56 protein-coding genes (2 of these 56 only partly in view) are annotated in these 55325 nt (G+C 73.4%); 31 read left to right on the forward strand and 25 right to left on the reverse strand.

The features are described from left to right. The 3 genes from QIS99_RS17780 to mug all read left to right on the forward strand — a co-directional run. Positions 1-75, forward strand: partial view of an NACHT domain-containing protein gene (locus tag QIS99_RS17780; RefSeq protein WP_282514462.1) — the 3' portion only. 2454 nt of this gene lie to the left of the window's left edge; only the last 75 of its 2529 coding nucleotides appear in the window; its start codon lies off the left edge, out of view; its stop codon occupies positions 73-75. Positions 76-165: 90 nt separating this feature from the next. After that, positions 166-1599, forward strand: a complete 1434-nt coding sequence (purB, locus tag QIS99_RS17785; RefSeq protein WP_282514463.1) for an adenylosuccinate lyase — start codon at positions 166-168, stop codon at positions 1597-1599. Positions 1600-1652: 53 nt separating this feature from the next. Then, the gene (gene mug, locus QIS99_RS17790; RefSeq protein WP_282514465.1) at positions 1653-2138 is read left to right on the forward strand and encodes a G/U mismatch-specific DNA glycosylase; all 486 of its coding nucleotides are present in this window, start codon (positions 1653-1655) and stop codon (positions 2136-2138) included. A gap of 9 nt (positions 2139-2147) precedes the next feature. On the opposite strand, the gene QIS99_RS17795 is transcribed toward mug, so the two are convergent. Together QIS99_RS17795 and QIS99_RS17800 are read right to left on the reverse strand one after the other, a co-directional pair. Continuing rightward, complete coding sequence (locus tag QIS99_RS17795) at positions 2148-2927, reverse strand: SAM-dependent methyltransferase (protein ID WP_282514466.1); 780 nt, start codon at positions 2925-2927, stop codon at positions 2148-2150. A gap of 102 nt (positions 2928-3029) precedes the next feature. Then, complete coding sequence (locus tag QIS99_RS17800) at positions 3030-3491, reverse strand: hypothetical protein (protein WP_282514467.1); 462 nt, start codon at positions 3489-3491, stop codon at positions 3030-3032. A gap of 136 nt (positions 3492-3627) precedes the next feature. On the opposite strand from QIS99_RS17800, the gene QIS99_RS17805 reads away from it, so the two are divergent. The 6 genes from QIS99_RS17805 to QIS99_RS17830 all read left to right on the forward strand — a co-directional run bounded on the left by QIS99_RS17805 (position 3628) and on the right by QIS99_RS17830 (position 11488). Further along, the gene (locus QIS99_RS17805) at positions 3628-4785 is read left to right on the forward strand and encodes an ROK family protein (RefSeq protein WP_282514468.1); all 1158 of its coding nucleotides are present in this window, start codon (positions 3628-3630) and stop codon (positions 4783-4785) included. A gap of 109 nt (positions 4786-4894) precedes the next feature. Continuing rightward, positions 4895-5821 carry a LysR family transcriptional regulator gene (locus QIS99_RS17810; protein WP_282514469.1) on the forward strand — a complete coding sequence of 309 codons (927 nt, stop codon included), beginning with the start codon at positions 4895-4897 and terminating at the stop codon, positions 5819-5821. A gap of 173 nt (positions 5822-5994) precedes the next feature. Then, a complete protein-coding gene (locus QIS99_RS17815) occupies positions 5995-7332 on the forward strand; it encodes an MFS transporter (protein WP_282514470.1) in 1338 nt (445 codons plus the stop codon). Positions 7333-7414: 82 nt separating this feature from the next. Continuing rightward, a complete protein-coding gene (locus tag QIS99_RS17820) occupies positions 7415-9085 on the forward strand; it encodes an acyl-CoA dehydrogenase family protein (protein ID WP_282514471.1) in 1671 nt (556 codons plus the stop codon). Next, entirely contained in the window at positions 9078-10298 is a 1221-nt protein-coding gene (locus QIS99_RS17825; protein ID WP_282514472.1) for a CaiB/BaiF CoA transferase family protein, read from the forward strand. Before QIS99_RS17820 ends, QIS99_RS17825 begins: the two co-directional genes overlap by 8 nt. Before the next feature lie 5 nt (positions 10299-10303). Then, positions 10304-11488, forward strand: a complete 1185-nt coding sequence (locus QIS99_RS17830; RefSeq protein WP_282514473.1) for an acyl-CoA dehydrogenase family protein — start codon at positions 10304-10306, stop codon at positions 11486-11488. A 20-nt stretch (positions 11489-11508) separates the two neighbouring features. On the opposite strand, the gene QIS99_RS17835 is transcribed toward QIS99_RS17830, so the two are convergent. After that, positions 11509-12279, reverse strand: coding sequence for a GntR family transcriptional regulator (locus QIS99_RS17835; protein WP_282514474.1), 771 nt, complete (start codon positions 12277-12279; stop codon positions 11509-11511). A 335-nt stretch (positions 12280-12614) separates the two neighbouring features. Beyond that, the gene (locus QIS99_RS17840) at positions 12615-13496 is read right to left on the reverse strand and encodes an RNA polymerase sigma-70 factor (protein WP_282514475.1); all 882 of its coding nucleotides are present in this window, start codon (positions 13494-13496) and stop codon (positions 12615-12617) included. A gap of 188 nt (positions 13497-13684) precedes the next feature. Here QIS99_RS17840 and QIS99_RS17845 point away from each other — a divergent pair, with 188 nt between their 5' ends. From QIS99_RS17845 to QIS99_RS17855, 3 genes are all read left to right on the forward strand, one after another. After that, entirely contained in the window at positions 13685-14515 is an 831-nt protein-coding gene (locus QIS99_RS17845) for an alpha/beta fold hydrolase (protein ID WP_282514476.1), read from the forward strand. Positions 14516-14766: 251 nt separating this feature from the next. After that, positions 14767-14946: a hypothetical protein gene (locus tag QIS99_RS17850; protein WP_282514477.1), complete on the forward strand. Its 180-nt coding sequence runs from the start codon at positions 14767-14769 to the stop codon at positions 14944-14946. A 179-nt stretch (positions 14947-15125) separates the two neighbouring features. Next, the gene (locus tag QIS99_RS17855; protein WP_282514478.1) at positions 15126-15356 is read left to right on the forward strand and encodes a hypothetical protein; all 231 of its coding nucleotides are present in this window, start codon (positions 15126-15128) and stop codon (positions 15354-15356) included. A 51-nt stretch (positions 15357-15407) separates the two neighbouring features. On the opposite strand, the gene QIS99_RS17860 is transcribed toward QIS99_RS17855, so the two are convergent. Continuing rightward, on the reverse strand, positions 15408-16433 hold the full coding sequence (locus QIS99_RS17860; RefSeq protein WP_282514479.1) for an IS630 family transposase: 1026 nt from the start codon (positions 16431-16433) through the stop codon (positions 15408-15410). A gap of 262 nt (positions 16434-16695) precedes the next feature. Between QIS99_RS17860 and QIS99_RS17865 the strand changes: the two genes are divergently transcribed. Together QIS99_RS17865 and QIS99_RS17870 are read left to right on the forward strand one after the other, a co-directional pair. After that, on the forward strand, positions 16696-18276 hold the full coding sequence (locus QIS99_RS17865) for an alkaline phosphatase D family protein (protein ID WP_282514480.1): 1581 nt from the start codon (positions 16696-16698) through the stop codon (positions 18274-18276). Positions 18277-18392: 116 nt separating this feature from the next. Beyond that, positions 18393-19730, forward strand: a complete 1338-nt coding sequence (locus QIS99_RS17870) for a GNAT family N-acetyltransferase (RefSeq protein ID WP_282514481.1) — start codon at positions 18393-18395, stop codon at positions 19728-19730. A gap of 135 nt (positions 19731-19865) precedes the next feature. Here the strand turns inward: QIS99_RS17870 and QIS99_RS17875 are convergent, their stop codons facing one another. Next, positions 19866-21059, reverse strand: a complete 1194-nt coding sequence (locus QIS99_RS17875; RefSeq protein ID WP_282514482.1) for a trans-sulfuration enzyme family protein — start codon at positions 21057-21059, stop codon at positions 19866-19868. Between the two features lie 59 nt (positions 21060-21118). On the opposite strand from QIS99_RS17875, the gene QIS99_RS17880 reads away from it, so the two are divergent. Together QIS99_RS17880 and QIS99_RS17885 are read left to right on the forward strand one after the other, a co-directional pair. Next, positions 21119-21655 carry an Lrp/AsnC family transcriptional regulator gene (locus tag QIS99_RS17880; RefSeq protein ID WP_282514483.1) on the forward strand — a complete coding sequence of 179 codons (537 nt, stop codon included), beginning with the start codon at positions 21119-21121 and terminating at the stop codon, positions 21653-21655. Between the two features lie 32 nt (positions 21656-21687). Beyond that, a complete protein-coding gene (locus QIS99_RS17885) occupies positions 21688-23379 on the forward strand; it encodes a DUF885 domain-containing protein (protein ID WP_282514486.1) in 1692 nt (563 codons plus the stop codon). 101 nt (positions 23380-23480) lie between these two features. Here the strand turns inward: QIS99_RS17885 and QIS99_RS17890 are convergent, their stop codons facing one another. Then, positions 23481-23987, reverse strand: a complete 507-nt coding sequence (locus QIS99_RS17890) for a rhodanese-like domain-containing protein (RefSeq protein WP_282514487.1) — start codon at positions 23985-23987, stop codon at positions 23481-23483. Between the two features lie 94 nt (positions 23988-24081). Between QIS99_RS17890 and QIS99_RS17895 the strand changes: the two genes are divergently transcribed. Both QIS99_RS17895 and QIS99_RS17900 read left to right on the forward strand, forming a co-directional pair. Continuing rightward, complete coding sequence (locus QIS99_RS17895; protein WP_282514488.1) at positions 24082-24537, forward strand: Lrp/AsnC family transcriptional regulator; 456 nt, start codon at positions 24082-24084, stop codon at positions 24535-24537. 53 nt (positions 24538-24590) lie between these two features. Continuing rightward, on the forward strand, positions 24591-25478 hold the full coding sequence (locus QIS99_RS17900) for an alpha/beta fold hydrolase (RefSeq protein ID WP_282514490.1): 888 nt from the start codon (positions 24591-24593) through the stop codon (positions 25476-25478). Here QIS99_RS17900 and QIS99_RS17905 read toward each other — a convergent pair. The 4 genes from QIS99_RS17905 to QIS99_RS17920 all read right to left on the reverse strand — a co-directional run bounded on the left by QIS99_RS17905 (position 25469) and on the right by QIS99_RS17920 (position 31225). Continuing rightward, positions 25469-26017 carry a hypothetical protein gene (locus QIS99_RS17905; RefSeq protein WP_282514492.1) on the reverse strand — a complete coding sequence of 183 codons (549 nt, stop codon included), beginning with the start codon at positions 26015-26017 and terminating at the stop codon, positions 25469-25471. The two genes, QIS99_RS17900 and QIS99_RS17905, sit on opposite strands and share 10 nt — an antisense overlap. A 47-nt stretch (positions 26018-26064) precedes the next feature. After that, positions 26065-27012, reverse strand: a complete 948-nt coding sequence (locus QIS99_RS17910) for an endonuclease/exonuclease/phosphatase family protein (protein ID WP_282514494.1) — start codon at positions 27010-27012, stop codon at positions 26065-26067. Positions 27013-27077: 65 nt separating this feature from the next. Continuing rightward, positions 27078-30065, reverse strand: coding sequence for an AAA family ATPase (locus QIS99_RS17915; protein WP_282514495.1), 2988 nt, complete (start codon positions 30063-30065; stop codon positions 27078-27080). Further along, complete coding sequence (locus QIS99_RS17920; protein WP_282514496.1) at positions 30062-31225, reverse strand: exonuclease SbcCD subunit D; 1164 nt, start codon at positions 31223-31225, stop codon at positions 30062-30064. Before QIS99_RS17920 ends, QIS99_RS17915 begins: the two co-directional genes overlap by 4 nt. Positions 31226-31342: 117 nt before the next feature. Between QIS99_RS17920 and QIS99_RS17925 the strand changes: the two genes are divergently transcribed. Beyond that, a complete protein-coding gene (locus QIS99_RS17925; RefSeq protein ID WP_282514497.1) occupies positions 31343-31969 on the forward strand; it encodes a YigZ family protein in 627 nt (208 codons plus the stop codon). A 4-nt stretch (positions 31970-31973) separates the two neighbouring features. Here the strand turns inward: QIS99_RS17925 and QIS99_RS17930 are convergent, their stop codons facing one another. Next, positions 31974-32246: a hypothetical protein gene (locus tag QIS99_RS17930; RefSeq protein WP_282514498.1), complete on the reverse strand. Its 273-nt coding sequence runs from the start codon at positions 32244-32246 to the stop codon at positions 31974-31976. 182 nt (positions 32247-32428) lie between these two features. Between QIS99_RS17930 and QIS99_RS17935 the strand changes: the two genes are divergently transcribed. Together QIS99_RS17935 and QIS99_RS17940 are read left to right on the forward strand one after the other, a co-directional pair. After that, complete coding sequence (locus QIS99_RS17935) at positions 32429-33394, forward strand: rod shape-determining protein (RefSeq protein ID WP_282514499.1); 966 nt, start codon at positions 32429-32431, stop codon at positions 33392-33394. Between the two features lie 88 nt (positions 33395-33482). Then, the gene (locus QIS99_RS17940; RefSeq protein ID WP_282514596.1) at positions 33483-33890 is read left to right on the forward strand and encodes a CoA-binding protein; all 408 of its coding nucleotides are present in this window, start codon (positions 33483-33485) and stop codon (positions 33888-33890) included. Positions 33891-33974: 84 nt separating this feature from the next. Here QIS99_RS17940 and QIS99_RS17945 read toward each other — a convergent pair whose 3' ends face one another. Both QIS99_RS17945 and QIS99_RS17950 read right to left on the reverse strand, forming a co-directional pair. Next, a complete protein-coding gene (locus tag QIS99_RS17945) occupies positions 33975-34538 on the reverse strand; it encodes a YbaK/EbsC family protein (RefSeq protein WP_282514500.1) in 564 nt (187 codons plus the stop codon). Positions 34539-34602: 64 nt separating this feature from the next. Continuing rightward, positions 34603-35175 carry a helix-turn-helix domain-containing protein gene (locus tag QIS99_RS17950; protein WP_282514501.1) on the reverse strand — a complete coding sequence of 191 codons (573 nt, stop codon included), beginning with the start codon at positions 35173-35175 and terminating at the stop codon, positions 34603-34605. A 125-nt stretch (positions 35176-35300) separates the two neighbouring features. On the opposite strand from QIS99_RS17950, the gene QIS99_RS17955 reads away from it, so the two are divergent. After that, on the forward strand, positions 35301-36167 hold the full coding sequence (locus QIS99_RS17955) for a DMT family transporter (protein ID WP_282514502.1): 867 nt from the start codon (positions 35301-35303) through the stop codon (positions 36165-36167). Positions 36168-36189: 22 nt separating this feature from the next. On the opposite strand, the gene QIS99_RS32190 is transcribed toward QIS99_RS17955, so the two are convergent. Further along, on the reverse strand, positions 36190-37020 hold the full coding sequence (locus tag QIS99_RS32190) for an acyltransferase (protein ID WP_349017305.1): 831 nt from the start codon (positions 37018-37020) through the stop codon (positions 36190-36192). Between the two features lie 147 nt (positions 37021-37167). Between QIS99_RS32190 and QIS99_RS17970 the strand changes: the two genes are divergently transcribed. Then, the gene (locus QIS99_RS17970) at positions 37168-37707 is read left to right on the forward strand and encodes a gamma carbonic anhydrase family protein (RefSeq protein WP_282514504.1); all 540 of its coding nucleotides are present in this window, start codon (positions 37168-37170) and stop codon (positions 37705-37707) included. Between the two features lie 103 nt (positions 37708-37810). Here QIS99_RS17970 and QIS99_RS17975 read toward each other — a convergent pair whose 3' ends face one another. Continuing rightward, positions 37811-38248, reverse strand: coding sequence for a DUF4442 domain-containing protein (locus QIS99_RS17975; protein ID WP_282514598.1), 438 nt, complete (start codon positions 38246-38248; stop codon positions 37811-37813). Positions 38249-38459: 211 nt separating this feature from the next. Here QIS99_RS17975 and QIS99_RS17980 point away from each other — a divergent pair, with 211 nt between their 5' ends. Further along, positions 38460-39566: a hypothetical protein gene (locus QIS99_RS17980; RefSeq protein ID WP_282514505.1), complete on the forward strand. Its 1107-nt coding sequence runs from the start codon at positions 38460-38462 to the stop codon at positions 39564-39566. Between the two features lie 67 nt (positions 39567-39633). Further along, positions 39634-40944 (forward strand): MFS transporter, encoded by a 1311-nt coding sequence (locus QIS99_RS17985; RefSeq protein ID WP_282514507.1) that lies wholly within the window; start codon positions 39634-39636, stop codon positions 40942-40944. On the opposite strand, the gene QIS99_RS17990 is transcribed toward QIS99_RS17985, so the two are convergent. The 3 genes from QIS99_RS17990 to QIS99_RS18000 form a co-directional block, all read right to left on the reverse strand. Next, positions 40906-41772 (reverse strand): spermidine synthase, encoded by an 867-nt coding sequence (locus QIS99_RS17990; RefSeq protein ID WP_282514508.1) that lies wholly within the window; start codon positions 41770-41772, stop codon positions 40906-40908. The genes QIS99_RS17985 and QIS99_RS17990 overlap by 39 nt on opposite strands. A 45-nt stretch (positions 41773-41817) precedes the next feature. Then, a complete protein-coding gene (locus QIS99_RS17995; RefSeq protein ID WP_282514510.1) occupies positions 41818-42660 on the reverse strand; it encodes a patatin-like phospholipase family protein in 843 nt (280 codons plus the stop codon). Positions 42661-42750: 90 nt separating this feature from the next. Continuing rightward, positions 42751-43479: a DNA alkylation repair protein gene (locus QIS99_RS18000; RefSeq protein WP_282514599.1), complete on the reverse strand. Its 729-nt coding sequence runs from the start codon at positions 43477-43479 to the stop codon at positions 42751-42753. Positions 43480-43636: 157 nt separating this feature from the next. Between QIS99_RS18000 and QIS99_RS18005 the strand changes: the two genes are divergently transcribed. Together QIS99_RS18005 and QIS99_RS18010 are read left to right on the forward strand one after the other, a co-directional pair. After that, on the forward strand, positions 43637-44422 hold the full coding sequence (locus tag QIS99_RS18005; protein WP_282514512.1) for a TVP38/TMEM64 family protein: 786 nt from the start codon (positions 43637-43639) through the stop codon (positions 44420-44422). Positions 44423-44620: 198 nt separating this feature from the next. Continuing rightward, the gene (locus QIS99_RS18010) at positions 44621-45493 is read left to right on the forward strand and encodes an undecaprenyl-diphosphate phosphatase (protein ID WP_282514513.1); all 873 of its coding nucleotides are present in this window, start codon (positions 44621-44623) and stop codon (positions 45491-45493) included. 25 nt (positions 45494-45518) lie between these two features. Here the strand turns inward: QIS99_RS18010 and QIS99_RS18015 are convergent, their stop codons facing one another. Further along, a complete protein-coding gene (locus QIS99_RS18015) occupies positions 45519-45728 on the reverse strand; it encodes an antitoxin (protein WP_282514515.1) in 210 nt (69 codons plus the stop codon). 478 nt (positions 45729-46206) lie between these two features. Between QIS99_RS18015 and QIS99_RS18025 the strand changes: the two genes are divergently transcribed. From QIS99_RS18025 to lnt, 3 genes are all read left to right on the forward strand, one after another. Next, entirely contained in the window at positions 46207-46383 is a 177-nt protein-coding gene (locus QIS99_RS18025; protein ID WP_282514517.1) for a hypothetical protein, read from the forward strand. Between the two features lie 70 nt (positions 46384-46453). Continuing rightward, a complete protein-coding gene (locus tag QIS99_RS18030) occupies positions 46454-46972 on the forward strand; it encodes a nuclear transport factor 2 family protein (protein WP_282514518.1) in 519 nt (172 codons plus the stop codon). A gap of 138 nt (positions 46973-47110) precedes the next feature. Further along, on the forward strand, positions 47111-48883 hold the full coding sequence (gene lnt, locus QIS99_RS18035; RefSeq protein WP_282514520.1) for an apolipoprotein N-acyltransferase: 1773 nt from the start codon (positions 47111-47113) through the stop codon (positions 48881-48883). Here lnt and QIS99_RS18040 read toward each other — a convergent pair. Both QIS99_RS18040 and QIS99_RS18045 read right to left on the reverse strand, forming a co-directional pair. Further along, positions 48858-49772 carry a Gfo/Idh/MocA family protein gene (locus QIS99_RS18040; protein WP_282514522.1) on the reverse strand — a complete coding sequence of 305 codons (915 nt, stop codon included), beginning with the start codon at positions 49770-49772 and terminating at the stop codon, positions 48858-48860. The genes lnt and QIS99_RS18040 overlap by 26 nt on opposite strands. A 74-nt stretch (positions 49773-49846) precedes the next feature. Further along, positions 49847-51025: an FAD-dependent monooxygenase gene (locus tag QIS99_RS18045; protein WP_282514523.1), complete on the reverse strand. Its 1179-nt coding sequence runs from the start codon at positions 51023-51025 to the stop codon at positions 49847-49849. 82 nt (positions 51026-51107) lie between these two features. Between QIS99_RS18045 and QIS99_RS18050 the strand changes: the two genes are divergently transcribed. Then, complete coding sequence (locus QIS99_RS18050; protein ID WP_282514524.1) at positions 51108-51725, forward strand: TetR/AcrR family transcriptional regulator; 618 nt, start codon at positions 51108-51110, stop codon at positions 51723-51725. 34 nt (positions 51726-51759) lie between these two features. Here the strand turns inward: QIS99_RS18050 and kynU are convergent, their stop codons facing one another. The 3 genes in view from kynU to QIS99_RS18065 are tightly spaced (at most 57 nt apart) and all read right to left on the reverse strand, a layout consistent with a single transcriptional unit that may run on beyond the window. Continuing rightward, the gene (gene kynU / locus QIS99_RS18055; protein ID WP_282514525.1) at positions 51760-53001 is read right to left on the reverse strand and encodes a kynureninase; all 1242 of its coding nucleotides are present in this window, start codon (positions 52999-53001) and stop codon (positions 51760-51762) included. Between the two features lie 44 nt (positions 53002-53045). After that, positions 53046-53885, reverse strand: a complete 840-nt coding sequence (locus tag QIS99_RS18060) for an MBL fold metallo-hydrolase (RefSeq protein WP_282514526.1) — start codon at positions 53883-53885, stop codon at positions 53046-53048. 57 nt (positions 53886-53942) lie between these two features. Continuing rightward, positions 53943-55325: the 3' portion of an APC family permease gene (locus tag QIS99_RS18065; protein ID WP_282514528.1), read on the reverse strand. The gene runs 12 nt beyond the window's last position; 1383 of the gene's 1395 nt are visible here — the last part of the coding sequence; its start codon lies beyond the right edge, outside the window — the gene reads right to left on this strand; it ends in the stop codon at positions 53943-53945.

Consider the following 55325-nt stretch of genomic DNA (forward strand, 5'->3'; position numbering starts at 1 on the left):
CCCGATCACCCGGCCTCGGACGAGCAGTGGCAGGCTTCGTTCCCGTACGTGGAGCCGCCGATCTGGCGGGAGTGAGCTCCGGGGAGCCGCGCCGGCCCCTCGTAGGTTCCGACGAAGGGGACCGGGGCGTCGGCCTGTCCGAAAGTGTCAGTAAACTGGCCGACTGTGACTGCAAAGCCCCGCATCCCCAACGTCCTGGCCGGCCGCTACGCCTCCGTCGAGCTCGCCGCCCTGTGGTCCCCCGAGCAGAAGGTGAAGCTGGAGCGCCAGCTGTGGCTGGCCGTCCTGCGTGCCCAGAAGGACCTCGGGATCGAGGTGCCCCAGGCCGCCCTCGACGACTACGAGCGCGTCCTCGACCAGGTCGACCTGGCCTCGATCGCCGACCGCGAGAAGGTCACGCGGCACGATGTGAAGGCCCGGATCGAGGAGTTCAACGCCCTCGCCGGGCACGAGCAGGTCCACAAGGGCATGACCTCCCGCGACCTGACGGAGAACGTCGAGCAGCTGCAGGTCCGCCTCTCCCTTGAGCTGGTGCGGGACCGCACGGTCGCCGTCCTGGCCCGCCTCGGCAAGCTCTCCGGCGAGTACGGCGAGCTGGTCATGGCCGGCCGCTCGCACAACGTCGCCGCGCAGGCCACCACCCTCGGCAAGCGCTTCGCGACGGCCACGGACGAGCTGCTGGTCGCGTACGGCCGGATCGAGGAGCTGCTCGGCCGCTACCCGCTGCGCGGCATCAAGGGCCCCGTCGGCACCGCGCAGGACATGCTGGACCTGCTCGGCGGTGACGCCGACAAGCTGGCCGACCTGGAGCAGCGCATCGCCGGGCACCTGGGCTTCGCGCAGGCCTTCACCTCGGTCGGCCAGGTCTACCCGCGCTCGCTCGACTACGAGGTCGTGACCTCGCTGGTCCAGCTGGCCGCCGCGCCCTCGTCCCTGGCGAAGACGATCCGCCTGATGGCCGGGCACGAGCTGGTCACCGAGGGCTTCAAGCCGGGCCAGGTCGGCTCGTCGGCGATGCCGCACAAGATGAACACCCGCTCCTGCGAGCGCGTCAACGGCCTGATGGTGATCCTGCGCGGCTACGCGTCGATGACCGGCGAGCTGGCGGGCGACCAGTGGAACGAGGGCGATGTGTCCTGCTCCGTGGTGCGCCGGGTGGCGCTGCCGGACGCGTTCTTCGCGCTCGACGGCCTCCTGGAGACGTTCCTGACGGTGCTCGACGAGTTCGGCGCGTTCCCGGCCGTCGTCGCCCGTGAGCTGGACCGTTACCTGCCGTTCCTCGCCACCACCAAGGTCCTGATGGCCTCGGTGCGCGAGGGCGTGGGCCGCGAGGAGGCGCACGAGGCCATCAAGGAGAACGCGGTCGCCTCCGCCCTGGCGATGCGCGAGCAGGGCGCCGAGCGCAACGAACTGCTCGACAAGCTGGCCGCCGACTCCCGCATCCCGCTCGACCGTGCGCAGCTCGACGGGCTGATGGCGGACAAGCTGTCCTTCACGGGCGCGGCCGCGGGCCAGGTGGCGCAGGTCGTGGCCCGCGTCGAGGAGATCGTGAAGCAGCACCCGGAGGCCGCGGGGTACGCGCCGGGAGCGATCCTCTGACGCTCCCAGGCCGGGACGAACTCGAAGCCGCCCGCGACCGCATCGTTCCCGATGTGGTCGCGGGCGGACTGCGTGTGCTGTTCTGCGGCATCAACCCGTCCCTGATGACGGCGGTGACGGGCCACCACTTCGCCCGCCCCGGCAACCGCTTCTGGCCGGTCCTCCACCTGTCCGGCTTCACGCCGCGTCTACTCCGCCCGGACGAACAGCGGGAGTTGCTGTCGTACGGCCTCGGCATCACCAACGTCGTGGCCCGCGCGACGGCCCGCGCCGACGAACTCTCCCCCGAGGAGTACGTGGCGGGCGGGCGGCTCCTGGAGGAGAAGGTGGCCCGGCTGCGGCCCGAGTGGCTGGCGGTCGTCGGGATCACCGCCTACCGCGCGGCGTTCGGCGAACGCTCCGCCCGGATCGGGCCGCAGCAGCGGACGGTCGGCGGCAGCGGGGTGTGGGTGCTGCCGAACCCCAGTGGTCTGAACGCGCGTTGGACGGTGGAGGCGATGGCCGAGGAGTACGGGCGGCTTCGCTCGGCCACGGGCTGATCCGTACGGTCAGGGCTTGCGGGCCACCGCCCCGTACTGTGCGACCTGCTGGGGCTCGGTGCCTTCCTCGGCGCGCCAGCGGGAGCAGGAGACCAGGCCGGGCGGGAGCAGTTCGAGGCCGTCGAGGAATGCGGCGATCTCCTGGCCGGTGCGGGCGGTGATCGGGGGCTTGGCGTTCTCGTTCCAGAAGGCCATCGCCTCCGCGTTGCCCGCGCCGCCCAGCTCCAGGGTCGGGTGGGTGACCACCACATAGCTGCCGGACGGCACCGCGTCGACGAGGCGGCGCACGATGTCCGTGGCCTGCTCGGTGTCCAGGACGAAGTTGAGGATGCCGAGCAGTATCACCGCGACCGGGCGGTCGAAGTCGAGGGTGTCGGCGGCGGCCCGCAGGATCAGGTCCGGGTCGTGCGCGTCCGCGTCGACGTAGGCCGTCGCGCCCTCCGGGGAGGTGGTGAGCAGGGCGCGGGCGTGGGCGAGGACCGTGGGGTCGTTGTCGACGTAGACGATGCGGGAGTCGGGGGCGATGCGCTGGGCGACCTCGTGGGTGTTGGCCGCGGTGGGCAGGCCCGTGCCGATGTCGAGGAACTGGCGGATGCCCGCCTCGCCTGCGAGGTGGCGGACGGCGCGGCCGAGGAACTCCCGGTCGGCGCGGGCGACTTCGCCGATGCTCGGGTACATGGCGGTGACCTGGTCGCCGACCTCCTTGTCCACCGTGTAGTGGTCCTTGCCGCCGAGCCAGTAGTTCCAGACCCGGGCGTTGTGCGCGACCTGTCCGCTGTGCTCCGTCATCCGCTCCGCTCTCCTTCGGCCGTCCATGATCCTCAAGGGCCCATGGTGGCACGGCTGTTGGCCTCCGTCGCGTGTTCGCCTCCGTCGCGCCCGTCGGGACGGTCACGGTGGGTCGACGTCCGTGACGACCGCGAGTAAGCGCAGCAGCCGGGGTCCCTCGCGGTCGGTGACGGCCAGGGCCAGCCAGCGGTCGCCGGTGTGCCACAGGTCCGCGATGCTCGCCGACCAGCTCAGGCCGTGCCACGGCTCCGGTATCTCCTCCCCCGCACCCCCGCGCAGCAGCACGCCCTGCAGCCCGAACGGGCCGTGCGCCTCCCAGCGACCGTCCAGCCGGGCGTGCAGGGCCGCCAGCTCCGCCGCGTACTGCTCGCATCTGTCCTCGTACTCCCCCGGGTCCGTGGCGTCGAAGTCCGTGCGCCGCAGCTCCGCGACGTGGGCGGCGTCGAGGGCGTCGAGGGCTTCGAGGGCGTCGAGGGCTTCTAACGCGGCGAAGTCAGCGCTGTGGCCGCGCAGGGCGCGGGCGCACAGCTGGTCTATGGCGTGCAGCTGCCGGGCCGAACTCATGTCCCCCAGTAAACCGCCGCCCACTGACAACGCGTGCCCGGCCTGGCCGCGTACGTGGTCCGGGGCCGACCCTCGCCGCGGGACCGCCCGGCGAGTACGATCCGGCGGAACACGCTTGCGACCTGGGAGGACGACGGTGGGGCGGCTGACCGGCGGGGATCCCTCGCTGCTGCGGCGGATCAACTCCGCGGTGGTGCTGCACGCCCTGCGCGGCGTGGAGTTCGCGACGCTGACGGAGGTCACACGGGTCACCGGGCTCTCGCGGCCCACCGTCGAGGGCGTCGTGGAGGGGCTGATGGGCGCGGGGCTCGTCGTCGAGGTCGCCGCCGAGGAGGGCGTGGCCCGGCGCCAGGGGCGGCCCGCGCGGCGGTTCCGTTTCCGGGCCGAGGCCGGCCATCTGCTCGGTCTGGAGATCGGCGCGCACCGCGTCGCCGCGGTCCTGTCCGACCTGGACGGGCGGGTACTCGGTACCGCCGAGCGCGAGGTCGACGAGACGGCCTGCGCCGACGAGCGCCTGGAGCGGCTCCGGCTCACCGTCGCCGGCCTGCTCGGCCGGGCCGGGATCGCCCGGGAGTCGCTGCGTGCCGTGGGCGCGGCCAGCCCCGGCATCGTGGCGGCCGACGGCACGGTGCGGCTCGGCACGGCCCTGCCCGGCTGGACCGGGCTTGCGCTCGGGGACCGGCTGCGGCGCTCCTTCAAGTGCCCGGTCCTGGTGGAGAACGACGCCAACACCGCGGCCGTGGGCGAACATTGGAAGGGCGCGGCGACCGATTCGGACGACCTGGTGTTCGTCCTCGCGGGCCTGAGCCCCGGCGCGGGCTCGCTCATCGGCGGGCGGCTGCACCGCGGATTCGGCGGCGCGGCGGGCGAGATCGGCGCGCTGCACCTGCTCGGCCGCGAGGTCACGCCCGAGTCGCTGCTCTCCACCACGGGCGAGCCGCTGCACCCCCTGGACGAGCAGGCCGTGACGGAGGTGTTCGCGCACGCCAGGCGGGGCGACGAGCAGGCCGCGGCGGCCGTGGAGCGGTTCATCCGGCGCCTGGTGCACGACGTGGCGGCGCTCGTCCTCGCCCTCGACCCGGAGCTGGTCGTGATCGGCGGCTGGGCGGCGGGCCTGGACGGCGTACTGGAGCCGCTGCGCCGCGAGCTGGCCCGCTACTGCCTGCGCCCGCCCCGCGTGGCCCTCTCCGCCCTCGGCGAGTCCGCCATCGCCACCGGCGCGCTGCGCCTCGCCCTCGACCACGTCGAGGAAGAGCTGTTCGCCGTGGAAGGCACGGTCACAGCCCGCCGCTGAACCACCCCGCGCCCGGGGCTTCCGCCGCCGCACGGAACCGGCCGGGCCGGGGCGCGGTCCTGCGGGCGCCGTACGGAGGCACCCCCCGGGCCCCCGTATCGTCACCCCCGTGGAGCTGAGACACCTCACCGGATTCGTGGCCGTCGCCGAGGAGTTGCACTTCGGGCGGGCGGCCGAGCGGTTGCATATCGCGCAGTCGCCGCTCAGTCAGCAGATCAAGCTCCTGGAGCGGGACCTCGGGGTCAGGCTCTTCGACCGCACCACGCGTACGGTCCGCCTCACCCCGGCCGGGCAGGCCCTCGTCGAGCCGGCCCGGCGCCTCCTCGCCGACGCGTCCGCGGTGCGCCGTACCGTGCGGGCCGCGCATCTGGGCGAGGTCGGCCGGGTCACCGTCGGCTTCGCGGGGGCCAGCAGCTATGCCGCGCTGCCGTTGCTCACCCGGGCCGTGACCTCCCGGCTCCCCGGTATCGAGCTGGTCCTTGAGGGCCAGACGTACACCGGCGAGGCGCTGCGCCGGATCGGCGACGGAAGTCTCGACGTGGGCTTCGTGGCGCTGCCCGTCCGGCGCGGCATCACCGCCCGCGTCGTCCGCATGGAGCGGCTGGTGCTCGCGCTGCCCGACAGCCACCGGCTCGCGGCGCACGCCGAGGTGCCGGTGCGGGAGCTCGCGGGCGAGCCGGTCGTGACGTTCCCGCTGTCGCGCGAGTCGGCGGTGCGCGAGGCGATGGTGCAGGCCTGCCACGACGCCGGGTTCGCGCCCCGGATCGCGCAGGAAGCGCCCGACTCGTACAACATGCTGGCCCTGGTGGGGGCCGGTGTCGGGGTGGCGGTGGTGGTGGAGTCGGCGCGCGACATCCACCTGGAGCACGTGGTGTTCCGGCCGCTGGCGGGGGACGAGGTGCCGGTGCTGCCGATCGCGCTGGGCTGGCGTACGGGCAACAGGTCGGCGGCGCTTGAGGCGGTGCTGCGGGTGGCGGAGGAGGTCCTTCCGACGCCTGCCGACGCACCGGACCCCGAGCGCGACTACGCGGGATGAGCTCGCGCCATTACGCGGAATGACGTCTCAATAGGGTCCGCTATTGGTCTTGGACACCACCTAATGGCGCGATGCAGAGTGATCCACGTCTCGCGAAGGAGCGAGTACGCGCAGGGCCTGTCCGGCGCCTCGGGCCGGATCAGGGACAGGCCCCCGACGAGAGGACGCTCGGCATGGCGCAGGACGCCCCCGCACCGCCCGACCCACCGCTCGCCCGTGACGCCCGCCGCGCCGGCGTCACCGCTTTCGTCGGCACCACCATCGAGTGGTTCGACTTCTACATCTACGGATCGGCCTCGGCCCTGGTCCTCGGCAAGGTGTTCTTCGCCGAGGCCTCCCCCGCCGTCGGCACGCTCGCCGCGTTCGCCACGTTCTGGGTGGGCTTCCTCGCCCGCCCGCTCGGCGGCCTGATCTTCGGGCACTTCGGCGACAAGTACGGCCGCAAGAAGGCCCTGATCACCACGCTCACGATGATGGGCGCGGCCACGTTCTGCGTCGGTCTGCTGCCCGGGTACGCGCAGATCGGCGCCGCCGCCCCGATCCTGCTCGTCCTGCTGCGCATGGTCCAGGGCGTGGCGATGGGCGGCGAGTGGGGCGGCGCGGTGCTCATCGCCACCGAGTACGCCCCGCCGAAGCGCAAGCTGCTGTACGGGGCCTTCGCCCAGCAGGGCTCCCCGGTCGGCAACCTGCTCGCCACGCTCGCCTTCCTCGCGATCGCCCAACTCCCGGACGCCGCCTTCGAGTCGTGGGGCTGGCGGGTGCCTTTCCTGTGCTCGGCGTTGCTGGTGGCGGTGGGGCTGTTCATCCGGCTGAGGCTGGCCGAGACGCCGGAGATGCAGGAGGCGCTGGCCCGCAAGAAGCCGGTCAAGCTGCCCATCAAGACCGTGCTGACCCGCTACCCGCTGCTGGTGTTCCTCGGTGTCATCGCGGGCACGGCGGGTGTCGCCATCACGTACGTGAAGACGACGTTCGCCCTGTCCTGGGCCACCGTCGACCTCGGCTTCGACCGCTCCACGTTCCTCACCGTCATCGCGCTCGCCCTGGTGGTGCAGGTGCTCGTGCAGCCCTTCGGGGCGGTGCTCGCGAGCAAGTGGCCGGTGCGCAAGGCCGTGTTGTGGATGCTGATCCCCGAGTTCGTGCTGCTGCCGCTGATGTTCGTGCTCGTGGGCACCGGCGAGTTCTGGCTCGCGGTGCTCGGCATGGGCCTCGCGACGTTCCCGCACGCCATGTACTACGCGGCGCTCGCCGGGATCCTGGCCCGCGTCTACCCGGTGGAGGTCCGCTACACCGGCATGTCCCTCTCGTACCAGCTGTGCACCACGCTGTTCGCCGGGACCGCCCCCATCGTCTCCCAGTGGCTGCTGACCACCTCGGGATCGATCTGGCCCGTCGTCGGCCTCGGGCTCGGCTACACCGTCCTCACCCTGGCCGGGGTGCTGCCGCTGCTCGCCCGTACCGGCGACCCCGCGGCCGACCGGCCCGCCGACTCCCGTACCACTCAACCTGCTTGAGGTGTCTCCAGTGAACACGTCAGTGAAGGCGTCAGTGAACGCGCCGGTGAGTTCTCCTGTGCACTCGCCGGTGAACTCCCCTGTGAACCCGATACACCCCGTCGGCTACGCCGACCGCGACCCGGCCCTGCGCCCGCTGCTCCACCGTGTCCTGCCGGCCGAGGACCGGGCCCGGGTCGAGCCGCTGCTCGACGAGCTCGGTGCGCTGGCCGCCGGTGAACTGGACCGGCAGGCCACGCTCGCCGACGCCAACCCGCCGCGGCTGGTGCCGTACGCGCCCGACGGCGAGCGCGTCGACGAGATCGCCTTCCACCCGGCCCACGACCGGGCCGCGGAGATCGCCTACGAGCGGTTCGGCCTCGCCGCGATGTCGCACCGGGCCGGCGTCCTCGGCTGGCCCACGAAGGTCCCGCACACCGTCAAGTACGCCCTGTCCTACCTCTACGTGCAGTCCGAGTTCGGCATGGCCTGCCCGCTGTCGATGACCGACAGCGCGGCGCGGATTCTGCGGCTGTTCGACCCCGAGCGGTACGCCGACGAGATAGCCGCCCTGTCGTCCACCGACCCGCGGCTGCGGGCCACCGGCGCGATGTTCATGACCGAGAAGCAGGGCGGCACCGACGTCGGCCTGACGGAGACCGTCGCCGTCGACCGGGGCGAGCACTGGACCCTCACCGGCAAGAAGTGGTTCGCGTCCAACCCGTCCGCCGATGTGGTCCTCACCCTCGCCCGGGTGCCGGGGCAGGGCGACGGCACCCGCGGCCTCGGCATGTTCCTGGTCCCGCGGCTGCGTCCCGACGGCACCCGGAACTCCGTACGCATCGACCGGCTCAAGGACAAGCTCGGCTCGAAGTCCATCGCGAGCGGGGAGGTCACGCTGGACGAGGCGTACGCGACCCCGGTCGGTGAACTCACCGACGGGTTCCGGCAGATGGCCGAGATGCTCAACGTGTCCCGGCTGTCCAACGCCATGCGCGCCACCGCCCTGATGCGGCGCGCGGTGCGCGAGTCCGTCGACCACACGCGCGTGCGGCACGTCTTCGGCAAGCCGCTGTTCGACCAGCCGCTGATGCGGGCCACGCTGCTGCCGATGGTGCTGGACACGGAGGCCGCGCTGCACCTCGTGATCGAGGCCGCCGCCCGGCTCACCGACGCCGACGCGGGCGACGCCGACGGCCGCGCCCTGGTCCGCGTCCTCACCCCGCTCGCCAAGCACACCCTCTGCAAGCGGGCCCGCGGCGTCACCGGCGAGGCCATGGAGATCCGCGGCGGCAACGGCTACATCGAGGACTGGGTCAACCCGCGGCTCGTCCGCGACGCCCACCTCGGCTCCATCTGGGAGGGCTCGTCCAACGTCATCGCCCTCGACGTCCTGCGCTGCCTGCGCCGCCAGGGCTCGCACCACGCCCTCGCCGAGGCGTACGGCGACCGGACGGCCACGAAGTCCCGCTGGGCGCAGCTCCGCGCGCGCGGCGACGCACTGCTGCAACTCCCGCCGGACGAACAGGAGATGAGGATCGGGCGGTACGCCGACGACCTGAGCCGCGCCGTCATGGAGACCCTCCTCCACGACCAGGCCGAGCACGAGGCGTGGTCGACCGGTGACGGCCGGGCCGTCCTCGTCGCCCGTACGTACTCCGCGCTCCTCGACGACCCGGCCGCCCTGCCCCGCCCCGCCCTGGACCACTTCGCCGCGCTCGCCGACGGCGGACCGGTCCCGCTCGCCGACGCCCGGGAGGCCGGCCGTGCCTGACCACAGCCCCGCGCCGCTCAAGGGCCTGAAGGTGGTCGACCTGTCGAAGATCCTCGCCGGCCCCTACGTCACCATGTCCCTGGCCGACCTGGGCGCGGACGTGATCAAGGTAGAGCACCCGGACGGCGGCGATCCCACCCGCGCCTGGGGCCCGCCCTTCAACGGCCCCGACGCCACGTACTACCTGGCGGCCAACCGCAGCAAGCGGTCCGTGACGCTCGACCTGAAGTCGGCGGCCGGGCAGGAGGCCGTGCACCGGATGCTGGCCGACGCGGACGTGATGGTGGAGAACTTCCGCCCGGGCTCCTCGCTGGCCCGGCTCTTCGACTACGAGGAGCTGAGCGCCCGTTACCCGCGCCTGGTCATCCTGCACATCTCCGCCTTCGGCGACACCGGCCCGCTGCGGGACGAGCCCGGCTACGACATGGTGGCGCAGGCGTCGGCCGGCCTGATGTCCCTCACCGGCGAACCCGACGGCCCGCCGGTCAAGGCGGGCTACGCGATGGGCGACCTGGGCGCGGCCCTGTTCGGCCTGATCGGCGTCAACGCGGCGCTGGTCGAGCGGGAGCGCACGGGACGCGGGCAGTACGTCACCACGTCGCTGTACGAGTCCCAGCTCGCCCTGCACATCAACTGGGCCACCGGCTACTTCGCGACCGGGGAGCGCCCGAACCGGCTCGGCTCCGGCCACCCCAGCCTCGTCCCGTACCAGGCGTATCCGGCGGCCGACGGGCACTTCGTGATCGCCGTCGGCAACGACGCGCTGTTCCGCCGCCTGGTCACGGCGCTCGGGCACCCGCAGTGGGCGGACGACGAACGCTTCGCGAGCAACCGCGCGCGCGTGACGCACCGTACGGCGCTCAACGCCAAGCTGGAGTCGGTCCTGGTGGACGAGCCGGTCGCCCACTGGGTGGGCCTGCTGAAGCCGCTCGGCGTCCCGGTCGCCGCGATCCGCACCCTCGACGAGGTCTACGACTGCCCGCAGACCGCCGCCCTGGACATGGTGCAGAAGGTCGACCACCCGGATGTCGGCCCGCTCCAGCAGGTCGCGTTCCCCGTCACCTTCCGCGGCGTACGCCCGCCCGTACGCACCGCCCCGCCCACGCTCGGGCAGCACAGCCGCGCCGTACTCGCCGAACTCGGTTACGCGGAACCGGAGATCGACGCTCTCCTCGGCCCGTCCGACCATCCCCCTCACCCGCAAGGAGCCTGACCCTCATGCCGTTCCCCGCCTTCGACGCGATCGACCCGCTGAACCTGGAAGCCCTGCTCACCGACGAGGAGCGGGCCGTGCGCGACACGGTCCGGCAGTACCTCGACGACAAGGTGGAGCCGCACATCGCCGACTGGTTCGAGGCCGGCGAGCTGCCGGACCTGCCCGAACTCGCCCGTGAGTTCGGCAAGATGGGCCTGCTCGGCATGCACCTGGAGGGCTACGGCTGCGCCGGGCTGCCGGCCCGCGCGTACGGTGTCGCCTGCCGCGAGCTGGAGGCGACGGACTCGGGCCTGCGTTCGTTCGTGTCCGTCCAGGGGTCCCTCGCGATGTTCGCGATCCATCGCTTCGGATCGCAGGAGCAGAAGGAGGAGTGGCTGCCGAGGATGGCCGCCGGCGAGGCCATCGGCTGCTTCGGCCTGACCGAGCCCGACCACGGCTCCGACCCGGCGTCGATGACGACCCGCGCGCGGCGCGACGGCGGCGACTGGGTGCTCGACGGCCGCAAGATGTGGATCACCAACGGTTCGGTGGCGGCGGTCGCGGTCGTATGGGCGCGGGACGAGGAGGGCGTCGTACGCGGCTTTGTGGTGCCCACCGACAGCCCGGGGTTCTCGGCGCCGCTGGTCAAGCACAAGATGTCGCTGCGCGCCTCGGTGACGAGCGAGCTGGTCCTGGACGGGGTGCGCCTGCCGGAATCGGCGCGACTGCCGGCCGCGCGGGGCGTGGGCGCGCCGCTGACCTGCCTGAACGAGGCGCGCTACGGGATCGTGTGGGGCGTGACGGGGGCGGCTCGCTCGGCGTGGCGGGCGGCGCGTGACTACGCCCTGCAGCGCGAGCAGTTCGGGAAGCCGATCGCCGGGTTCCAGCTGACGCAGCAGAAGCTGGTCGACATGGCCCTGGAGCTGCACAAGGCCACGCTGACGGCGCTTCAGCTGTCGGCGCTGAAGGACTCGGCGTCCGGGGTGCACCCGGCGCAGATCAGCTTCGGCAAGCTGAACAACGTGCGCGAGGCCATCGAGATCTGCCGTACGGCCCGTACGGTGCTTGGCGCGAACGGCATCTCGCTCGAATACCCGGTGATCCGGCACGCCAACAACCTGGAGTCCGTGCTGACTTACGAGGGCACGACCGAGATGCACACGCTGGCACTCGGCCAGGCCCTCACCGGGCACGCGGCGTTCCGCTGAGCCGCGCCGCCGGGTTGCCGTCAGACGCGGGACGCGCCGGCGTCCCGCGTCTCGTGCGCGAGCTCCACGGTGCCCGAGTCGCCGAAGGTCAGCCGGCAGGTGTCCGCGCGGTAGGTGGCCACGGCCACGGCCGCGGTGCGGCCCCGGGTGAAGTACCGGGTGGTGACGACGAGCACGGGGGCGCCGGGCAGCCGGTCCAGCTGCTTGGCCTCGTCGGCGCGGGCCGAGCCCAGCTCGACCGCCTGGTCCTCGCCGTCGAGCCCCAGGTTGCCCAGCTCGGCCAGGACGGCACGGGCGCCCGGGGGGCCCGCGGGGGCGTCGGCCGCGGGAAGCGCGGGCACCGACGCCGGGGGTACGTACAGGAGCTCGGCGGCGACGGGCTGGCCGCCGGTGACCCGGGAGCGGCGGACGATGTGCACCGGTTCGCCGGCCTCGGTGCCGAGGAGGCGGGCGACGGCGGCGGGCGGCACGGCCGGGGCGCTGTCGGCCACCTCCCAGTCGCCGTCGGTCGCGCCCGGCCTGCCCTGCTGCACGGAGCCGACGGAGACGCCCACGCGGGGCGGGGCGACGGTGGTGCCGACGCCGCGGCGGCGCTGCAGGCGGCCTTCGAGTTCGAGCTGTTCGAGGGCCTGGCGCAGGGTCGCGCGGGCGACGCCGAAGCGGGCGGCGAGCTCGCGTTCGTTCGGCAGGATCTCGCCGACCGCGAACTCGGAGTCGAGCGCTTCGGCGAGCACGGTCTTGAGGTGCCAGTACTTCGGCTCCGGCACCGTGTCCAGCTGCGTGGTCCCCACCCTGTCCCCCTGTCCTCCGCGATCGCCGTGCACCTGCGGCGTATTACGCGCCTTTGTTTATTAAAGGTTCCTGCACTATCTACGCGACCATAGGACGGGCCCCACCCTTGGTCAAGACCAATCCTCGGGCTGTTACAGAGTGAATCCGCCTGATTCCGCTGGGTGTTCATGCGCTGTTCGTGAGGGGAACCGCTGGGGAACTGCGGGCGGAAACGCGCACGGAAACTCGCGCGGAAACGCAGGCGGAACACGACGGAGCCCCCGCCGGTGAGGCGAGGGCTCCTGGAGGCGCTACGGAAGGACGTACGTAACGACGTACGGACGTACATACGGGATCAGTCCGCGAGCGAGACCAGCTTGTCCGGGTTGCGCACGATGTAGACGGACTGGATGCGGCCGTCGGCGACGTCGATCTGGAGCACGCTGTCCGGCTTGCCGTCGGAGAGGATCAACAGGGCAGGGCCGCCGTTCAGTTCGCGTATGCGCACCTCCGGGTTCGGCACGCCCTGCGGGCCGATGGCGGCCATGAAGCGGCCCACCTTCCCGGCGCTCTCGATGATCCGCAGCGGCGCCCTGGACTTGCCGCCGCTGTCGCCGACGAGCCGCGCGTCGGTCGCGAGCAGCTCCATCAGGCCGTCCAGGTCCCCGTCGGTCGCCGCGGTGAGGAAACGCTCGGTGAGGTCGCGGCGTTCGGCCGGGTCGACGTCGAAGCGCGGCTTGCGCTCCTCGACGTGTTTCCGTGCCCGGTTCGCGAGTTGGCGTACGGCGGCCTCGGAGCGTTCGAGGACCGCGGCGATCTGCGCGAACGGGAAGCCGAACGCCTCGCGGAGCACGAACACCGCGCGCTCCAGGGGCGAGAGCGACTCCAGGACCACCAGGACGGCGAGCGAGACCGACTCGGCGAGCACGGCCCGCTCGGCGGTGTCCGGCACGGTCGCGCCGAAGTCCGTGGCGAGCGGCTCGGGCAGCCACGGTCCGACGTACGCCTCGCGCCGGGACTGCACGTGGCGCAGCCGGTCGATGGCGAGCCGGGTGGTGATCCGTACGAGATAGGCGCGGGGTTCGCGGATCTCGGCGTGCTCGGCCGTGGACCAGCGCAGCCAGGCGTCCTGGACCACGTCCTCGGCGTCGGCGACGCGGCCGAGCATGCGGTAGGCGACCCCCGTGAGGACCGGGCGGTGTTCTTCGAAGACGGCGATCGCGGTATCGGTGGCCACGCACCCCATCCAAGGCCGCGCGCAGGCAGCTGTCCAGGCACTTCGGCCGGCCGTGGCGCAGCTCGCACGCGCGGGGGCCGGGTCGCGCGGCGGCGGGGGCTTGAACTACGGGCTACTCGGCGGTAATTGTTCCTGACAAGCTGTCTGCACGTGCTCTCCGCGAGCGCCGCCCCCGAGCTAGGAGCAGCATGACCGCCACCGCGAACTTCAGCATCGACACCCCGCGCGGACCGCGCCCCGTGACCGTCGCGTACCGCCGCGCGGGCGCCGGAGAGCCGCTGCTCCTGCTGCACGGGATCGGCCACCATCTGCAGGCCTGGGACCCGGTGTTCGAGATCCTGGCCGCCGAGCGGGATGTGATCGCCGTGGACCTGCCGGGCTTCGGCGCCTCCCCCGCGCTGCCCGACGGGGCCGCGTACGACCTGCCGACGGTCGTCGCGGCGCTGGGCGGGCTCTGCGCGGAGCTGGGCGTGAGCGCGCCGCATGTCGCGGGCAACTCTCTGGGCGGGCTGCTTGCCCTGGAGTTGGGCCGGGAGAAGCTGGTGCGCTCGGTGACCGCGCTGGCGCCGGGAGGGTTCTGGAGCGAGGCGGAGCGGCGGTACGCCTTCGGTGTGCTGCTCGCCATGCGGCGGGGCGCGCGGCTGCTCCCGCTGCCCGCGATCGAGCGGCTGTCCCGTACGGCGGCGGGGCGCTTCGCCCTGACGAGCAGCATCTACGCCCGCCCGTGGCGCCGTTCGCCGGAGGCGGTGGTCGCGGAGACGCTGGCCCTCCGGGAGGCGGCGGGCTTCGATGAGACGCTGGCCGCGGGCCTCGACGTGACGTTCCGCGACGACGTGCGGGGGCTGCCGGTCACGGTGGCGTGGGGCACGAAGGACCGGATCCTGCTGCGCCGCCAGGGGGTGCGCGCGAAGTACGCGATGCCGGACGCCCGGCTGGTCCGGCTGCCCGGCTGCGGGCACGTGCCGATGAACGACGACCCGGCCCTGGTGGCCCGAGTGATCCTCGACACGAGCAGCTGACCGGCCGGCCGCCGGGACGCACCGCCGACAGGCCCGCCCTGACGCGGCGAGCGGCGTCACGACGGCCGGTGCGGGGCGGAAGATCACGGGGCGCGGGGAGTTGTGAGTCGGCTCACCCGAAGGCCGTACGAACGCGCCCCGGTGGGGCTTCGAGGGGGCCAACTCGGGGTGCGCGTGCCCGAGTTGGGGCCTTCACCCCGGGGGCTCCCGCTTACGCCGGGCTGACACGGGTGTTCCGTACTCTGGCGGACATGGCCAGTTTCTCCTCGTACCGTCGAACGCCGCGCTCCGCCGCGTCGGTGAACGCGGACATCCGTGCGCTCTGGGCGCGCGCTCGCGGACGGCTGTCCGCCGATGAGCGGGTGGCCTATGACCTGCTCGTCGTGGAGTGGGCGGCTGCCGTCCGCGGCGAGCAGCGCCGCGCCGCCTGAGCCGGGCGCACGTCATGCGCCGCAGCCCCGCCCGACCTGCTCACCCTGCCCGCCCTATCCGATCCGTCCGTCCTGCCCGACCTGTCCGACCTGCCCGACCTGCCCGACCTGTCAGCATCGTTGTCCGTTCCGTCTCGACAGCGTCAGGCCGCGTCCGGTCGCGGCTCGCGCCGGCGCCCGTGCTCGGGCTGCTCGGTGCGCTCGGCCTGGTCGCGGTGGTCCGCCTCGACAGCGCGGCCGGGCCCACGACGGCCCGGATCGCACTCGTCGTGTGGGCCTCCGCGGGCACGGGCGTCCTGGTAGCGGCGATCCTCACGCACTGGTGCGCGCGCCGGAACGCGCGCGCCCGCGACGACCGCCCACACGGCACACCCGCCCGTACGCGGACACCGCGCGGCACCGTCTTGTGACCCTCGGTTCAGCCTCCCTTCACCCATGACCGCTGACCTGCGGCGCCCGAGCTAGTGTCCTGCGCCGGAGATTCGTCGGCAGAAACGGGCGAGGGAGTCGAGGATCTCTTCGGCGGTCTTGGTCCAGATGAACGGCTTGGGGTCTTCGTTCCAGTTCTTGACCCAGGCGCGGATGTCGGCTTCGAGGGCCTGGACGTTCTTGTGTGCGCCACGGCGGATCATCTGGTCGGCCAGGAAGCCGAACCACCGCTCCACCTGGTTGATCCAGGACGAGCCGGTCGGGGTGAAGTGCAGCTGGAACCGGGGGTGTTTGCCCAGCCACGTCCTGATCGCAGGAGTCTTGTGGGTTCCGTAGTTGTCCACGATCAAGTGGACCTGCAGGTGCGCGGGCACCTCCTTGTCGATGCGGATCAGGAACTTCTTGAACTCCGCTGCCCGGTGCCTGCGGTGCAGGGCACTGATGACCTCGCCGGTGGCGACATCGAACGCGGCGAACAGGGTGGTCAGACCGTTGCGGACGTAGTCGTGAGTGCGGCGTTCGGGCATGCCCGGCATCATCGGCAGGACCGGCTGGGACCGGTCCAGTGCCTGGATCTGGGACTTCTCGTCCACCGAGAGGACCACCGCGCCCTCGGGCGGGTTGAAGTACAGGCCGACGACGTCGTAGACCTTCTCCACGAACAACGGGTCCGTCGACAGCTTGAACGTGTCCGTCAGATGCGGCTTGAGCTGGAACTTCCGCCAGATCCGGCCAACGGTGGACTTCGACAGACCGCTGTGGTCCGCCATCGACTTCCGCGACCAGTGGGTGGCGTTCTTCGGGATCTCCTCCAGCGTCGTGACTACGACCGCCTCCACCTGGTCGACGCTGATGGTGGGCGGCCGGCCCGGCCGGGGCTCGTCGACGAGGCCGTCCAGGCGGTCGGCGAGGAACCGCCGCCGCCACTTGCGGACCGTGTCCGCGGCCACCCGCAGGTCCCGGGCGACCGCGACGATCGGCGGCACCTCAGGCCCTGCGCACGCCAGCACGATCCGCGCGCGCAGGGCCAGGGCCTGGGCCGATGTCGCCCGACGCATCCACCGCTCCAGCACCGCCCGCTCATCCGCAGAGAGCAGCAGAGGCTCCAGTTTCGGGCCCCGACGAGGAACTGACGCACCAGCAGCAGAAGTCACACAACAACTAACGATCAACTACTGGCGCAGGACACTAGTACGGTGCGGGCACCCGGGGCGGCGTCGGCAATCCCGTGCCTGGATCGGCGTAGCCGTCACAGCCGTCACAGCCGTCGCAGCCGTGGCAGTCGTCACAGCCGTCGCAGTCGTCACAGGAGGCGCATCGATGTCGCAAGGTCTGCCGAGCAACACCCCCGGCCGTCGTGCCGTGCTCCGTGGTTCGGTCGCCGCTTCGGCCGCGCTGGCGCTGCCCGCGCTCGGCGGAGCCGCGCCCGCGCTCTCGCTGTCCGGCCGGCCGCGCGCGGCGTGGGGCGTGCAGGCCGGTGACGTGAGCGCGCACTCCGGCCTCGTCTGGGTGCGCTCGGACCGGCCCGCCCGGATGATCGTCGAGACCTCCGCCACCGAGTCCTTCCGCAACCCGCGGCGATGGCACGGCCCGCTGCTCGGCCCCGGCACCGACTGCACCGGCACGACCCGGCTGCGCGGGCTGCCCGCGGGCGAGCAGGTGCACTACCGCGTACGGCTCGCCGACCCGGACGACCCGCGGCGCACGAGCGAGGCCGTCACCGGCACCTTCCGCACCGCGTCCGCGCGCCGGGCCGACGGGGTGCGGTTCCTGTGGTCCGGGGACATCGCGGGGCAGGGCTGGGGCATCAACCCGGAGCGCGGCGGCTACACCGCGTTCGAGGAGATGCGCCGCCTGGACCCGGACTTCTTCCTGTGCAGCGGCGACACCGTCTACGCCGACGGCCCCATCCAGCCGAGTGTCACGCTCCCGGACGGCCGGGTGTGGCGCAACGTCACGACGGAGGAGAAGGCCAAGGTCGCCGAGTCCCTCGCGGAGTTCCGGGGCGCGTTCCGCTACAACCTGCTCGATACGAACCTGCGCCGGTTCAACGCGCAGGTGCCGTCGATCGTGCAGTGGGACGACCACGAGGTGCACAACAACTGGTACCCGGGCCAGATCCTGGACGACGAGCGGTACACCGAGAAGGACGTCGACGTGCTCGCGGCCCGTTCGCTGCGGGCGTTCGGCGAGTACTTCCCGGTGTCGTCGCTCGCGTCCGGCGACCGGGAGGGCCGGATGTACCGGGTCGTACGGCAGGGGCCGCTGCTCGACGTGTTCGTGCTCGACATGCGGACGTACCGCAACGCCAACTCGCCCGGACGGCAGGTGGACGACCCGGTCGGGATTCTCGGCGCCGAGCAACTCGACTGGCTGAAGCGGGAGTTGTCGCGGTCGCGGGCGGTGTGGAAGGTGATCGCCTCCGACATGCCGCTCGGGCTCGTCGTACCCGACGGCAAGACGGACTTCGAGGCCGTCGCGCAGGGCGACCCGGGCGCGCCGCTCGGCCGTGAGCTGCAACTCGCTGAGCTGCTCCGGCACATCAAGCACCGGCGGATCACCGGCACCGTCTGGCTGACGGCCGACGTGCACTACACCTCGGCGCAGCACTACGCCCCGGAGCGGGCGGCGTTCAAGGACTTCGCGCCGTTCTGGGAGTTCGTCTCGGGGCCGCTGGCGGCGGGCGGCTTCCCGGCGCTGAAGCTCGACGGCACGTTCGGCCCCGAGCAGCCCTTCGTCAAGGCGCCGACGCGCGCGAACGTCTCACCGGCCGAGGTTCCGCCGTACTTCGGCGAGGTGGAGATCGACGGCGGCAGCGGCGAGTTGACGGTGCGGCTGCGGCAGGAGGGCGGCGGGGTGCTGTTCACGAAGGTGCTGCAGCCGGGGCGGGTCGGGCAGTAGGCGGAGCCTTGGGCGCTCCGGGGAGGCCCGCCCTGGCAAATCAGACAGAAGCCCTCTTAACCGATCAGCCACAGAGCGTTCGTGATCAGGCAACACCGGTGGTCCAGAGTGCAGACATGACTGATCCGACTTCCCTGATCCTCTCTGCCGTGGCCCTGCTCGCCCCAGCCGCTCTGCACATGTGGTGGTCCCGGCGACAGGGCCACGCTCCTGCGGAGTCCGATACGGGCACCGATACGGGCAGCGATAGGAGCTGCGGCGATACGGGGGCCGATCCCGGCATCGATACCGGCACCCCGCACACCGCGGGGACCGCCGGAACGGGCACCACCGGAACGGGCACCACCGGAACGGGCACCACCGAGCAGGCCGAGCCGGGCCCAACCGCGCTGTGGCGGATGCGTACCACCGTGCGGGACGAGCCGGGCACGCTCGCCGCCCTGTGCACGGCGCTCGCCGGCCGACGGGTCGACATCCTCAGCCTGCAGACGCACCCGCTCGCCACCGGCACCGTCGACGAGTTCCTGCTGCGCGCCCCCGCCGAGCACGGCGCCGCCGAGCTGACGCGGGCCGTCTCCGCGGCCGGCGGCTCCGGCACCTGGATCGAGCGCGCCGACGCCCACGACCTGGTGGACGCGCCCACCCGGATGCTGAACCTCGCCACCCGCACCGCCCTCGACGCGGCCGAACTCCCGCTCGCGCTGCGGCAGTTGCTGGGCCGCTGCACGATTCGCTCGATCCCGGCCGAGTCGCCCGCCCGCACCGAGGACGTGCCGGTGGAGGGCATGCTCGACGGCACGCTGATGCGGCTGCGCGCGCAGTCCGGCGGGGTCATCGCGGTGGAGCGGGCGTATCTGCCGTTCACGCCCACCGAGTTCGCGCGCGCCCGCGCCCTGGTCGAGCTGGACGCCCGGCTCGGGCCGCGGGTGCCGGGCGGCGAGGATGTGCTGAGCCTTCAGGAGGGGCCGGACATCGTACGGCGGGCGGACGGCGATGACCTGGAGGCGGCCAAGGCGATGCACGAGCGCTGCTCGAAGCGGACCCTGAGCATGCGCTACCACGGCCCCGTCGTCGACGCGGACCGCTACCTGGGCCACCTGCTCAGCCCCCGCTTCGGCCGCACCCTCACCGTGCAGACGCCGTCCGGCCGGCTCATCGCACTCGGCCACCTGCTGTGGGACGGCGACGAGACCGAGGTGGCGCTGCTCGTCGAGGACGACTGGCAGCGGCGCGGCATCGGCACCGAACTCCTGGGCCGCCTGGTCGCGATGGCGGTCGAGGCGGGCTGCGAGTCCGTGTACGCGGTCACCCAGTCCTCCAACACCGCGATGGTCGCCGCGATGCGGGGGCTCGGGCTGCCCCTTGACTACCAGATCGAGGAGGGCACGCTGGTGGTGACGGCCCGGTTGAGCGTGGTGCCGGCTGCTGTGGACCGGAGTGCGGCGCCGTCGTAGCCGAGGCTTCTCGCCGCCCCGGCCCGCCCCCGTCCGGGGCCGCCGCCCCTGGACCCCGCTTCGGGTTCGGGGCTGTGGTCCGGCCGACCCGCCGTCGTGGCTGGTGGCGCACTTCCCCGCGCCCCCAGGGGAAGCTCAGACCGCAGCCCCGAGCGCCGCATCCAAGTCCCCCCAGAGATCCTCGACGTCCTCCAGCCCCACCGACATCCGCAGCAGCTTCTCCCCGACCCCCGCCGCCCGGCGGTCCCCCTCGGCCACCACGCGGTGGCTGATCGACGCCGGGTGCTGGATGAGCGTGTCGACGCTGCCGAGGCTGACCGCCGGGGTGATCAGGCGCACCCCGGCGATCACCTCGTGCGCCTCCCCCGTGACCTCGAACGACACCATCGCCCCGCCGATCCGCGGATAGTGCACCCGGCTCACCCGCGGGTCGGCGGCGAGGCGGCGCGCCAGCTCGGCGGCGGTCGCGGCGGCGGCCCGCATGCGTACGGGGAGCGTGGCCAGGCCCCGGTGCAGCAGGTACCCGGCGAGCGGATGCAGCACCCCGCCCGTCGCGAACCGCACCTGCCGCAGCGAGCGCGCGAACTCCTCGTCGCAGGCCACCACCCCGCCGAGCACGTCCCCGTGGCCGCCGAGGTACTTGGTCGCGCTGTGCAGGACCAGCCGGGCGCCGCTCTCCACCGGCCGCTGGAGTACGGGCGTGGCGAAGGTGTTGTCGACAAGGAGCGGCACCGTCCCGCAGGCGTGTGCCACGGCCCGCAGGTCCAGCTCGGCGAGCGTCGGGTTGGCGGGCGACTCGACCAGCACCAGGCCGGTGTCGGGGCGGATGGCCGCCGCGACACCGGCGGGATCGACCCAGGTGACCTCGGACCCGAGCAGCCCCGCCGTCAACAGGTGGTCGCTGCACCCGTACAGCGGCCGGACCGCCACCACGTGCCGCAGTCCGGCCGCGATGCGCACCAGCAGGACGGCGGAGAGCGCGGCCATGCCGCTGGCGAACGCGACGGCGCTCTCGGCGCCCTCAAGGCGGGCGAGCCCCGTCTCGAACCGCCCCACGGTCGGGTTGCCGAGGCGCGCGTACACCGGCGGGCCCTCGTCGAGCACCCCGGTCGCGGCGAACGCGTCGATGCGTGCGGCCTCGGTGCGGCTGTCGTACGAGGGGTAGGTGGTGGACAGGTCGAGGGGCGGGGCGTGCAGGCCGAGGCCGGCGAGGTCCTCGCGGCCTGCGTGCACGGCCTCGGTGGTGAGGGCCCTGCGGGCCGGGCCCGGGCGGTGGTCCGCGAGGGTGTCGCGGTGGCCGGAGGCTTCGATGTCCCTGGTGGAGTCCATGCGCAGAGCCTGAACAACGGCCGGGGTCGGACGGCAGACTCCCGTGCTACGTTCGGCCGATGGCCGAATCCGTCGTACTGGACCCGGTGGACCTGCACATTCTGCGGCTGCTGCAGAACGACGCACGGACCACGTACCGCGATCTCGCCGCCCAGGTCGGCGTGGCCGCCTCCACCTGCCTGGACCGGGTGGCCCGGCTGCGGCGTGCGGGCGTGATCCTCGGACACCAGCTGCGGCTCGACCCGGCGCGGCTCGGCCGCGGCCTGCAGGCGCTGCTCTCGGTGCAGCTGCGGCCGCACCGCAGGGAGATCGTCGGCCCGTTCGTGGAGCGGATCCGGGCGCTGCCGGAGTCCCTCGCGGTGTTCCATCTGGCCGGTCCCGACGACTACTTGGTGCACGTCGCCGTCGCCGACACCGCCGACCTGCAGCGGCTCGTCCTGGACGAGTTCACCTCCCGGCGCGAGGTGGCCCGTGTGGAGACCCGGCTGATCTTCCAGCGCTGGGACTGCGGTCCGGTGCTGCCGCCGGGAGCCGCCGTCCCCGCCCCGCGGTCCGGGCCCGGAACGCAATCGCACGCCCAGAGCAGAATCGACTGACGCGACGCGGCCCCTCGTACGAGGATGTCCGCATGCCAGACACGACGCGCACCCCACTGCCCCGCCAGGTCGCCGACGCGTACGTCGACGAACTGATCGCCCTCGACCCCATCACCGGCACCTACCTCGGGGTGCGGGAGAGTTCGAACGCGCTGCCCGATCTCACCCCCGCGGGCGCGCAGGCGCTCGCGGACCTCGCCCGCGCCACCCTCGACCGGCTCGCTCAGGCCGAGCGCGCGCCGGGCGGCGACAGCGACGTGGAGCGGCGCTGCGCCCGGCTCCTCAGGGAACGCCTCACCGCGGAGCTGGCGGTGCACGACGCCGACGAACACCTGCGCTCGGTCAGCAACCTGAGCTCGCCGGTGCACTCGGTGCGCCAGGTGTTCACGGTGACGCCGGTGGACTCCGAGGAGGACTGGGCGGCGGTCGCGGAGCGGCTGCGCGCGGTGCCCACCGCCCTGGCCGGGTACCGGGAGAGCCTCGCCCTCGGCCTGGACCGCAAGCTGCACGGCAGCCCGCGCGCCGCAGAGACGTTCATCGGCCAGCTCGCCGAGTGGTCCGGCGAGGACGGCGGCAAGGGCTGGTTCGAGGAGTTCGCCGCGTCCGGCCCGGACGCGCTTCGCGCGGAGCTGGACACGGCGGCAGCGGCCGCCACCCGTGCGGTCGCGGAGCTGCGGGACTGGATGCGCGAGGTGTACGCCCCCGCGGTGGCCGGCGCCGCCGACACGGTGGGCCGCGAGCGGTACGCCCGCTGGTCCCGCTACTTCAACGGCACCGACCTGGACCTCGACGAGGCGTACGCGTACGGCTGGTCCGAGTACCACCGCATCCTCGGCGAGATGCGCACCGAGGCCGAGAAGGTGCTGCCGGGCGCGGACACGCCGTGGGCGGCGCTGAAGCACCTGGACGAGCACGGCGCGCACATCGAGGGCGTGGACGAGGTGCAGCGCTGGCTGCAGAGCCTGATGGACGAGGCCATGGACGCCCTGGACGGCACCCACTTCGAACTGGCCGCGCCGGTACGGAAGGTGGAGTCCCGGATCGCCCCGCCCGGCAGCGCCGCCGCCCCGTACTACACGCCGCCGTCGGAGGACTTCTCCCGCCCCGGCTGTACGTGGCTGCCGACGATGGGCCAGACCCGTTTCCCGGTGTACGACCTGGTGTCGACCTGGTACCACGAGGGCGTGCCCGGCCACCACCTCCAGCTCGCGCAGTGGGTGCACGTCCGCGAGAACCTGTCCCGCTACCAGGCCTCGGTCGGCATGGTCAGCGCCAACGCGGAGGGCTGGGCGCTGTACGCGGAACGGCTGATGGACGAGCTGGGCTTCCTCACCGACCCGGAGCGCAGGCTCGGCTACCTGGACGCGCAGATGATGCGGGCGGCCCGGGTCATCGTGGACATCGGCATGCACCTGGAGCTGGAGATCCCGGAGCACTCGCCGTTCCACCCGGGCGAGCGCTGGACGCCGGAGCTGGCGCAGGAATTCTTCGGGATGCACAGCGGACGGCCCGCGGACTTCGTGGAGAGCGAGCTGATCCGGTACCTGTCGATGCCGGGCCAGGCCATCGGCTACAAGCTGGGCGAGCGCGCCTGGCTCCTCGGCCGCGAGAACGCCCGCAAGGCGCACGGCGAGGCGTTCGACGCCAAGTCCTGGCACATGGCGGCGCTGTCGCAGGGCTCGCTCGGCCTTGACGACCTGGTGGACGAACTGTCCAAGCTGTGACGGGAGTCGGGGGCGGCTCCGTACGGCCTGCGGGAGCCGCCCCCGTACGTTCCTGCCGTGCGCCGCCGGAACTCCCGGCCCCCGCGCGGCCCTTCGGGCCTTCAGCAGCCGCAGTCCGCCGCGTCGACGGGCACGGTCAGCGGGTCGGCGGCGCGCTCGCCCGCGCCCTCCCATGTCTCGTACCGGAATCCCTCCCGCACCCAGTACTCGAAGCCGCCGAGCATCTCTTTGACCCGGTAGCCGAGTTGGGCGAAGGCGAGGGCCGCGCGGGTGGCGCCGTTGCAGGCGGGGCCCCAGCAGTACGTGACGACCGGCACGGACGGGTCGAGCAGCCGCCCGGCCTGCTCGGGGATGAGCGCGGTCGGCAGGTGCAGGGCGCCCGGGATGTGGCCCTGGTCCCAGGCCGCGGTGGAGCGGGTGTCGACGAGCACGAAGCCGGGGGCGCACTCCGCCGTGAGGGCCGCGGCGACGTCCGAGACGTCGGTGTGGAACGCGAGCGAGGCCGCGAAGTAGGCGGCGGCGTCCCCGGGAGCGGCGGGCGGCACCCGCAGCACCGGGTCGTCGGCGGCGGCTGTCACGGGGAGGGTGGGGCTGACCTGTGTGTTCATGCCTGGAAATCTATGCGCGCCGAAGATCACGGTGAAGAGACGATCCCCGGCAACGCCCTTGAACCGCCGTGGATTTCCCTGCTATTTCTCGGCCATGACCGTTGATTCCCCGTACTCCCCCGACGCGACCGACCGCCGCATCCTCGATGTCCTCCAGCGCGCCGGCCGCGCCAGTTACGCGGAGCTGGCCCGGGCCGTGGCCATGTCGCCGAGCGCCGTCACCGAACGGGTGCGGCGCCTGGAGGAGGCCGGGGTGATCCAGGGGTACGCGGCCGTGGTCGACCCCGAACGCCTCGGCCTGCCGGTCCTGGCGTTCGTACGGCTGCGCTATCCGCACGGCAACTACAGGCCGTTCCACGACCTGGTCGAGGCGACCCCGGAGATCCTGGAGGCGCACCACGTCACCGGCGACGACTGCTTCGTGCTCAAGGTCGCGGCCCGCTCCATGCGGCACCTGGAGGAGATCTCCGGCAAGGTCGGCGCGCTCGGCTCGGTCACGACCAGCGTGGTCTACTCCTCGCCGCTGCCCCGCCGCCCGCTCGGGGCCTGACGGGCACGGGCGCCCGGCGATGAGTTCCCGTGGCGCGCGGAGTCTGTACCTGCATGACCATCGACGACACCGCCTTCAGCAGCCACCACCTCGAAACGGCAGGGGCCCGTCTCGCCTACGACGTGCGCGGGCCGCTGCCCGCCGCCGGGCTGCCGCCGCTGCTCCTGGTGGGCCAGCCCATGGACGCCTCCGGGTTCGCGGCCCTGGCCTCGTACTTCCCGGACCGGACGGTGGTCACGTACGACCCTCGCGGGCTGGGGCGCAGCAGCCGCGCGGACGGCGGGGTCGACCACGACCCCGCCGTGCAGGCCGGTGATCTGCACGCCCTGATCGGGGCGCTGGGCGCCGGGCCGGTGGAGATGTTCGCGAGCAGCGGCGGCGCGGTCACCGCGCTCGCCCTCGTCGCCGCGCACCCCCTCGATGTCACGACGCTCATCGCGCACGAGCCGCCGCTGCTCCCGCTGCTCCCGGACGCCGAGGCCGCGGAGCGCGCCCGTGCCGGGGTCCGGGACGTGTACGAGAAGAGCGGCTGGGGTGCGGGCCTCGCCGCTTTCATCGCGATGGCGTCCTGGGAGGGCGAGTTCACCGACGCGTACTTCGCCCAGCCCGCACCGGACCCGGCCGCGTTCGGCCTGCCGGCCGAGGACGACGGCAGGCGGGACGACCCGCTGCTCTCCGACCGGTCCTGGGCGGTCAGCGGTCACCGCCCGGACGCTGCGGCGCTCGCCGCCGCGCCGACGCGGGTCGTGCTCGCCGTGGCCGAGGAGTCCGGCGACGCCCTGACCGGCCGTACGACCCGCGCGGCGGCCCGGCTGCTCGGCAAGGAGGCGGCGGTCTTCCCCAGCCATCACAGCGGCTTCACGGACGAGAGCTCCGGCTACCCGGGCCGGCCCGAGGCGTTCGCGGTCAAGCTGCGGGCGCTCCTCGACGCCTACCGGTGACCCGGGGCTTCCCGCACGAGGCCGAAGGCATGCAGGGGCGCGAAGTCGATCCAGTGCGCCGGGTCCGGTGCGTCGGCCTGCGCGCCGAACATCCACCGCTGCGCCGCCACGCTCAGGCCGTCCGTGTCGAGCACCCCCTCCGCGCCCCGGAACGGCCCTTCGAACGGCAGCGGTGCACCCTCCTCGAAGTCGACCGACTCCGGCGACAGCGCGACGTATCTGCGCAGCCCCAAACCCAAAGCCGCGACCTCGAACGTGACGGCGAGCGCGGCCGTCTGGAACGCATAGCCGTACGCCCCATGCCCCTGCGGCACCCGCGCCTCACCCGCGGTCTCCCCGACGATCAGCACGCTCGGCCCGTACGTCCCCGCCCACATCTGCCCGACCGCGCCCGCGCTCGGGTCGGCCACCGGCGCGTACCGCCCGGGAAAGAGCCGCTCGACCGCCGCGCACGCCGCGTCCACGCCGCCCTCGGGGAGCATGCCGATGTCCTCGGCGGGCGGGTGCGGAGCGACAGCCAGGAGATAACGAGTAGCCATGGTGGCGCAGCGTAATCGACGGGTCTGACAGCCGGCGCCGACGCGCCTCAGGGCAGCGCGATCCGGGCGGCCAGCGGCAGGTGGTCGCTGCCCGTGCGCGGCAGGGTGCGTACGTGGGTCACGGTCGCGGCACGGGCCATCACCTGATCGATCCGCGCCACCGGGAAGGCGGCGGGGAAGCTGAACGCGAACCCTCGTTCCGCGACGTTCAACCGCGAGGTGAGCGGCGCGAGTCCACGGTCGTCGACCGTGCCGTTCAGATCGCCGAGCAGGACCACCCGCCGCACCTCCTCGGCGGCGATCGCCGCACCGAGCCGGTCCGCGCTCTCGTCCCGCCAGGCCGACCCGAGCCCGCTCGCCCCCAGCCGCACCGACGGCAGATGGGCGACGTACGCGGCGACGTCCCCGTGCGGCGTGCGGACCACGGCCCGCAGCCCACGGCTCCAACTCTCGGTGATCTCCCGGGGTTTGACGTCCACGAGTCGTACGCCCGCGAGCGGATGCTTCGACCAGAGCCCGACCGTGCCCCGGACCGCGTGGTGCGGGTACTCCGGGCCGAGCGTCTTCTCGTACGCGGGCAGCGCGGCCGGCACCAGTTCCTCCAGGGCGATGAGGTCGGGCCCGGCGGCGGCCAGGGCTCGGGCGGTGCCGGCCGGATCGCGGTTCTCGTCGCTCACGTTGTGCTGGACGACCGCCAAGTCGCGTGGGCCGGGCGGAGGTTCGGGCCGGAACAGCCCGCCGAAGAGATACGTCCAGGCGGCCACCGGCAGCAGCAGGGCCACCAGCGCGGCGGCGGAGCGGCGCAGCAGGGCGAGGCCGAGCAGCACCACGGCCACCCCGCCGAGCCACGGCAGAAACGTCTCAAGGAGACTCCCCGCCCGGGGGCCGGAGTTGGGCACGCCGCGGTGGAACGCCAGCAGCCCGCCCACCAGCACGGCGGCCCCGGCCACCCCCCGCCCCCGACGCCAGGCCGTCCGCCCGTCCCTGCGCTCCACCCTGCTTCCCCTCCTCGGAGTACGGAGCGGCTCCCGCGCTGCGAGGGGGCCGCCTCCGTGACCGGTCAGGACTGCCGCACCCTCGACCCCGCCCGCCCCTTCACGACCTCCAGCTGCGCGTGCACACGGCGCCGCAGGTCGGCGACGTGGCTGACGATGCCGACGGTGCGATCCCGCTCCCGCAGCGAGTCGAGGACGTCGAGGACCTCGTCGAGGGTCTGGTCGTCGAGGCTGCCGAAGCCCTCGTCGATGAAGAGGGTGTCGAGGCGCACGCCGCCCGCCTCGTCGGTGACCACGTCGGCGAGGCCGAGGGCCAGGGCGAGGGAGGCGAAGAAGGTCTCGCCGCCGGACAGCGTCGCCGTGTCGCGTTCGCTGCCGGTCCAGGCGTCCACGACGTGCAGGCCGAGCCCGGAGCGGCCGCGGCCCGAACGGCCGTCGGAGTGGACCAGGGTGTACCGCCCGGACGACATCCGCTGCAGCCGGGCCGTCGCGGCGGCGGCGACCTGTTCGAGGCGGGCGGCCAGGACGTACGACTCCAGGCGCATCTTGCGCTCGTTCTGCGCCGACGTGCCCGCCGCGAGCCCCGCGAGCCTGGCGACCCGGTCGAACTCGGCGCGCAGCGGCCCGAGTTGGCGGGCTTCGGCGGCCGACTGGCGGGAGAGGCGGTCGAGTTCGGCACAGCGGTGTTCGGCGGCGGCGCGGGTGCTGACGGCGGTGCGCAGGCGCAGGTCGGCGGCGTCCGCGGCGGCCTGCGCGGCGGCCGGGTCGGCGGGCGGGAGCAGGTCCGCGGCGGCCGTCTCGGGCTCGGCGAGGACCGCGCGTACGGCGGCCTCCTCCTGTCGGCGGGCGTCGATGCGGTGCTGGAGTTCGCGGTGGGCGGCGTCGTCGAGGGCGGCGTCGGCGGCGTCCTGCGGGGTGGTGAAGCCGGCGCGGTAGGCGGCGTCGGCGAGGCGGGCGTCGGCGTCCTTGAGGCGGCGCGCGGCGTCCTCGGCGGCGCGTACGGCGTCGGCGGCGTCGGTGAGCAGGGCGGCCTGGCGTTCCAGTTGCGCGGCGCGCTGGGCGACGCTCGCCGCGCCTCCCGTGGCCTGCGCCAACTCCTCTGCCAGGGCGGCCTGTTCGCGGTCGAGGGACTCGCGCAGGGAGGCGCGGGACGCGGCGCGGGTCGCGGCCTCCTGGCGCTGGGCGAGCCGCCGCTGGTGCTCGGCCTCGGCGCGGTCCAGGGCCTCGCGGGCGTCGTGCAGGCCGAGCGCGAGCTGCCGGGCCTCGGCGTGGCGGCGGGTCAACTCTTCTGCGGTGTCGGCGAGTTGGCGTGCGGGCGCGTCCCCGGCGGCGGCGCTCTGTGCGGCCAGCTCCTCGCGTACGCCGGCGAGCGCGCGCTCGGCCTCGGCGCGCTCCTCGTCGGCCTGCCGGTACGCGGCGAGCGCGGCCTCCTCGGCCTGGCGTCCGACGTGGCCGTCGACGAGGGGGGCGGGCCGCGGGTGCTCGGTGGCGCCGCAGACCGCGCAGGACTCGCCGGGGGTGAGGCCCTGGGCGAGTTCGGCGGCGATGCCCTGCAGGCGGCGCTCCTTGAGGTGCAGCCACTGTTCGTGCGCGCCGGCGGCGGTCTCGCGGGCGGCCAGTGCGTGCGCCTCGGCCTCGGCGGCCTGTGCCCGGAGGGTGTCGCGGCGGTGTGCGGCGGAGGCGCGTTCGCGGGCGGGTTGGAGCTGCCCGGCGAGGTGTTCGGCGCGGGTGGCGGCGTCCTGGGCGTGCTCGATGCGCTCCTGCAGGGTGCGGCGGCTCGACTCCCAGCCGTCGAGCCAGGCGGCGGCCTCCTGCAGGGCCTCGGTGTCGGCGTGTTCCTGCCGGTCGGCCTCGGCGCGGCGCTCGGCGAGGCCGGCGATCCGCTGCTCGGCGCGGCGGGCCGACTCCAGGCCGCCCAGCTCCTCGACCGCCTTGCGGGCGGCGGCGGTCAGGCCGGACGGGGACGCCCCGTCGAACGAAGCGGGCAGCTGCGCCCGCGCGGCCGTCTCCGCGCGGCGGGCGCGCTGGTGCTCGGTGTCGGTCTCGGCGCGCAGGGCGAGCGCGGGCGTCACGGCCTCGGCCTTGCGGGCCCGCTCCATGCGTTCCTGCCAGGCGCGCTGCTCCCCGGCCCGCTCGTCGAGCCGTACGGCCCGGGCCCGCGCCTCGGCGTACCGGTCCTGCAGGCGGTGGGTCTCGCGTACGGAGTCAAGGTCGGTCTGGGCCTGTGCCTTGGCGGACTCGGCGGCGGTGACGGCGCAGTCGGCGACGGTGCGGCGTTCGCGGGCGCCCGCGCGGGCGACGGCCGCCCACTGGGCCAGGTCGGCGGCGAGTCCGGGTTCGCCGGGTGCGCTGTCGGGCAGCGGGAGTTCGGCGGCGTCGCCCGCGGCCTGCTGGATGCGGTGGGCGGCGGCGAGCAGCTGGTGGTCGCCCGCGGTGACATCGGCCTGCAGGGCGCGGCGCCGCTCGGCGAGGTGGGTCTCGACGGCGGCGAAGCGGCGGGTGTCGAAGAGCCGGCCGAGGAGCTTGCCGCGGGCCTCGGCGTCGGCGCGCAGGAACCGCGCGAAGTCGCCCTGCGGCAACAGCACGACCTGGCAGAACTGTTCGCGGCTCATGCCGAGCAGCGACTCGATCTCGGCGCCGATCTCCTGGTGGGAGCGGCTGAGGTCCCGCCAGGTGGCGGTCTCGGCGTCGTACTCGCGCAGCCAGGACTGGGCCTTCTCGGTGGTGGTGCCGGTGCCGCGCTTCTTGGGGCGCTGCCAGGGCGGCTGCCGGGTGACCTCGATGCGGCGTCCGGCGACGGTCAGGTCGAGGCGCACCTCGGTGCGTACGGCCGGGTCGGCGTGGTCGCTGCGCAGCGTGGAGCCGGAGGTCTGGCGGGTGCCGGGCACGGCGTTGTACAGGGCGAAGCAGACCGCGTCCAGGACGGAGGTCTTGCCCGCGCCGGTGGCGCCGTGCAGCAGGAAGAGCCCGGCGCGGCCGAGCTCGTCGAAGTCGACCCGCTGGCGGCCGCCGAAGGGCCCGAAGGCGGTGACCGTGAGCTGGTGCAGCCTCACCGGGCGGCCTCCTTGAGTACGTCGGCGGCGCGCACGTCGTCGAACGCGTCCCGCAGGACGAGGCGTTCGGCGGCGTCGGGTCCGGTGCCGCGGACGTGCGCGACGAAGTCCTCGGCGATCTCCCGGTCGTCGCGTCCCTTCAGCCGTTCGGCGTACGACACCACGGGGTCGCCGTCGGGCCTGCGCGGGGCGAAGGCGAGGCTGAGGGTGTGCGGGAAGCGCTCGCAGAGCCGGGCCATGGGGTCGGCGGGGCGCACGGCGTCGGTGAGGGTGGCCTCGACCCAGGCGTCCTCGTACCGCTCCAGCTCCGGGTCGGCGAGCAGCACTTCGAGGTCGCCCTCGATGCGGGCGAGGCGGCGCGGCACCGGGCAGTCGATCCGCTCGGCGGCGATCTCCCCGGCGGGCCCGAGGTCGATGAGCCACATGGTCTTGCGGTGGTGCTGCTCGGAGAAGGAGTACGCGAGCGGGGAGCCGGAGTAGCGGACGCGCTCGGCGACGGTCTGGCAGCCGTGCAGGTGGCCGAGGGCGGCGTAGTCGACCCCGGCGAAGACGGCGGCGGGCACGGACTCGACGCCGCCGACGGCGATGTCCCGTTCGCTGTCGCTGGGCTCGCCGCCGGTGACGAAGGCGTGCGCGAGGACGACGGAGCGGGTGCCGGGCGGGCGCTGAGCCAGGTCGGCCCGTACGCGGTCCATGGCGGCCCCGATGACCGGTTCGTGCGCGGCCTTCTGCACCTTGAACTCGTCCTTGACCAGGGCGGGTTCGAGGTACGGCAGGCCGTAGAAGGCGACGTCGCCGTGCGCGTCGGGGATCACCACGGGCTCGTGGCAGGCGGCCGGCGCCGTCCGCAGATGAATGCCCGCGCGCCCGATCAGCCCGGCCCCCACGCCGAGCCGCCGGGCGGAATCATGGTTCCCGGAGATCATCACGGTCGGCACGCCGAGCTCGGCGAGCCGGTGCAGCGCGTCGTCGAACACCTCGACGGCGGCGAGCGGCGGCACGGCCCGGTCGTACACGTCACCGGAGACGAGGACCGCATCGACGCTCTCGGCGCGCACGGTGGCGACGAGATGGTCGATGAAGGCCCGCTGGGCGTCGAGCAGATTCACGCGATGGAACGCCCGCCCCAGGTGCCAGTCCGACGTGTGCAGAAGCCTCATGATCCCCGAGGGTATCGGCCGGCCGCCGCTCATTCGGCCGCTTTGCCGGGGTACGGGCTCGGGGCGTGACCACTGTCACCTGTCACCGCGCGCGTGCCGCCCGCATAGGCTGGCCGGATGCAGGACGAGTACCGCACCGTGGCCCGTGAGGGTGTGCACGAGACCGAGGTCAACCGCTCCCGCTTCCTGTGCGCGCTCGCGCCGGCGGCGACGGAGGAGGAGGCCCAGGCGTTCGTCGCGCGCGTCCGCAAGGAGCACCCGGGCGCCAACCACAACTGCTGGGCGTACGTGATCGGCGCCGACGCGTCCGTGCAGAAGGCGAGCGACGACGGGGAGCCCGGAGGCACGGCGGGTGTGCCGATGCTGCAGATGCTGACGCGGCGCGACATGCGGTACGTCGTCGCGGTCGTCACCCGCTACTTCGGCGGTGTGAAGCTCGGCGCGGGCGGCCTGATCCGGGCCTACGGCGGGGCGGTGGGCGAGGCCCTGGACGCGCTCGGCACGGTCACCCGGCGCCGCTTCCGCCTGGCCACGGTGACGGTGGACCACCAGCGCGCGGGCAAGGTGCAGAACGATCTGCGGTCCACGGGGCGCGAGGTGCGGGACGTGCGCTACGGCGAGGCGGTGACGATCGAGATCGGCCTGCCGGACGCGGACGTGGAGTCCTTCCGCGGCTGGCTCGCGGACGTGACGGCGGGCACGGCGGAGCTGGAACTCGGCGGGGAGGCGTACGGGGACGTGTGAGCGCTCACTCCTCCTCGGGCACGGCCTCGTCGACCTCCGCGACCCAGCCGTACGGCAGCTCGTCGCCGTCGACGGTCGCGGCCTCGACGGTGCGGGTCGCCGGGTCGATGTCGACGTGCACACCGTCGCCCGCGTACCGGGGGAAGCCGCTCGCGCCGGTCTCGCCGGTGCGCTCGACGGTCGCCGAGCGCAGGGCGGTGCCGTGGTCGGGATGGCCCTCGGCGTCGGTCAGCTGCGGCTTCAGGACGACGGTGAACCGCTCCGGGATCGCGCTCATGCCCCGAGGCTAAGCCGCGCACCTGGGCCCCGCCTCCCGCCGTTCGTGGTCTTCGCGGGCGTACCGCTGAATCGGACGCCCCACGCTCGCCGCCCTGTTCCGGCTGTGCCAGCGTCGAAGGCGTCGAGGCGCGGCCCGGGTCCGTCGCCTCCGGCCCACCGGTTCCAGTGAGCGGAGAGCCCATGCGCACCTTGGCCCGCGGCTACTCGATCGACCTCGGCAGCGCGATGCTGCGGATCCTCGCCCGCAACGGGCAGCGGATCCTGCACATGCCGACGGTCGCCGCGCTCGACTTCGAGGGCCGAATACGCGCGCGGGGCAGCCGCGCCGTGGAGATCCAGGGCAGCCGTCCGGACATGCTGCGCCTGGTCCGGCCGGTGCTGCGGCGCTCCGTCGCCGATCCGCTGGTCGCCGCGTTCCTGCTGCGGGCGGCGCTGCGCGAGGTGTCGGGCGAGGCGAAGGCCAAGCACTTCGGCGCGGCGACGCTGTGCGTGCCGGACCGGCTGGGTGAGCTGCAGGCCGAGGCGCTGCTCGTGGCGTGCGAGGCGGCGGGGCTGCGGCGGGTCCGGCTGGTCGCCAAGTCCCTGGCGTCGGCGGTCGGTTCGGACATTCCGCTGGCCGAGCCCGTGGGCGCGCTCGTGGTCGACGTGGGCGCCGAGCGCACCTCCGCCGCGCTGCTGTCCTGCGGCGACGTGATCGCGACGACCAGCTGCCCGGTCGGCGGCCTGGACGTCGACGACGGTCTCGTACGGCTCCTCCGGCACCGGCACGGCCTGATCATCTCCCCGGCCGAGGCGGAGCGCACCAAGGTCCGGATCGGGAAGACCGAGGACGGCACCGTTCCCGTACGCGGCCACGACCTGCTGCGCGGACTGCCCGACACCCGCACGGTCCCGGTCGCGGAGCTGGCCCGGGTCCCGCTCACGGCGTACGACGCACTGGCGAAGCACGTGCTCGCCCTCCTCTCGGACAGCCCGCCGAAGCTGGTGGAGGACGTGCACGAGCGCGGCCTCGTCCTGTGCGGCGAGGGCGCCCGCATGCTCGGCCTGGCCGACCGCCTCCGCGACCTCCTCCGCCTCCCGGTCCACGTCCCGGACCAGCCGGGCGACGTGGGGGTGCTGGGGGCGTGGGACGTGGAAGAGGTGTGAGGGCCGGGGTGGCGGGGACGCGGGAATGCCCGCCGGGTCGCCGCTGTTGGCGTGGACGCAGCAGCGGACCGAGCCCATGGAGGCCAGCATGTACGCGGACCCGGCGACCATCCGGAGGATTCTCACCGGGACCGGGGACACCTGGGCCGTGGTCGGGCTCTCCGGCAACCGGGAGCGTGCCGCGTACGGCGTCGCCGAGGTGTTGCAGCGGTTCGGGAAGCGGATCGTCCCCATCCATCCGAAGGCGGAGACGGTGCACGGCGAGCAGGGGTACGCCACGCTCGCGGACGTCCCCTTCCCGGTGGACGTGGTCGACGTGTTCGTCAACAGCGAGCACGCCGGCCGGGTGGCCGACGAGGCGGTCGCGGCGGGCGCCAAGGCGGTCTGGTTCCAGCTGGGCGTGATCGACGAGTCGGCGTACGGGCGGACCCGCGACGCCGGCGTGGACATGGTGATGGACCGGTGCCCGGCGATCGAGATACCGCGCCTGGACTGAACCGCGTCCGGGCTGAACCGCGTCCGGGCTGAACCGCGTCCGGGCTGAACCGCATCCGGGCTGAACCCCGCGGACGCGGGACGCTCAGCCCGCCGCCACCCCGAGCCCCTCGATGACCACCGCGCCCGGCAGCTCCGCGAAGGCCTTGCCCGGCACGATCAGCTTGCCGCGCCTGCGCCCGCTGCCGACCAGGACGTACGGGAGGTCCACGACCGCCGCGTCCACCAGGACCGGCCACGCCTCCGGCAGCCCGATCGGGGTGATGCCGCCGTACTCCATGCCGGTCTCGCCGGTCGCCGTGTCCATCGGCGCGAACGAGGCCTTGCGGGCGCCGAGTTGGCGGCGGACGACGCCGTTCACGTCGACGCGGGTGCCGGACAGGACCAGGCAGGCCGCGAGGCTGCTCGCGCCGCCGCGCTTGCCGGAGACGACCACGCAGTTCGCGGACTCGTCGAGCAGTTCGGGCCCGTAGTGCTCCACGAAGACGGCCGTGTCGGCGATCTCCGGGTCGGTGTCGACGTACACGAACTGCCCGGCGGGGACGCTGCCGCGCCAGTGGCGGACGGCGTCCGCGACGGGCGGGGTCAGCTCGTCCAGGCAGTCGGGGGCGGGGCGGGCGTTGTCGAAGGGGCCGAGGGGAGCGCGCATGGGCCGAACGTAACAGCGCACCCGGGGACGGAGCCCGGATGTCTCACGTGCCGAACGCGCACCGTCACGTCGCCGGCGGGATGGACACGGCCATCGTCATCTCGACCGGCACGTCACCCTCGTTGTGGTAGCCGTGCGGGACGTTCGACTCGAAGGTGACCGAGCACCCGGCGGGCACGGAGTGCTCGACGCCGTCCACCCGCAGGGTGAGGTGGCCCGCCGAGACGTGCACCAGCTCGACGGTGCCGCGCGGGTGCGGGTCCGACTCGCTGCTGTCGCCGGGCATGATCCGCCAGGACCAGAGTTCGAGGGGGCCGCGCTTCTCCGTGCCGACCAGGAGCTTGGTCCAACTCCCGGCCTCCGTCGACCACATGCGCACGATCTGCTCCTCGGGCACGATGCGGACGTGCCCGCCCTGCTCGTAGTCGAGGAGCGTGGTGATGCTGACGCCGAGCGCGTCGGCGAGCTTGACCGTCGTGCCGACGCTGGGGTTCGTACGCGCCTGCTCGATCTGGATGATCATGCCGCGGCTGACCCCGGAGCGGGCCGCGAGGGCGTCGAGCGTGAAGCCGCGCTCACCGCGCCAGCGCTTCAGGTTGCGGGCGAGTGACTGGGTGAGCTGATCGAGGTCCGACACGTCCCGTCCATGGCAGTCGTATGGCAGTCGAATGGCAGTCGAATATTTTGAATGACAGAGTTCAGTTCATTGAACTACGGTGTGGTGCACCAAACGTCCAGCACACTGTACTGCGAGGCCGCCGCATGTCCGCACTCTTCGCCCTGGCCACCAGCCTCCTCTGGGGGCTCGCCGACTTCGGCGGAGGGCTGCTCACCCGACGCATCCCGGCCCTGACGGTCGTGGTCGTCTCGCAGTGCCTCGCGGTGGTGGTGCTCGGCGCGGTCGTCCTCGCGACGGGCGCGTGGACCGCGTGGGGCCCGCAGCTGTGGTTCGCGGTCGCCGCCGGCGCCGTCGGCCCGGTCGCGATGCTCTCCTTCTACCGCGCCCTCGCCCTCGGCCCGATGGGCGTGATCTCCCCGCTCGGCTCGATCGGCGTGCTCGTCCCGATCGGCGTCGGCCTGCTCCTCGGCGAACGGCCCGGACTTCTGCAGTACGGCGGGATCGCGGTCGCCGTGGTCGGCGTACTGCTCGCGGGCGGGCCCGAGTTGCGGGGTGCGCCGGTGCAGCGGCAGGCCATCCTGCTCACCCTGGTCGCCGCGTTCGGGTTCGGCGCGGTGATGGCCCTGATCGCGGAGGCCTCGACGACGCTCACCGGGCTGTTCCTCGCGCTGTTCGTGCAGCGGGTCACCAACGTCGTGGCGGGCGGCGCGGCGCTCTGGCTCTCGGTGCGGCGCGGCGCGCGGGCCCTGCCTCAGGACGGCGGCCTGCGGGTGGTGTGGGCCGCGCTGCCCGCGCTCGCGTTCGTGGGGCTCGCGGATGTGGCGGCCAACGGTACGTACGCGCTCGCCGCGCGGACCGGGCCCGTCACCGTCGCCGCCGTGCTCGCCTCGCTCTACCCGGTGGTCACGGCGCTCGCCGCGCGCGGAGTGCTCAAGGAGAAGCTGCGCACCGTCCAGGCCGCGGGCGCGGGGCTCGCCCTGCTCGGGACCGTACTCCTCGCCGGAGGCTGAGGCCCACGGGCTCGACGCAGGCTTACTGACCGGCCGTCGGGCTCTCCTCGGCGGCCTTCAGGTGCTCCGCCAACTCGGCGAGCGCGCGCAGCTCTTCGGGCGTGACGCCCTCCGGGACCGGCACCGGCGCCGGCGTGCGCAGCGGCGGCTGCCAGCCCTGCCCGGCGTCCCAGGTCCGCACCACCCGCGCCGGCGCCCCGGCCACCACCGCGTGGTCGGGCACCTCACCCCGTACGACGGAACCGGCCGCCACCACCACGTTCCGGCCGATCCGCGCGCCCGGCAGGATCACGGCGTTGGTGCCGATCCAGCAGCCGGGGCCGATCTCCACCGGCTCCATCCGCGGCCACTGCTTGCCGACCGGGGTGTGCGGGTCGTCGTAACTGTGGTTCGTGGACGTGATGTAGACGTGCGGGCCGAAGTAGCAGTCGTCGCCGATGGTGACGGTGGTGTCGGCGATGACGTGGCTGCCGCGGCCCAGGACCACGCCGTCGCCGATACGCAGGATCGGCTCGGGCCCGAGGTCCAGGTCCGGCATCAGACCGGCCGTCAGCGTGACCTGCTCGCCGATGATGCAGTGCGCGCCGAGGCGTATCCACGGCTCGCCGAAGACGGTGCCCTGCGGGAAGGCCAGCTTGGTGCCCGTACCGATCGCGCCGAAGCGCAGCCGCCCCGGGCGGTCCGCGGAGACCGCGCCCGCGCCCTGCACCCAGCGCCAGCCGGCGTGCACGGCGCGCGTGACGGTGCGGCGGCGCCAGGCGGCGAGAGCGCTGCTCCGCCCGCCCGTCCGACCGCCCGTCCGTCCACCCGTCAGCCCGCCCGCGAATGAGAACGCGTTCTTGTTCTTCGGCACCCGCTCACCGTACTCAGCGCCGTCGCCCCCGACAGGCCCGTGAGCTGTGATCTTCGCCCCACCCGGCGCGCGTGCCCGCGGGCGCGTCGCTTACGGTTCGGGACAGGAGACAGGCGCGACGGACACGTACGAGAACCAGGAGACGCAATGGCAGAGCGGGCGTTGATCGCAGGCGTCGGCGGCGCGGAACCCACGGTGGACGAGACGGCCTTCGCCGCGCCCACCTCCGTCGTCATCGGCGACGTGACCCTGAAGGCGGGGGCCGGCGTCTGGTACCACGCGGTGCTGCGCGCCGACTGCGGCCCGATCGTCGTCGGCGTCGACAGCAACATCCAGGACAACTGCACGGTGCACGTCGACCCGGGCTTCCCGGTAACCATCGGCGACCGGGTCTCGGTCGGCCACAACGCCACGGTGCACGGCTGCACCGTCGAGGACGACTGCCTGATCGGCATGGGCGCGACCGTCCTCAACGGGGCGGTGATCGGCGCCGGTTCACTCGTCGCGGCGCAGGCGCTCGTACCGCAGGGGCTTCAGGTGCCGCCGGGCTCGCTCGTCGCGGGCGTACCGGCGAAGGTGAAGCGGCCACTGACGGACGAGGAGCGCGAGGGGCTCAAGCTGAACGCGGCGATGTACACGGAGCTGGCGAAGACGCACGCGGCCGCGCACGGGGAGCACGGGGAGTAGGGCTCACGTGGTCCGCTGCGGTGCCGCTGTCGACGGCGGCACCGCAGATCGCCGGCAGGCGCCGAGCACCCCTGATGCCACTGCCCGGCGGGCCGGCCGGTGTTCAGTTATTGGGACGCAGCGTCCAGATCACGGTCATCTCGGTGGTCACCGCGCCGTCCTCGCGCGTGACGGCGACCGTCACGGGGAACTCGGGCCGCTTGCCCTCGTCCAGCTCCGCGAGCACGTCGGCGATCGGGCGGCCGAGGGTCGCGGTGGCGGTGACGCTGCCGGTGGCGATCTTCTTGAAGGCGATGTCGGCGGTGACCGGGAGCGGCACGGCGCGCGACAGCTGGTCCCCGAACGCCGCGAGGACGATGGCGCCGCTGGCCGACTCCCCGAGCGTGAAGATCGCGCCCGCGTGCGGGCCGCCGACGTGGTTGCGGTAGTCGGGGTCGTCCGGCAGGCGGAGGACGGCCCGCTCGGGTGTGGTCTCGGCGTACTCCAGGTTCAGGGTCCGGACCATCGGGACGGTGGCGGCGAGCATCTCGCCGATGGACATCTGGTCAGCGCTCATGAGCTGGATGTTACCCGTGAGTATCTTCGCTGCCGACGGGCGGCCGGGTGACCTGCGTCACGCGACCTTTCGGCCGCCTCGCTCGACCCCGATATGCCCTGGTCACCCCGTTTGTCCGGGCTGCTGTGCGGCCCTCAGGTCACAATTGGGGGCGCGCGTGGCAGGGGCGCCCGCCGCACCTCTATCGTTACGGGCCATGTGGCCAGGACAGCAGCCGCCCGGGGGCGAGCAGAACCCGCAGGACCCTGATCAGCAGCAGTACCAGCAGCCGGGGTACCCGCAGCCGGGACAACAGCAGCCCAATCCGTACGCACAGCCGGGCCATCAGCAGCAGGCCACACCGCCTCCGGGTGCTCCGCAGCAGCCGGGCACCCCGCCGCCCGGCCCCTACCCGCAGCAGGGCGGATACCAGCAACAGGGCGGCTACCAGCAGCAGGGCGCCCCGCACTGGAACGCCCCGACCGCCCCGCTCGGTGCGCCCGAGCCGTCCGGCGGTGGCCGGAACAAGACGACGGTCACGGCGATCGTCGCGGCGACCGCGGTCGTGATCGCCGCCGGCGTCACCGGCTTCCTGGTCCTCGGCGGCGAGGACACGAAGGACGAGTCCAAGGGCAGCGGGAAGAAGCCCGCCTCCTCCGCCCCCGCCACGCCCAGCGAGGACTCCTCGCCGACCGAGGAGGGCCGTGGCAACGGGCCGGCGGTCGAGCCGGTCATCGACGGCTGGCAGGTCGTGGTCAACCCCAAGCGCGGCACCGCCTTCGACGTGCCGCCGGGCTGGGTCGTCAAGGAGCCGGACAGCACGCTGAGCTACCTCGACGAGAAGACCCAGAAGCCGGTCACGACGATGACGGGCATCACGGAGTACAAGCCCGACTGGTGCCAGTACGACGAGGACAAGGACGGCCGGAAGGACAGCTGGAAGCTGGCCGCCGCCGGCACCAAGGGCGCCAACGGCGCGAAGAACACCGGCGAGGCCGCGCAGAACACGGTCGGCTGGTGGGTGTACGGCCCGTACACGCAGCCCAGCCAGAAGATCATCGGCCTGTCCAAGCCGTCCAAGTACAAGTCGAAGCTCACGGGCCTCGAAGGCAGCGTCGCGTACGCCGAGTCGCAGGGCGTGCCGAAGTCCAAGAACCCGTGTGCCACCGAGGGCAAGGCCCTGTCGTTCGCGTTCAAGAACAAGGCCAACGACTTCGTGGTGTGGTCGATCTTCGGTCCGAAGGACGTGAAGGACGAGGTCAGCGAGGCCACGATCAAGAAGATCCTCAGCTCGGTGCGGCTCTACGGCATGCCGCGGGCCTGACCGGCCCGGGGCTCCCGGCAGACGCAGCGGTTTGGCAGGTCACGGGCGGTACGGCGATAGTTCACCGGTGGACAGAGCCGTACCGCCCCGCCTGCGCCGCCCCGCCTGGGCCGGCCGCAACTACACCCTGCTGACCGCGGCCGCGGTCGTCACCAACCTGGGCAGCCACGGCGCCCTGATCGCCGCGGCCTTCGCGGTCCTCGACGCCGGGGGCGACGGCGGCGACGTGGGGCTCGTCGCGATGGCCCGTACGATCCCGCTGGTCGTCTTCCTGCTCGTCGGCGGCGCGGTCGCCGACCGGCTGCCGCGGCACCGCGTGATGGTCGCCGCCAACGCCCTCAACTGCCTTTCCCAGGCGGCGTTCGCGGTCCTGGTCCTGCTCGGCGAGCCGCAGCTGTGGCAGATGATGCTGCTCACCGCGCTCGGCGGCACTGGTCAGGCGTTCTTCAGCCCGGCCGCCGAGGGCATGCTGCTGTCCAGCGTCACCGGGGACCAGGCGAGCCGGGCCTTCGCGCTGTTCCGGATGGCGATGCACGGTGCCGCGATCGGCGGTGCGGCGCTCGGCGGCGCCCTGATCGCGGCGATCGGTCCCGGCTGGGTGTTGGCCGTGGACGCGGTCGCGTTCGCGCTCGCCGGTGGGCTGCGCGCGTTCCTGCGGGTCACCGAGGTGCCCGAGCGCGCTCCCGGCGGCGGGATGCTCGCCGATCTGCGGGACGGCTGGCGTGAGGTGATCGGCCGGCCCTGGCTGTGGACGATCGTCGTCCAGTTCTCCGTGGTCGTCGCCGTCATCGGGGCGGCGGAGGCGGTCTACGGTCCGCTGGTCGCCCGGGACTCGCTCGGGGGCGCGGCGCCCTGGGGGCTCGCCCTGAGCGCCTTCGGCGTGGGCACGGTCGCGGGTGCGTTCCTGATGATGCGGTGGAAGCCGCGGCGGCTGCTGCTCGCCGGTTCGCTGTGCGTGTTCCCGCTGGCACTGCCGTCGGCGGCGCTCGCGGTGCCGGTGCAGCTCCCTTTGCTCGCCGCAGTGATGTTCGTCAGCGGCGTCGCCATCGAGGTGTTCGGCGTCTCCTGGATGACGGCCCTGCACCAGGAGATCCCGGAGGACAAGTTCTCCCGGGTCTCCGCGTACGACTGGTTCGGCTCCGTCTCCCTCGTCCCTCTCGCCACCGCCCTCGCGGGCCCGGCCGAGACGGCCTTCGGCCGGGACACCGCGCTGTGGGGCTGCGCGACACTTGTCGTCCTGATGACGGCGGCGGTGCTGTGCGTTCCGGACGTACGCCGTCTCACGCGCCGCACCGAGGAGAAGGTGGCGGGCTCCTCCGGTCCGCCCGGGACGAACGGCTCAGCCGACGCTGAAGGTGCCGCCGGGCGGCTCGGGTGAGGCCACGGCGTCCCGCTCGCCGACGGGACGCGCGTCCCCGACGAACCGCCGCAGCTCCGCGCCGCCGGTGACGCGCGCCGGGAACACGTCACCGGCGGTACGCCTCGCGAGGGCGGCGGTGTCGAGTTCGCGGTGTGCGGCGACGAGGACCGCGTTGCCGAAGCGCCGCCCGCGCAGCACGGCGGGTTCGGCGACAAGCAGCAGCTCCTCGAACACCGCCCGGAACGTGGCGAGTTGGGAGCGCAGGAAGGTGAACGGGGCGCTGTCGGGAAGGTTGGCGAGGTAGATCCCGTCGGGCCGAAGGACGCGCTCGGCCTGGCGCGCGTAGTCGAGGGTGCTCAGGTGCGCGGGCACCCTGGAGCCGCCGAAGACGTCCCCGACGACGACGTCCGCACTGTCGTCCGGCGCCGCCTCCAGCCAGGCGCGGGCGTCGGCGCGGTGCGTACGGATCCCGGAGCCGTCGGCCACCGGCAGCACTTCGGCGATCAGCCGGGCCAGACCCTGGTCGGCCTCGACGACGTCCTGCGCAGACCCGGGCCGCGTCGCGGCGAGGTAGCGCGGCAGCGTGAGGGCACCCCCACCGAGGTGCACGACATCGAGGGGCCGCCCCTCGTCCGCGGCGAGATCGAGTACGTGCGCGAGCCTGCGGGCGTACTCGAACTCCAGGTAGGTGGGCTCGTCCAGATCCACGTACGACTGCGGCGCGCCGTCGACGGTCAGCAGCCAGGCCCGAGGGCGGTCGACGTCCGGCAGCAGCTTGGCGGTGCCGTGGTCCACGGGGCGGGTGACGGGGATCGGCTCGTCCGCCGGGGGTATCGATTCGTCCACGGGGTCATTGTGCCGGGGCGCGGGGGCAGGCCCCCCGGGAGGGGATCAACTCACCCACACCCGCCCCACGTCCCCCACACACGAAGCCGCCTGCGCAAGCCCTGCCCGCGCCGCGGGCGCCCGACGGCTCGGGTCCAGGGTCCGGCGCCCGAACGCACGGCGCGCCTCCGCGTTCGGGGTGATCACGGTCACCCGGGCACCCTCCGCGGCCAAGCGGTCCGCCTGACGCCGCGGAGAGGGCAACGGACCACCGCCCGCCGGTTGCGGGGCGAGCACGACGACCCGCGTGTACCCCGTGGCCAACTGCACGTTGGCGCAGGAGTGGATCCCGCCGTCGATCCACTTGCGCCCCTCGATCGTGACGGCAGGCCACACCCCGGGCACCGCACAGCTCGCCGCGACGGCGTCCACGACCGGCACCCCGCTGGCGGCGTCGAAGGCCCGCAGCTCCCCCGTGGCCGCGTCGACCGCGGTGACGAGCAGGCGCCGCTCGGGCCAGCGGTGGGAGACGAGGCGCCGCGCGATCACCTCGCGCCGCGACGCCTCGTCCGCCGTGTCGGCGGCCACGGCGAGCGCGCCGAGCTTCCTGCCGTACGCCTCGGGGGTGCGTGAACCGAGCACGGCGCGGGCGTACTTGAGGATGAGCCCCGCGCCCAGCTGTCCGGGGATCTCCCCGGCGGGATCGGCGAGTTGGCGCTCGTACAGCTCGGGCAGCGTCAGCTTGCCGGAGGTGAGCTGGGCGCCGACGACGGAGCCCGCGGAGGAGCCGACGACCAGGTCGGCGTCGCTGAGGTCGACGCCTGCCTCGGCGAGGCCGTGGAGCACGCCGATCTCCCAGCCGACGCCGCTGAGTCCACCCGCTCCGAGAACCAGTGCCGTCTCCGTCATGACCGCCGTCCCTCCGCCGTCCCGCCGTGCCGGTGCACGGCTCGCAGGGCAGCAGTCTGGCGCACGGCGCCGCGCCCGGTCCCGGCGGGCTCAGGCTCCGACGTTCCTGAGCGCCTCCCGCGCCGACAGCGGCGCGAGCCGGTCGCTGTGGTCGGCGACGAAGGCGCGGACGGCGCCCGGGTCCGTCTTCGCGTACTCCCGCAGGCACCAGCCGACCGCCTTGCGGATGAAGAAGTCGGGGTGGCCGGACTGGCGCAGGCAGTAGGCGAAGAGGCGTTCGGTGTCGGTGGCGTCCTTGAAGCGCAGCTGGTGCAGGAGTGCCGTACGGGCCACCCACCGGTCGTCGTCCTCGATCCAGCGGTCCATGTCCCGCCGCAGACCGGCATCCGCGGCGACCAGCCCGCCGACGACGTGCGCGGCGAGCAGGTCCACGGTGTCCCACCAGGAGGCGCCGGTGACCAGGTGCCGGGCGACGGGCAGGAACGCGGACGAGCAGGCGCGCACGTACCGCCGCAGGTAGTCCACGGCGAAGTAGTGGTACTCCCGCTCCGGCAGCCGCCAGCAGCGCAGCGCCACCGCCGCGCAGTCCGCCTCGTCCGGCCGCGGCAGCCCGGCGAGCACGGCACGGGACAGCGCCCGCCGCTCGGTCGACATCACCCCGAGGAACGGCGCGACGCCCTTCATGTACGCGGCCATCTCCCGGGCCCGCTCCGCGTCCGCGGCCCGGGGGTAGGTGACGACGAGGCGCGCCAGGATCTCGTCGGCGAGCTCGCTGGCCGGGAGGGGCGGCGGGACCGGCGCGAGCGTGGGCGGAGGCATGGGCGCGGGCGCGGGCGTGGGCGCCTGCTCGGGCGCGGGCGTGGGCGCGGGCACGGGGTCCGGCGGAACGGGGTCCGGCGGAACGGGCGCGGACGGAGAGGCGCACATGAGACGCACGATACGGCGATCACACATATCGGTCGGTTACTCTCCCCGGATGTTCGAACCCGCGCCCACGCCCGTGGCCGCCGCCCCGCAGGGCCTCGCCGTGCGCCTCGGCCGCGTGCTGCTGGCCCCCTGGTCCCGGCTCGCCCTGCTCGTCGTCCTGCTGGCGGCGGCCGGCACGAGCGTGCTGGTCCTGGAGCCGCAGCGGCTGCTCGCCGACGGCTGGCCGGTCCAGCTGAACGGCGCGGCGGCGGTCGTCGTCTTCGCCGTCGCGTACGGCCTGTGCACGGCGGCGTTCGTGCCGCGCCCGCTGCTCAACCTCGCGGCGGGCGCGCTGTTCGGTACACAGCTCGGGCTCGTCGGGGCGCTCGGCGGCACCGTCATCGGCGCGGGCATCGCCTTCGGCCTGGGCCGGGCGCTCGGGCAGGACGCGCTGCGACCGCTGCTGCGGGGCCGTGTCCTGCACACGGTGGACGGCCAGCTCAGCCGGCACGGCTTCCGCTCGGTCCTGGCGGCGCGGCTCTTCCCCGGGGTGCCGTTCTGGGTGTCCAACTACTGCTCGTCGGTCTCCCGCACCGGCTGGCTCCCGTTCCTCCTGGCCACCGGGCTGGGCTCGATCCCGAACACGGCGGCGTACGTGGTGGCGGGCAGCCGCGCGAGCACGCCGACGTCGCCCACGTTCCTGATCGCGATGGGCTTCATCGCCCTGACCGGGCTCGCCGCGGCGATCGTCGCCTGGTGCAAGCGGCACAAGCTGCGCGGCGACGACGGCACCGGCGGCCAGCCCGAGGCCGGCAACCGGCCCGAGGCCGACGACCGGCCCGGCACCCGGGTCTGAGGCGGCGGCCGGGTCTGAGGCGGCGGCCGGCCCCCGTACGAAGATCGGCAATCCCTCCACAGCCCCTCAATCGCGGCTTAATCGAGTGCCGCTACGCTTCCCCCTGAGCGACACGTCGACCGTCCATCCACTCAGGGGTCCTGACCTGCCAGCCCGCTGGTCAGTCCATGATCAGTACGCGAATGGCCTAGCACCCACATGTCTTGGTTCGAATCCTTCATCCTCGGACTCGTACAGGGGCTCACCGAGTTCCTCCCGATCTCATCGAGCGCCCACCTGCGGCTCACGGCGGCCTTCGCGGGCTGGCACGATCCGGGCGCCGCGTTCACCGCCATCACGCAGATCGGCACGGAGACCGCGGTCCTCATCTACTTCCGCAAGGACATCGCGCGGATCCTCTCGGCCTGGTTCCGCTCGCTCACGAACAAGGAGATGCGCAGCGACCACGACGCCAAGATGGGCTGGCTGGTGATCGTCGGCTCGATCCCGATCGGCGTCCTCGGCCTCACCCTCAAGGAACAGATCGAGGGCCCGTTCCGCGATCTGCGGCTGATCGCGACCATGCTGATCGTCGTCGGCATCGTCATCGGCATCGCCGACCGCGTCGCCGCGCGCGACGAAGCGGGCGGCCGCCACCGCGCCACCCGCGAGCGCAAGACCCTCAGGGAACTCGGCGTACGCGACGGCCTGATCTTCGGCGTCTGCCAGGCCATGGCCCTGATCCCCGGCGTCTCCCGCTCCGGCGCGACCATCAGCGGCGGCCTGTTCATGGGCTACACCCGCGAGGCCGCGGCCCGCTACTCCTTCCTGCTCGCCATCCCGGCGGTGCTCGCCTCGGGCGCGTACGAGCTGAAGGACGCGGGCGAGGGCCATGTGTCCTGGGGGCCGACGATCTTCGCGACGGTCATCGCGTTCATCGTGGGCTACGCGGTCATCGCCTGGTTCATGAAGTTCATCACGACCAAGTCCTTCATGCCTTTCGTCTACTACCGCGTCGTCCTCGGCATCGTCCTCTTCGTCCTGGTCGGCATGGGCGTACTGAGCCCGCAGGCGGGAGAGTCGGCGGGCTGAGCCCCGCAGGCGTCGGGAGGGGGCGTCACTGCTGGGGCGGGTTTTCCTGGTCCTGGCCCTTGCTCTGGTCGGTGCCGCCCATCTGGTCCTTCATCTTCTGCTGGGCGGTGTCGACCTGGCCGCTGTACTTGCCCTGCGTCTTCTCGTCGACGTAGTCACCGGCCTTGTCGACGCCCTTTCCGGCCTGCTCCTCGTGGCCCTTGAGCATCTGCTTGAGCTTGTCCATCACAGACATGGCAGCCCTCCTGATTGGCTGATCCGGTCCTTCCAGCATCGCGGACCGCCGCTCGGGCTGCATCCGCTGAGGGCTCGGGGCGGCAGAGCAGGCGGGAAACCTCGGAAAAAATGCGGCTGCCTGCCGGGGCAGCCCGTCCCGTGCCCCCGCGCCGGGACGTCGACGGCTGGCGGGCGCTCGCCGTGGTCCTCCGGGCCGGGCAGCGTTCCACCCCACCTGCGGCTGCATGCCGGACGGGCCGGGCTACCGTCCGCGCACCCTGCGCGAGGTACGGGAACGCCAGAAGGCCGCCGCCCGAACCGGCCGCCCCCTTGCGGAAGTTCTCGCGGACCCCGGCCCCTGGGCCGGCCAACCGCGCGCGCCAACGGAGTCGTGACAGGGCGAGTTTCACGCCGGGTTCGGCGGGTGTGACCGGATCGGCACGGAAGTCCCGCTCGGGGCAGGGCCGTTGTCAGACCCAGGCCCTAGACTCTTTCACATGATCGCCACCTCGCCCGATGGTGCCCCGTGGTCCGCCGACCAGTTGAACGAGCGGATACGCGGCCTGATGCTCTGCTCCGGCGGGCGGTTGAGCGATGAACAGCGCGCCGAGTACCAAGTGCTCGTCGTCGCCTGGGCCACGGCCGTTCGTGAAGAGGTGGTGAAGGTGGCCTGACCGGACGGAGTCGTCCGCCGGTCCGCGCACGCCCCTTGGCCTCACGGCTCCGGGCGACAACACTGAATCGATGACGCAGCGCGTGGACCTCGCAACCGTGATGGACCGGCTGGCCATCGACGCCCTCCTCACCGACTACGCCGTGGCCGTCGACGACGGCGACTGGCTCGCGTACCGCTCCCTCTTCAGCCCCGACGGCCGGGCCGACTACAGCTCCGCCGGCGGCATCGAAGGCGCCGCCGACGAGGTAGCCGAGTGGTTGGCCGGCACCCTCCGGATCTTCCCGGTGCGCCAGCACCTGATCGTCAACCGCAGACTCCGCTTCGGCGCACTCGACGGGGACGTCGGCGACACCGCGCAGGTGCAGGCCGACTACACCAACCCGATGTGCACCCGGCCCGACGGCTCCGCCCCCGACTTCGAGTGCGGCGGGCGGTACGCGTTCTCGGTGCTGCGCACGCGCAGCGGCTGGCGCGTCACGACGGTCGTCGTGCACGAGAAGTGGCGCCGTACGGCGATCGGGCCGCGGACCGCGGAGGACCTGCGGGAGCAGCCCCCCTCCCCGCGCCAGCGGGCCGACGGCTCCTGACCCTCGGCCCGCCCCGCGGCCGAGCCGGTGCGCGCCACGCCCCACGCCCCCTGTCGAAGATCGCGGAGCGGGCGCACACTGGACGTGCGTACGCACCGGGCCGTACGCACGCACGCCCGGCGCCGAGGGAGGCACGGCATGGAGCTGACCGGCTGGTCGACCGGCGTACTGCGCAGGGTCGGCTTCCGGGACGGCCGGCCGAAGGGCCCGCCACGGCCCCGGCACACCGGCCGCGCGCCCCGGCCGCACGGCACGGACCCGGGCGGGACCGGACAGCAGCTGCCCGGCTCACGCAGGGGGCGCTCGCGCCGGGGGAGCTCGCACTGGTGGGGCGCGCGCCGGGGGAGTTCGCGCTGGTGGGGCGCGCGCTGGGGGAGTTCGCGCTGGTGGAGTTCGCGCTGGGGGCGTGGGGTCCTCGCCGTGCTCGCGGGCGCGCTGCCCGCGCTGGCCTTCCCCGCCCCGTCCTGGTGGTGGTTCGCCTACGTCGCGCTCGTGCCCTGGCTGCTGCTCGCCCGCTCGGCGCCGACGGCGCGCAGGGCCGCGTACGTCGGGTGGCTCGGCGGGGCCGGGTTCATGCTGGCGGTGCACCACTGGCTGCTGCCGAGCCTGCACGTGTTCACGTTTGTGATCGCCGCGCTGCTCGGCGCGCTGTGGGCGCCCTGGGGGGTGCTCGTGCGGCGTCTGCTGGCCGGTTCGCCCGGGCCCCGGCGGGTGGCGGCGGCGCTGGTGCTGGTGCCGAGCGCGTGGCTGATGGTCGAACTCGTGCGGTCCTGGGAGGGGTTGGGCGGTCCGTGGGGGCTGCTCGGGTCGAGCCAGTGGCAGGTGGAGCCCGCGCTGCGGGTCGCCTCGGTGGGCGGGGTGTGGCTGGTGAGCCTCCTTGTGGTCGCCGTGAACACCGCGTGCGCCGTGCTGATCGCGGTGGAGCGGGCGCGGGTGCCGGCGCTCGCGGGCGCGCTGGTGGTGGCCGTCGCCGCGTCCGCCGCCTGGGCGTGGGCGCCGCGCCCCCGGGCGGCCGGCACCGCGAAGGTGGCCGTCGTGCAGCCCGGCGTGATCGACGGGGCCGGCGGCCCGGCGAAGCGCTTCGCCCGCGAGGAGGCGCTGACCCGCACGCTGGCGGGGCGCGGTGTGGACCTGGTCGTCTGGGGCGAGAGCAGCGTCGGCTACGACCTGGGCGAGCGGCCCGACCTGGCGGCGCGGCTCGCGAAGCTGTCCCGGGAGGTCGGCGCGCAGATCCTGGTGAACGTGGACGCGCGCCGCTCCGACCAGCCCGGAATCTTCAAGTCCGCGATCCTGGTGGGCCCCGAGGGCCTGACCGGCGGGCGCTACGACAAGATGCGGCTCGTGCCGTTCGGCGAGTACGTACCGGCGCGCGCCCTGCTCGGCTGGGCCACCTCGGTCGGCAAGGCCGCGAGCGAGGACCGCAGGCGCGGCACGGCCCCTGTCGTCCTGTCGGTGACCGGGAACGCGGACGCCTCCCCCGAGCGGGCCTGGGGAAAGGTCGGGCCGCTGGTGTGCTTCGAGTCGGCGTTCCCCGACATGAGCCGCCATCTGACCCGCTCGGGCGCGCAGTTGCTGCTCGCCCAGTCGGCGACGTCGACGTTCCAGGACAGCTGGGCGCCCGCGCAGCACGCCTCGCTCGCCGCCCTGCGCGCCGCGGAGAACGGCCGCCCGATGGTGCACGCCACGCTCACCGGGATCTCCGCGGTGCACGGCCCGGACGGGGCGCGCGTGGGTTCCCCGCTCGGCACGGACGAGAGCGCGGCCCGCACGTACGAGGTGCCGCTGGCCACCGGCACCACGCTGTACGTCCGCTTCGGCGACTGGGCGGTGTACGGGGCGCTGGCCGCGCTGGCCCTGCTGTGCGGGGCGGAGACCGTGCGGGCTCTCAGGCGCCGGGCGCCCCGGCGGTGACGGAGTCCCGCACCACCCGCTCGCACAGCTCGTGCGTCGCGAGGGCGTCCCGGGCGCTGAGCACCCGCCCGGCGCGCACCGCGTCGAGGAACGCGAGGACCGCCTGCTCGATGCCGCGCTGCCGGGCCACCGGGACCCAGTCGCCGCGCCTGCGGACGGTCGGCTGCCCCTTGTGGTCGATGACCTCGGCGAGGTTGCGCACCTCGCGCTTGGTGTCCTGGCCGGAGACCTCCAGGATCTCCTCGGTGGAGCCGCTGAGCCGGTTCATGATGCCGAGCGCGGTGAAGCCGTCCCCGGCGAGCTGCAGCACCACGTGGTGCAGCAGCCCGTCCCGTACGCGCGCCCGCACGGAGACGTCGTCGACCGGTCCGGGCGCGAGGAAGCGCAGCGTGTCGACGACGTGGATGAAGTCGTCGAGCACCAGCGTCCGCGGGTCCTCGGGCAGCCCGATCCGGTTCTTCTGCATCACGATCAGCTCGCGCGGATGCTCGACGCACTGCGCGTACGCGGGCGCGAGGCGGCGGTTGAAGCCCACGGCGAGGCTGACGTTCCGCTCCTCGGCGAGCTCCACGAGCCGCTCGGACTCGGCGAGTTCGTACGCGAGCGGCTTGTCGACGTACGTGGGCACGCCCGCTTCGAGGAGCCGTGTGACGAGGTCGGGGTGTGTGGCCGTCGGCGCGTGCACGAAGGCGGCGTCGAGGCCCTGCGCGATCAGCCCGTCGAGGTCGGCGTGGCACTGCCCGGCCGGCACCCGGTGTGCGGCGGCGACGCGTTCGAGGGTGGCGGGCGTGCGCGTCTGCAGGTGCAGCTCGACCCCGGGAAGGGTGCCGAGGACCGGCAGATAGGCCTTCTGCGCGATGTCGCCGAGCCCGATGCAGCCGACCTTCACGTGCGTGCTCCCTGCTGTTCCCGGTGGATGTTCGGGAAGCATACGTGCCGCTCAGGAAGGGGGCCGCCGCCCGGTCAGCTCCGGGCCTTTGGCGGGTTCCAGTCCAGGATGCCGTCGAGCGTGCGCAGCACGAGGTTCGGGCCGAGCCGGTGCACGCCCGCGATCAGCGCGTTCCGCAGCAGGGTCACGGGGCGGCTGCGGGGCGTGGTGTTGATCCGGCCCGTGCGGTACGCCCGGGCGACGACGTCCATTGTGCGCGGCAGCCGCTCCGCCGAGTACGCGGCCAGGCCGGGGCCCGGGTCCCCGTCGGGGTCTGCGGGGCCGACGTGGTGGGCGAGGACCACCGCGTCCTCGACGGCCTGGTTGCCGCCCTGGCCGAGGCTCGGCGTCATGGCGTGCGCCGCGTCGCCGAGGAGCGCGACCCGGCCCTTGTGGTACGCGGGCAGCGCCTCGCGCATGGAGTACACGTCGTGCCGCAGGATCTGCTCGGGCGTCACAGCGGCGAGGATCTCCGGGATCGGCTCGTGCCAGTGGCCGAACCTCCGCAGCAGCTCGGCCCGTTCGCCGCCGGGCGACGGTTGGCCGGCGGGCACTCCGGCCGCCGCGTACGCGTACGCCCGTCCGTCCTTCATCAGGTGCGAGCCCCACAGCTCGCCGCTCCCCCACGTCTCGTGCGAGCCGAAGTGCCTCTCGGGCGCGGGCACGACGACCCGCCAGGTGGTGAACCCCGCGTACGCCGGGCCGGGGTGGCCGGGGAACAGGGCGGAGCGGACCCCGGAGTTGATGCCGTCGGCGCCGACGACGAGCTCGGCCTCCAGGTCGCCGTCGTCGGTCGTGACGGTGGCGGGCTGGCCGGGTCCGCCCGGGTCGGTGAGGCGCGCGGCCAGACCGGTGCGGACGGACTCCTTCGGCAGCCGGGAACAGAGCACGTCGACCAGGGTCGCGCGGTGCAGCAGGACGAGCTTGCCGCCGAAGCGTTCGGCCAGGGCCTCGCTGCTGGTGCGGCAGAGCCAGCGGCCGCCGGGCGTGCGCAGTCCGCCGTCGGACTGCCAGGCGGCGAGGTCGCGGATCTGGTCGCCGAGACCGATGACGTCGAGGGCGCGCTGGGCGTTGGGCGCGAGGGAGATGCCGGCGCCGACGGGTTCCAGGGCGGGCGAGCGCTCCAGGACGGTCACCGCCCAGCCCTGCTGGTGCAGCACGGCGGCCGCGGTGAGACCGCCGACACCGCCTCCGATCACGAGGGCACGGGCCATGACTCCTCCTGGGCAACTACACCTGTAGTGAGTACGCGTACGAGGCTACTACACCTGTAGTCGGACCCGGTAGGCTGCCCCCATGCCCGAACGCACCGCCCGCCCTGCCCCCTCCGCCAAGCTCTCCCGAGCCGAGCTGATCGCCGACACCGCGATCGCCCTGCTCGCCGAGCGCGGTATGCGGGGCCTCACCCATCGCGCCGTCGACGAGGCGGCGGGGCTGCCGCAGGGCTCCACCTCCAATCACGCGCGCACCCGGCTCGCCCTCCTGGAGGCGACCGTGCGACGGCAGGCGGAACGCGAGGCGCAGTCGCTGATGCCGGCCGAGGCCCCGGACCCGGCGGACGGCGCCGCGGCCCTGGCCGGCACCCTCGCCCTCGCCCTCGCCCTGCACCGCGCCCTCACCGAGCAGCGCGAACTGACCGTCTCCCGCTACGAGTTGGCCCTCGAAGCGACCCGGCGGCCCGAGCTGCGCGCGTTCTACGACCAGCAGGGCGCCCGGTTCCGCACCACGATCGAGGCCATGCTCACGGCGGCCGGCTCGCCCGACCCCCGCCGCCACACCCTCTCCCTGGTGGCGTGGAGCGAGGGCCTGATGTTCTCCTGCGCGGCCGGCTCGTACCACGCGGAGGTCCCGTCCCTGGACGAACTGCGGCTCGGATTCGGCGAGTTGCTGGGCGGAATGGCGGGCCTCCGGTAACCGATGGTGGGCCTCCGGTGACCGATGGCGGGACTCAGGTGACCCGGGAGCGGCCGGCGTGGCGGGCGTCGCGCCACGCCTCGGTGGACAGCACCTCGCGCAGCACCTGCACCGCGTCCCACACGTCCACGTAGCGCACGTAGAGCGGGGTGAACCCGAAGCGCATCAGGTCGGGAGCACGGAAGTCGCCGATGACGCCGCGGTCGATCAGCGCCCGCATGACGGGATACCCGTCCGCGTGCCGGACGGCGACCTGGCTGCCGCGGTCGTCCGCCGCGCGCGGGGAGGCGATCTCCAGGCCGAAACCGGCGCACTCCTGCTCGACGAGTTCGATGAACAGGTCCGTCATCCGGCGGCTCTTGGCCCGCAGTAGACCGAGGTCGACCCGCTCCCACACGTCGAGGCTCGCTTCCAGCGGCGCGTACGAGAGCAGATGCGGGGTGCTGCAGCGGAAGCGGGTGATGCCGTCGGCCGGGCGGTAGTCGGTGGTGAACGCGAACGGGTCGGCGTGGCCGTGCCAGCCGGACAGCGGCTGCTCCGCCGCGTCCTGGTGGCGCGCGGCGGCGTAGAGGAAGGCCGGCGAACCGGGGCCGCCGTTGAGGTACTTGTAGGTGCAGCCCACGGCGAAGTCGGCCCGGCAGGCGCCGAGGCGGACCGGGAGCGCGCCGGCCGTGTGGCAGAGGTCCCACACGACGAGGGCGCCGTGCCGGTGCGCGAGTTCGGTGATCGCGGCCATGTCGTGCAGCCGCCCGGTGCGGTAGTCGACGTGGCTCAGGACGACGACCGCCACGTCCTCGTCGATCGCCTGCTCGACGGTGAGCCCGCCCTCCGCTATGAGGCGGCGCTGATAGCCGTCGAGCAGGCCGGTGGCACCCTCCATCATGTAGAGGTCAGTGGGGAAGCTGCTCGCCTCGGAGACCACCACCTTGCGGTCGGGGCGCAGGCCGAGGGCGGCGGTGAAGACCTTGAACAGGTTGACCGAGGTGGAGTCGCAGACCACGACCTCGCCCGCCTCGGCGCCGATCAGCGGGGCGATGCGCTCGCCGACCGCGCTCGGCTTGTCGAACCAGCCGGCGTCGTTCCAGCTGCGGATGAGGCCCTGGCCCCACTCGGTCTCGACCATCTCGGCGACCCGGGCCGCCGCGCCCCTCGGCAGGGCGCCGAGGGAGTTGCCATCCAGGTAGGTGACGCCTTCCGGGAGGACGAACTCCTCGCGGAAGAACGCGAGCGGGTCGTCGGCGTCGTACTGCTCGCACTGGGCGCGGGTGGTGGGCATCGGGTTTCTCTCTTCCGTTCTCTTCTGTCGGTGAGGGGTTCGGGTCAGACAGTCATCAGGTCGTGGCCGACGACGACCTCGCCGTCGAAACCCTTCGCGGCGTGCTTGCGCCAGGTCTCGTCGGGAATGTCGACGTCCGTCGGGACGAAGTGGGACAGCACGAGCTTCCCCACCCCGGCCTCCTGGGCGAGCGCGCCGACCCGGTCGACGTCGGTGTGGCTGGCCAGCAGGTGCTGCCGCAGGGTCCTGCCGTTGAACCCGGCGACCATCGCGTCGACGGCGGGCAGGTACATCACCTCGTGCACCAGGACGTCCGCGCCCGCGGCGAGCCGGACCAGGTTCCGCGAGGGCGCGGTGTCACCGGAGATGACGATCGAGCGGTCGGCCGTGTCGAACCGGTAGGCGAGGGCGGTGGCGATCGGCGGGTGGTGCACGAGCGTCGCGGTCACGCGTACGTTCTCGTCCTCGTGCACGACGCGCTCCTCGGTGACCTCGGTCGGCGCGATCAGGTCGTCCAGCGGCGGCAGGCCCTCGTCGGCGATGCGGGTGTCGATGTCGAACCGGTTCATGGCCAGGAACTGCTCGGTCATCCGGGTCAGCGGCGGCGGCCCGTAGGCGGGCACCCGGTGTTCGAGGTTGGCCGCCCAGGCGAGCAGGAACAGGTTGCCGTAGTCGGCGTTGTGGTCGGAGTGGTGGTGCGTGAGGAACACCCCGTGCAGGGAGTCCAACGGCACCCCGGCCAGGGCCAGTTGGCGGGCCACGCCGTTGCCGCAGTCGATGACATAGCTCGCCCCGTCCACGACGACGACCTGGGCGGGGGCGCTCCGGGTCCGCTTGGGGGCCGGTCCGGCGGCGGTGCCGAGGAGGATCAGTTCCGTACTCATGTGGTGCTCCTGGGAGGCGGGTTGCGGGGAGATGTGGGGGGGCTGGTCTTTTTGGGGTCAGCCTGCAGTGCGCTCCGCGGAGGGCTGCTCGGCCGGAGCGTCCCCTGCGCCGCCCGCCGCACGGGCCCGTACGACCGCCGCTGCGTGTCCGCGGCGCGCCGACCACACGGCGATGCCGAGCAGCAGCCAGCTGACCAGGGCGACGACGGCCGGCCCGGTGAGCTTGTCGACGAGCAGGTAGGCCTGCACGGCGAGCACGGCCGTGCCCAGGGCCACGGTGGCGACGTGCAGACGCCACGGCATCCGGAACGGGGCGGCCGCGTACAGGTCCGGGTAGCGGGAGCGCAGCCGGCAGGACGAGATGATCATGATGGCAAGCATCGGCGTGGCCGCGACCGACACCATGCCTGCGATGGCCGCGACGCTGAACCCGGTCAGGACCGGGACGGCGCCGATGAGGTAGAGGCCGAACAGCAGCCAGTGCGGGGTGCCGTACCGCTGGTTGACCGCGCCGAGCCGCTCCGGCAGCCAGCCGTCGCCGATGGCGGCGAGCACCGGCTTGGTCGCGGTGAGCAGCAGCGAGTTCATGTGGCCGACGACGGACGCGAGCGCGCCGCCCAGGATGAAGAAGGCGAAGACGCCGGGCGACAGGATGTGGTCGGCGACGACCGACATCGGCTTGCCCGCGACGTCGGGCACGGGGAGCACGCCGACGGACGGGATGGCGAGGAAGACGTAGAGGACGGCGGACAGGACGATGCCGCCGATCATCGACAGCGGGATGTCCCGGCCCGGCCGCTTCATCTCCCGGCCCAGCTCGGCGACGTAGGTGCTGCCGGTGACTGCGAACGTGAGCAGGGCGGCCGCGGTGAGCAGGTTCCCGACGCCCTGCGGTGCGACGTCGCCGATCGTGCCCCACTCCACCTGCGGCAGTCCGGCGAACCCGTAGAGCAGGAACGCCGCGAGCATCACGAAGGCGAGCACGATGCCGAGGCGGTTGGAGAACGCGGCTCCGGCCAGGTTCGCGAGGAAGAACACGGTGATCAGGCCGAGCGCGAGCGGCCGGGCCGGCACGGACGGAACCAGGCTGTGCAGGTAGTCCGCGCCCGCGAGGGCCATCAGGCTCAGTTGGATGGTGACGAGCACCGAGAACCACATGGTGGTGAAGCCCAGGGACGGCGAGATGAGGCGCGCGGCGTAGCTGTACCGGCCGCCGGTGACCGGCATGGCGCTCCCGAGCACCGCGACCGGCAGGGAGTAGATGATCACCATCCCGGCGGCCATGGCGAAGGCCAGGGGCGCGCCGCCCCCGGTCAGCGCGATGGCGACGCCCATGAGGGCGATGACCCCGCCGCCCACGATCTGGTGGAAGGAGACGCCGAGCGCCTGGGGCAGCGTGATGCTGCGTTTCAGGTTGGCCTCGACGTCGGGTACGCGTAT

This window comes from Streptomyces solicavernae (assembly GCF_029968095.1).
Lineage (GTDB): Bacteria > Actinomycetota > Actinomycetes > Streptomycetales > Streptomycetaceae > Streptomyces > Streptomyces solicavernae.

Bases quoted from the DNA above. Each gene is read 5' to 3' on its own strand.
- QIS99_RS17830 (WP_282514473.1), top strand. From the start codon at position 10,304: ATGCCGTTCCCCGCCTTCGACGCGATCGACCCGCTGAACCTGGAAGCC.
- QIS99_RS17880 (WP_282514483.1), top strand. From the start codon at position 21,119: ATGGCCGAATCCGTCGTACTGGACCCGGTGGACCTGCACATTCTGCGG.
- QIS99_RS17885 (WP_282514486.1), top strand. From the start codon at position 21,688: ATGCCAGACACGACGCGCACCCCACTGCCCCGCCAGGTCGCCGACGCG.
- QIS99_RS17895 (WP_282514488.1), top strand. From the start codon at position 24,082: ATGACCGTTGATTCCCCGTACTCCCCCGACGCGACCGACCGCCGCATC.
- QIS99_RS18050 (WP_282514524.1), top strand. From the start codon at position 51,108: ATGCCCGAACGCACCGCCCGCCCTGCCCCCTCCGCCAAGCTCTCCCGA.
- QIS99_RS17870 (WP_282514481.1), top strand. From the start codon at position 18,393: ATGACTGATCCGACTTCCCTGATCCTCTCTGCCGTGGCCCTGCTCGCC.
- QIS99_RS17865 (WP_282514480.1), top strand. From the start codon at position 16,696: ATGTCGCAAGGTCTGCCGAGCAACACCCCCGGCCGTCGTGCCGTGCTC.
- QIS99_RS17795 (WP_282514466.1), bottom strand. From the start codon at position 2,927: ATGACGGAGCACAGCGGACAGGTCGCGCACAACGCCCGGGTCTGGAAC.
- QIS99_RS18000 (WP_282514599.1), bottom strand. From the start codon at position 43,479: ATGCCTCCGCCCACGCTCGCGCCGGTCCCGCCGCCCCTCCCGGCCAGC.
- QIS99_RS18045 (WP_282514523.1), bottom strand. From the start codon at position 51,025: ATGGCCCGTGCCCTCGTGATCGGAGGCGGTGTCGGCGGTCTCACCGCG.
- QIS99_RS17955 (WP_282514502.1), top strand. From the start codon at position 35,301: ATGTCCGCACTCTTCGCCCTGGCCACCAGCCTCCTCTGGGGGCTCGCC.
- QIS99_RS17875 (WP_282514482.1), bottom strand. From the start codon at position 21,059: ATGGACTCCACCAGGGACATCGAAGCCTCCGGCCACCGCGACACCCTC.
- QIS99_RS18025 (WP_282514517.1), top strand. From the start codon at position 46,207: ATGATCGCCACCTCGCCCGATGGTGCCCCGTGGTCCGCCGACCAGTTG.
- QIS99_RS17925 (WP_282514497.1), top strand. From the start codon at position 31,343: ATGCAGGACGAGTACCGCACCGTGGCCCGTGAGGGTGTGCACGAGACC.
- QIS99_RS17930 (WP_282514498.1), bottom strand. From the start codon at position 32,246: ATGAGCGCGATCCCGGAGCGGTTCACCGTCGTCCTGAAGCCGCAGCTG.
- QIS99_RS17815 (WP_282514470.1), top strand. From the start codon at position 5,995: ATGGCGCAGGACGCCCCCGCACCGCCCGACCCACCGCTCGCCCGTGAC.
- QIS99_RS17905 (WP_282514492.1), bottom strand. From the start codon at position 26,017: ATGGCTACTCGTTATCTCCTGGCTGTCGCTCCGCACCCGCCCGCCGAG.
- QIS99_RS17850 (WP_282514477.1), top strand. From the start codon at position 14,767: ATGGCCAGTTTCTCCTCGTACCGTCGAACGCCGCGCTCCGCCGCGTCG.
- QIS99_RS18030 (WP_282514518.1), top strand. From the start codon at position 46,454: ATGACGCAGCGCGTGGACCTCGCAACCGTGATGGACCGGCTGGCCATC.
- QIS99_RS17980 (WP_282514505.1), top strand. From the start codon at position 38,460: ATGTGGCCAGGACAGCAGCCGCCCGGGGGCGAGCAGAACCCGCAGGAC.
- QIS99_RS17975 (WP_282514598.1), bottom strand. From the start codon at position 38,248: ATGTCCATCGGCGAGATGCTCGCCGCCACCGTCCCGATGGTCCGGACC.
- QIS99_RS18060 (WP_282514526.1), bottom strand. From the start codon at position 53,885: ATGAGTACGGAACTGATCCTCCTCGGCACCGCCGCCGGACCGGCCCCC.
- lnt (WP_282514520.1), top strand. From the start codon at position 47,111: ATGGAGCTGACCGGCTGGTCGACCGGCGTACTGCGCAGGGTCGGCTTC.
- QIS99_RS17945 (WP_282514500.1), bottom strand. From the start codon at position 34,538: ATGCGCGCTCCCCTCGGCCCCTTCGACAACGCCCGCCCCGCCCCCGAC.
- kynU (WP_282514525.1), bottom strand. From the start codon at position 53,001: ATGCCCACCACCCGCGCCCAGTGCGAGCAGTACGACGCCGACGACCCG.
- QIS99_RS17920 (WP_282514496.1), bottom strand. From the start codon at position 31,225: ATGAGGCTTCTGCACACGTCGGACTGGCACCTGGGGCGGGCGTTCCAT.
- QIS99_RS17970 (WP_282514504.1), top strand. From the start codon at position 37,168: ATGGCAGAGCGGGCGTTGATCGCAGGCGTCGGCGGCGCGGAACCCACG.
- QIS99_RS18005 (WP_282514512.1), top strand. From the start codon at position 43,637: ATGTTCGAACCCGCGCCCACGCCCGTGGCCGCCGCCCCGCAGGGCCTC.
- QIS99_RS18015 (WP_282514515.1), bottom strand. From the start codon at position 45,728: ATGTCTGTGATGGACAAGCTCAAGCAGATGCTCAAGGGCCACGAGGAG.
- QIS99_RS17900 (WP_282514490.1), top strand. From the start codon at position 24,591: ATGACCATCGACGACACCGCCTTCAGCAGCCACCACCTCGAAACGGCA.
- QIS99_RS17845 (WP_282514476.1), top strand. From the start codon at position 13,685: ATGACCGCCACCGCGAACTTCAGCATCGACACCCCGCGCGGACCGCGC.
- QIS99_RS17890 (WP_282514487.1), bottom strand. From the start codon at position 23,987: ATGAACACACAGGTCAGCCCCACCCTCCCCGTGACAGCCGCCGCCGAC.
- QIS99_RS17940 (WP_282514596.1), top strand. From the start codon at position 33,483: ATGTACGCGGACCCGGCGACCATCCGGAGGATTCTCACCGGGACCGGG.
- QIS99_RS17935 (WP_282514499.1), top strand. From the start codon at position 32,429: ATGCGCACCTTGGCCCGCGGCTACTCGATCGACCTCGGCAGCGCGATG.
- QIS99_RS17800 (WP_282514467.1), bottom strand. From the start codon at position 3,491: ATGAGTTCGGCCCGGCAGCTGCACGCCATAGACCAGCTGTGCGCCCGC.
- QIS99_RS17995 (WP_282514510.1), bottom strand. From the start codon at position 42,660: ATGACGGAGACGGCACTGGTTCTCGGAGCGGGTGGACTCAGCGGCGTC.
- QIS99_RS18010 (WP_282514513.1), top strand. From the start codon at position 44,621: ATGTCTTGGTTCGAATCCTTCATCCTCGGACTCGTACAGGGGCTCACC.
- QIS99_RS17860 (WP_282514479.1), bottom strand. From the start codon at position 16,433: ATGCGTCGGGCGACATCGGCCCAGGCCCTGGCCCTGCGCGCGCGGATC.